Annotated in this window: 49 protein-coding genes and 6 pseudogenes; 23 read left to right on the plus strand and 32 right to left on the minus strand. The window is 42.9% G+C overall.

The genetic code is table 11. The features are described 5' to 3' along the window. The 3 genes and pseudogenes from HC246_RS24975 to HC246_RS24985 form a co-directional block, all read left to right on the plus strand. A pseudogene (locus HC246_RS24975) lies at nt 1-746 on the plus strand (tetratricopeptide repeat protein); the annotation flags it as partial. Between the two features lie 18 nt (nt 747-764). Then, on the plus strand, nt 765-2,261 hold the full coding sequence (locus HC246_RS24980) for an ATP-binding protein (protein ID WP_169366134.1): 1,497 nt from the start codon (nt 765-767) through the stop codon (nt 2,259-2,261). 78 nt (nt 2,262-2,339) lie between these two features. Continuing rightward, on the plus strand, nt 2,340-3,479 hold the full coding sequence (locus HC246_RS24985; protein WP_169366135.1) for a MurR/RpiR family transcriptional regulator: 1,140 nt from the start codon (nt 2,340-2,342) through the stop codon (nt 3,477-3,479). 98 nt (nt 3,480-3,577) lie between these two features. Here the strand turns inward: HC246_RS24985 and HC246_RS24990 are convergent, their stop codons facing one another. From HC246_RS24990 to HC246_RS25005, 4 genes are read right to left on the minus strand one after another with little or no spacing between them, the layout of a single operon-like run. Continuing rightward, nucleotides 3,578-4,264: a DUF6753 family protein gene (locus HC246_RS24990; RefSeq protein ID WP_169366136.1), complete on the minus strand. Its 687-nt coding sequence runs from the start codon at nt 4,262-4,264 to the stop codon at nt 3,578-3,580. A gap of 1 nt (nt 4,265) precedes the next feature. Further along, nucleotides 4,266-4,985 carry a P-loop NTPase family protein gene (locus HC246_RS24995; RefSeq protein ID WP_169366137.1) on the minus strand — a complete coding sequence of 240 codons (720 nt, stop codon included), beginning with the start codon at nt 4,983-4,985 and terminating at the stop codon, nt 4,266-4,268. Nucleotides 4,986-4,999: 14 nt separating this feature from the next. Then, a complete protein-coding gene (locus HC246_RS25000; RefSeq protein ID WP_169366138.1) occupies nt 5,000-5,227 on the minus strand; it encodes a hypothetical protein in 228 nt (75 codons plus the stop codon). A gap of 26 nt (nt 5,228-5,253) precedes the next feature. Further along, nucleotides 5,254-5,595, minus strand: a complete 342-nt coding sequence (locus HC246_RS25005) for a hypothetical protein (protein WP_094536122.1) — start codon at nt 5,593-5,595, stop codon at nt 5,254-5,256. A 793-nt stretch (nt 5,596-6,388) separates the two neighbouring features. Here HC246_RS25005 and HC246_RS25010 point away from each other — a divergent pair. The 4 genes from HC246_RS25010 to HC246_RS25025 all read left to right on the plus strand — a co-directional run bounded on the left by HC246_RS25010 (nt 6,389) and on the right by HC246_RS25025 (nt 10,037). Further along, nucleotides 6,389-6,778 (plus strand): plasmid mobilization protein, encoded by a 390-nt coding sequence (locus HC246_RS25010; protein WP_169366139.1) that lies wholly within the window; start codon nt 6,389-6,391, stop codon nt 6,776-6,778. A gap of 9 nt (nt 6,779-6,787) precedes the next feature. Beyond that, entirely contained in the window at nt 6,788-8,305 is a 1,518-nt protein-coding gene (locus tag HC246_RS25015; RefSeq protein WP_169366140.1) for a relaxase/mobilization nuclease domain-containing protein, read from the plus strand. An 87-nt stretch (nt 8,306-8,392) separates the two neighbouring features. Further along, nucleotides 8,393-9,019: a flavin reductase family protein gene (locus HC246_RS25020; protein ID WP_169366141.1), complete on the plus strand. Its 627-nt coding sequence runs from the start codon at nt 8,393-8,395 to the stop codon at nt 9,017-9,019. A 31-nt stretch (nt 9,020-9,050) separates the two neighbouring features. Beyond that, on the plus strand, nt 9,051-10,037 hold the full coding sequence (locus tag HC246_RS25025) for an aldo/keto reductase (protein ID WP_169366142.1): 987 nt from the start codon (nt 9,051-9,053) through the stop codon (nt 10,035-10,037). 22 nt (nt 10,038-10,059) lie between these two features. Here HC246_RS25025 and HC246_RS25030 read toward each other — a convergent pair. Beyond that, nucleotides 10,060-10,248 (minus strand): annotated as a pseudogene (locus HC246_RS25030) (YrrC family ATP-dependent DNA helicase); the annotation flags it as partial. Between the two features lie 130 nt (nt 10,249-10,378). Between HC246_RS25030 and HC246_RS25035 the strand changes: the two are divergent. Next, entirely contained in the window at nt 10,379-10,582 is a 204-nt protein-coding gene (locus HC246_RS25035) for a hypothetical protein (protein ID WP_169366143.1), read from the plus strand. Nucleotides 10,583-10,665: 83 nt separating this feature from the next. Here HC246_RS25035 and HC246_RS25040 read toward each other — a convergent pair whose 3' ends face one another. Then, nucleotides 10,666-12,834, minus strand: a complete 2,169-nt coding sequence (locus HC246_RS25040; protein ID WP_169366144.1) for an AAA family ATPase — start codon at nt 12,832-12,834, stop codon at nt 10,666-10,668. A 173-nt stretch (nt 12,835-13,007) separates the two neighbouring features. Then, a pseudogene (locus tag HC246_RS27100) lies at nt 13,008-13,127 on the minus strand (helix-turn-helix domain-containing protein); the annotation flags it as partial. Here HC246_RS27100 and HC246_RS25045 point away from each other — a divergent pair. The 3 genes from HC246_RS25045 to HC246_RS25055 are packed head-to-tail and all read left to right on the plus strand — an operon-like array spanning nt 13,091 to nt 14,222. Next, nucleotides 13,091-13,498 carry a hypothetical protein gene (locus HC246_RS25045; protein ID WP_169366145.1) on the plus strand — a complete coding sequence of 136 codons (408 nt, stop codon included), beginning with the start codon at nt 13,091-13,093 and terminating at the stop codon, nt 13,496-13,498. The pseudogene HC246_RS27100 and the gene HC246_RS25045 sit on opposite strands and share 37 nt — an antisense overlap. Continuing rightward, entirely contained in the window at nt 13,485-13,844 is a 360-nt protein-coding gene (locus HC246_RS25050) for a type II toxin-antitoxin system PemK/MazF family toxin (protein ID WP_169366146.1), read from the plus strand. Before HC246_RS25045 ends, HC246_RS25050 begins: the two co-directional genes overlap by 14 nt. Before the next feature lie 30 nt (nt 13,845-13,874). After that, nucleotides 13,875-14,222 carry a XisI protein gene (locus tag HC246_RS25055; RefSeq protein ID WP_169366147.1) on the plus strand — a complete coding sequence of 116 codons (348 nt, stop codon included), beginning with the start codon at nt 13,875-13,877 and terminating at the stop codon, nt 14,220-14,222. Between the two features lie 42 nt (nt 14,223-14,264). Here HC246_RS25055 and mfd read toward each other — a convergent pair whose 3' ends face one another. Both mfd and HC246_RS25065 read right to left on the minus strand, forming a co-directional pair. Then, nucleotides 14,265-17,603, minus strand: a complete 3,339-nt coding sequence (gene mfd, locus HC246_RS25060) for a transcription-repair coupling factor (protein WP_169366148.1) — start codon at nt 17,601-17,603, stop codon at nt 14,265-14,267. A gap of 8 nt (nt 17,604-17,611) precedes the next feature. After that, complete coding sequence (locus tag HC246_RS25065) at nt 17,612-17,854, minus strand: DUF4926 domain-containing protein (RefSeq protein ID WP_169366149.1); 243 nt, start codon at nt 17,852-17,854, stop codon at nt 17,612-17,614. 145 nt (nt 17,855-17,999) lie between these two features. Here HC246_RS25065 and HC246_RS25070 point away from each other — a divergent pair, with 145 nt between their 5' ends. Continuing rightward, on the plus strand, nt 18,000-18,377 hold the full coding sequence (locus HC246_RS25070; RefSeq protein ID WP_169366150.1) for a hypothetical protein: 378 nt from the start codon (nt 18,000-18,002) through the stop codon (nt 18,375-18,377). 18 nt (nt 18,378-18,395) lie between these two features. Here HC246_RS25070 and HC246_RS25075 read toward each other — a convergent pair whose 3' ends face one another. The 5 genes from HC246_RS25075 to topA all read right to left on the minus strand — a co-directional run bounded on the left by HC246_RS25075 (nt 18,396) and on the right by topA (nt 22,991). Continuing rightward, complete coding sequence (locus HC246_RS25075; protein ID WP_169366151.1) at nt 18,396-19,583, minus strand: DUF3293 domain-containing protein; 1,188 nt, start codon at nt 19,581-19,583, stop codon at nt 18,396-18,398. Between the two features lie 18 nt (nt 19,584-19,601). Then, the gene (locus HC246_RS25080) at nt 19,602-19,904 is read right to left on the minus strand and encodes a hypothetical protein (protein WP_169366152.1); all 303 of its coding nucleotides are present in this window, start codon (nt 19,902-19,904) and stop codon (nt 19,602-19,604) included. Nucleotides 19,905-20,077: 173 nt separating this feature from the next. Continuing rightward, complete coding sequence (locus HC246_RS25085) at nt 20,078-20,401, minus strand: type II toxin-antitoxin system RelE/ParE family toxin (protein WP_169366153.1); 324 nt, start codon at nt 20,399-20,401, stop codon at nt 20,078-20,080. Beyond that, nucleotides 20,401-20,652, minus strand: coding sequence for a type II toxin-antitoxin system ParD family antitoxin (locus HC246_RS25090; RefSeq protein ID WP_169366155.1), 252 nt, complete (start codon nt 20,650-20,652; stop codon nt 20,401-20,403). The genes HC246_RS25085 and HC246_RS25090 overlap by 1 nt, the downstream gene beginning before the upstream one ends. A gap of 71 nt (nt 20,653-20,723) precedes the next feature. Further along, nucleotides 20,724-22,991, minus strand: a complete 2,268-nt coding sequence (gene topA / locus HC246_RS25095; protein WP_169366156.1) for a type I DNA topoisomerase — start codon at nt 22,989-22,991, stop codon at nt 20,724-20,726. A 93-nt stretch (nt 22,992-23,084) separates the two neighbouring features. Between topA and HC246_RS25100 the strand changes: the two genes are divergently transcribed. Further along, nucleotides 23,085-24,098, plus strand: coding sequence for a PDDEXK nuclease domain-containing protein (locus HC246_RS25100; RefSeq protein WP_169366157.1), 1,014 nt, complete (start codon nt 23,085-23,087; stop codon nt 24,096-24,098). Between the two features lie 55 nt (nt 24,099-24,153). On the opposite strand, the gene HC246_RS25105 is transcribed toward HC246_RS25100, so the two are convergent. The 10 genes and pseudogenes from HC246_RS25105 to HC246_RS26645 all read right to left on the minus strand — a co-directional run bounded on the left by HC246_RS25105 (nt 24,154) and on the right by HC246_RS26645 (nt 35,834). Then, nucleotides 24,154-24,855 (minus strand): hypothetical protein, encoded by a 702-nt coding sequence (locus HC246_RS25105; protein WP_169366158.1) that lies wholly within the window; start codon nt 24,853-24,855, stop codon nt 24,154-24,156. A 9-nt stretch (nt 24,856-24,864) separates the two neighbouring features. After that, nucleotides 24,865-26,124 (minus strand): hypothetical protein, encoded by a 1,260-nt coding sequence (locus tag HC246_RS25110; protein WP_169366159.1) that lies wholly within the window; start codon nt 26,122-26,124, stop codon nt 24,865-24,867. Between the two features lie 9 nt (nt 26,125-26,133). Beyond that, nucleotides 26,134-28,047, minus strand: coding sequence for a type IV secretory system conjugative DNA transfer family protein (locus tag HC246_RS25115; RefSeq protein WP_169366160.1), 1,914 nt, complete (start codon nt 28,045-28,047; stop codon nt 26,134-26,136). Nucleotides 28,048-28,049: 2 nt separating this feature from the next. Then, the gene (locus HC246_RS25120) at nt 28,050-29,315 is read right to left on the minus strand and encodes a hypothetical protein (protein ID WP_169366161.1); all 1,266 of its coding nucleotides are present in this window, start codon (nt 29,313-29,315) and stop codon (nt 28,050-28,052) included. A 1-nt stretch (nt 29,316) separates the two neighbouring features. After that, nucleotides 29,317-29,892, minus strand: a complete 576-nt coding sequence (locus tag HC246_RS25125; protein ID WP_169366162.1) for a hypothetical protein — start codon at nt 29,890-29,892, stop codon at nt 29,317-29,319. A gap of 32 nt (nt 29,893-29,924) precedes the next feature. Beyond that, nucleotides 29,925-31,475 carry a TrbI/VirB10 family protein gene (locus tag HC246_RS26795; RefSeq protein ID WP_169366163.1) on the minus strand — a complete coding sequence of 517 codons (1,551 nt, stop codon included), beginning with the start codon at nt 31,473-31,475 and terminating at the stop codon, nt 29,925-29,927. 34 nt (nt 31,476-31,509) lie between these two features. Further along, on the minus strand, nt 31,510-31,710 hold the full coding sequence (locus tag HC246_RS25135; RefSeq protein ID WP_169366164.1) for a hypothetical protein: 201 nt from the start codon (nt 31,708-31,710) through the stop codon (nt 31,510-31,512). A gap of 107 nt (nt 31,711-31,817) precedes the next feature. Further along, the gene (locus HC246_RS25140; RefSeq protein WP_169366001.1) at nt 31,818-34,790 is read right to left on the minus strand and encodes a Tn3 family transposase; all 2,973 of its coding nucleotides are present in this window, start codon (nt 34,788-34,790) and stop codon (nt 31,818-31,820) included. Between the two features lie 132 nt (nt 34,791-34,922). Then, nucleotides 34,923-35,312, minus strand: a pseudogene (locus tag HC246_RS26640) (tyrosine-type recombinase/integrase); the annotation flags it as partial. Between the two features lie 15 nt (nt 35,313-35,327). Beyond that, nucleotides 35,328-35,834 (minus strand): tyrosine-type recombinase/integrase, encoded by a 507-nt coding sequence (locus HC246_RS26645; protein ID WP_263972571.1) that lies wholly within the window; start codon nt 35,832-35,834, stop codon nt 35,328-35,330. A gap of 82 nt (nt 35,835-35,916) precedes the next feature. Here HC246_RS26645 and HC246_RS25150 point away from each other — a divergent pair, with 82 nt between their 5' ends. Together HC246_RS25150 and HC246_RS25155 are read left to right on the plus strand one after the other, a co-directional pair. Next, entirely contained in the window at nt 35,917-36,387 is a 471-nt protein-coding gene (locus HC246_RS25150) for a helix-turn-helix domain-containing protein (RefSeq protein ID WP_169366000.1), read from the plus strand. 607 nt (nt 36,388-36,994) lie between these two features. Beyond that, on the plus strand, nt 36,995-37,471 hold the full coding sequence (locus HC246_RS25155; protein WP_263972584.1) for a M67 family metallopeptidase: 477 nt from the start codon (nt 36,995-36,997) through the stop codon (nt 37,469-37,471). A gap of 5 nt (nt 37,472-37,476) precedes the next feature. On the opposite strand, the gene HC246_RS25160 is transcribed toward HC246_RS25155, so the two are convergent. From HC246_RS25160 to HC246_RS25175, 4 genes are all read right to left on the minus strand, one after another. After that, complete coding sequence (locus tag HC246_RS25160; protein WP_169366166.1) at nt 37,477-38,274, minus strand: cyclase family protein; 798 nt, start codon at nt 38,272-38,274, stop codon at nt 37,477-37,479. 234 nt (nt 38,275-38,508) lie between these two features. Continuing rightward, nucleotides 38,509-39,567, minus strand: coding sequence for a class I SAM-dependent methyltransferase (locus HC246_RS25165; RefSeq protein WP_225903117.1), 1,059 nt, complete (start codon nt 39,565-39,567; stop codon nt 38,509-38,511). 30 nt (nt 39,568-39,597) lie between these two features. After that, on the minus strand, nt 39,598-40,488 hold the full coding sequence (locus tag HC246_RS25170) for an Rpn family recombination-promoting nuclease/putative transposase (protein WP_169366167.1): 891 nt from the start codon (nt 40,486-40,488) through the stop codon (nt 39,598-39,600). Nucleotides 40,489-40,578: 90 nt separating this feature from the next. Further along, complete coding sequence (locus HC246_RS25175; RefSeq protein ID WP_169366168.1) at nt 40,579-41,187, minus strand: hypothetical protein; 609 nt, start codon at nt 41,185-41,187, stop codon at nt 40,579-40,581. A 56-nt stretch (nt 41,188-41,243) separates the two neighbouring features. Here HC246_RS25175 and HC246_RS25180 point away from each other — a divergent pair. Together HC246_RS25180 and HC246_RS26165 are read left to right on the plus strand one after the other, a co-directional pair. Beyond that, nucleotides 41,244-41,351, plus strand: a pseudogene (locus HC246_RS25180) (IS1/IS1595 family N-terminal zinc-binding domain-containing protein); the annotation flags it as partial. 111 nt (nt 41,352-41,462) lie between these two features. Beyond that, nucleotides 41,463-42,644 (plus strand): transposase, encoded by a 1,182-nt coding sequence (locus HC246_RS26165; protein ID WP_169361634.1) that lies wholly within the window; start codon nt 41,463-41,465, stop codon nt 42,642-42,644. A 7-nt stretch (nt 42,645-42,651) separates the two neighbouring features. Here HC246_RS26165 and HC246_RS25190 read toward each other — a convergent pair whose 3' ends face one another. The 4 genes and pseudogenes from HC246_RS25190 to HC246_RS25205 all read right to left on the minus strand — a co-directional run bounded on the left by HC246_RS25190 (nt 42,652) and on the right by HC246_RS25205 (nt 45,663). Further along, nucleotides 42,652-42,891 carry a hypothetical protein gene (locus HC246_RS25190; protein WP_169366169.1) on the minus strand — a complete coding sequence of 80 codons (240 nt, stop codon included), beginning with the start codon at nt 42,889-42,891 and terminating at the stop codon, nt 42,652-42,654. 54 nt (nt 42,892-42,945) lie between these two features. After that, nucleotides 42,946-43,674: pseudogene (locus tag HC246_RS25195) on the minus strand (IS1 family transposase). A 164-nt stretch (nt 43,675-43,838) separates the two neighbouring features. Continuing rightward, nucleotides 43,839-44,828: a formylglycine-generating enzyme family protein gene (locus tag HC246_RS25200; RefSeq protein ID WP_169366170.1), complete on the minus strand. Its 990-nt coding sequence runs from the start codon at nt 44,826-44,828 to the stop codon at nt 43,839-43,841. An 85-nt stretch (nt 44,829-44,913) separates the two neighbouring features. Beyond that, on the minus strand, nt 44,914-45,663 hold the full coding sequence (locus tag HC246_RS25205; protein WP_169366171.1) for an SDR family NAD(P)-dependent oxidoreductase: 750 nt from the start codon (nt 45,661-45,663) through the stop codon (nt 44,914-44,916). A gap of 280 nt (nt 45,664-45,943) precedes the next feature. Between HC246_RS25205 and HC246_RS25210 the strand changes: the two genes are divergently transcribed. From HC246_RS25210 to HC246_RS25235, 6 genes are all read left to right on the plus strand, one after another. Next, nucleotides 45,944-46,243, plus strand: coding sequence for a 4Fe-4S binding protein (locus tag HC246_RS25210; RefSeq protein ID WP_169366172.1), 300 nt, complete (start codon nt 45,944-45,946; stop codon nt 46,241-46,243). A gap of 42 nt (nt 46,244-46,285) precedes the next feature. Further along, nucleotides 46,286-47,338: an ABC transporter substrate-binding protein gene (locus HC246_RS25215; RefSeq protein WP_169366173.1), complete on the plus strand. Its 1,053-nt coding sequence runs from the start codon at nt 46,286-46,288 to the stop codon at nt 47,336-47,338. Nucleotides 47,339-47,523: 185 nt separating this feature from the next. Beyond that, nucleotides 47,524-49,143 (plus strand): FAD-dependent oxidoreductase, encoded by a 1,620-nt coding sequence (locus HC246_RS25220; protein ID WP_169366174.1) that lies wholly within the window; start codon nt 47,524-47,526, stop codon nt 49,141-49,143. Between the two features lie 165 nt (nt 49,144-49,308). Further along, a complete protein-coding gene (locus HC246_RS25225; RefSeq protein ID WP_211167958.1) occupies nt 49,309-49,587 on the plus strand; it encodes a PH domain-containing protein in 279 nt (92 codons plus the stop codon). 20 nt (nt 49,588-49,607) lie between these two features. After that, nucleotides 49,608-50,750 (plus strand): transposase, encoded by a 1,143-nt coding sequence (locus HC246_RS25230; RefSeq protein WP_225903043.1) that lies wholly within the window; start codon nt 49,608-49,610, stop codon nt 50,748-50,750. A gap of 11 nt (nt 50,751-50,761) precedes the next feature. Next, nucleotides 50,762-51,200 (plus strand): aryl-sulfate sulfotransferase (locus tag HC246_RS25235; RefSeq protein WP_225903118.1); only part of this gene is annotated, 439 nt, incomplete at its 3' end.

The following is a 51,200-nucleotide window of genomic DNA, read 5'->3' on the forward strand; positions in this document are numbered from 1 at the left end:
AAATTAACGAATTTAAAGATGCAAAAATTATGCTTCTGATCGACGAATTCTCATATATTTATGGAGAGATTAAAAGAAATCAGATTCCAGATACTTTTATGAAATCTTGGAAGGCATTGCTAGAAAAGCGATATTTTGGTGCTATTTTAGTTGGACAAGATGTTATGCCTCAATTTATTGAAAGTTTTCCTAATGAGTTTCAAGTGGCAGAAAGCCAGCGAGTATCTTATTTGTCAACTGATGATGCTCGTAAGTTGATTATTGACCCTATTCGTATTCTAGAAACAGGCGAAAGTCGATACAAAGGAGAAGCTGTTATTAGATTAATTGAATTAACGGCAGGTAGCCCTTACTACATCCAAATTTTTTGCAATAGACTAGTTGAGTATATGAATCGCAAGAAAGCCATATATGTTACTGATGCTGATATTGAGCGAGTTAAAGAGGATCTAATTAGTGGAAATAATTCTCTTGGAGACGCTGTATTTGACAACCTAACTAGTGCTGGTGATACAAGTAGTGATAGTATACCAAAAAAAGATGCAGAGGCTGTTCTTCGTGGTGTAGCTCATGGCTCTCGTAGACAACAATTCTGTGATCGCTCTGCTATAGTTGCAAGCACTTCAGTGCCCATTGATCAGGTCTTAGAAGATCTTGTTAAAAGGGAAGTACTTGAGAAAAGTCAATCATCCCTATTTCGTATTCGAGTGAGCCTTTTTAAGGAGTGGTTACTAGCACATCAGTAAAAGAATAATAACAATAGAATGACTACCTATCCTTTTTACAATCCATTTGCTGACAACGGTAAAATTATTTATGGAGAGCAATTTGTCGGTCGTCAAAATATATTAAGAACTATTCAGCAAATTGTTATTGATTCTCCTAGACCTGGTAATTTAGCAATTGTAGGCGCTCCTAGAATTGGAAAATCTAGTCTTGCTTATCATGCGCTGATTTATCCACAACAGTTATTAATCGAAAAACGTATTTTATCGTTTAGAATTAACTTGCCTGATGTCAACAATCATGAGCAATTGTTTCGTGAATTCATCAAATCATCTCTAGAAACTATAGAAGATACTGATTTATCTAATAATGCAATACTTTTGCAAGGGTTGAGAATTTTGGAAACAGAATTCCATTGGTTAGATCTGCAAAATGAGGTGCGAAAGTTCTTTAAAAAAATTAAGCGTGTTGGTTGGCGTGTTGTTATAGTGATTGATGAGTTTGATGAGGCTCGTCATATTTTCTCTGATGGAGTAGGATTTCAGGCATTGAGAGAGCTAGCATATCAACCAGAATGGAGTGTAAGCCTAGTTACTTTGTCAAGAAGATCATTAACAGAAATCTGCAATCACTGTAGAGTAGATATATCAAACCTTCCTGGTATTTTTAAAGATGAATATCTTCAATGCTTTGATCAAGAGGAATTAGTACATCTACTACAAAAATTTAATTTGATAAATCTTGAAGTTAGTCCTGAACTTTTTGAATTTATATGGATTAATACAGGTGGACATCCATATTTAGCCTCGGCTCTGGCTTTTGAACTTTCTAAATCTTGGTTAGACAACAAAGCTTTAGATTTAGATAAGGCACTTCAAATATCAGTCTCTGAGTTTTTAAAATATTATGATGACTTAGTTAACATTCTCAAGGAAGATGGCTCTCTCGATAAGTTACTTGAGATTATATTTGGTCCTGTCATTACAGCGACAAAAGTTGACGCTGAGAGACTAGTTAAGTATGGTCTTATTCAAACTTCTATTGATGGCTATTATACTGGATTCTCTTCTCATTTTACAGATTATCTGCGATTAGTTGAGAGGTCAGTTGAACTATGGGTTCTTTGGAGAGAAACTGAAAAATACTTGCGCTTAGTAATTACTGAGGTAATGGAAAATGAGTATCAAACAAACGATTGGGTGTCAAAATTGGAGATTAGTCGTCCGAAATTAAAGACAATGTTAGAACAATGTTATCAGGCTCAGGAGAAGGAAAGGAAAAGTTTTGGTGGGCGTGCTTCAGGAAATATTTTAGATTTTACTTATCCAATGAATCTGTATGACATTATTGCAGCACACTGGAATCAATTTGAACCAATTTTAAAGCAAAACAAAAATTACTGGTCTTTATGTTTTCAACTTCTTGCCAAAGTTAGGAATCCTATGGCTCATATTCGTGATCAAGTTATAGAAACACACGAAAGACAGAAAGCTGAAGGTTATTGCAGAGAACTACTTCACCTACTAAAGCGTTAGAGATAAATATTTTAGTGATTTGGTTTGTACTTATCACTATATATAATCAAGTTAAATATTGACAATGAGAATTATATTATGAGCAAACAGAACCTAGAGAATAATCATAGTCCAAAGATTCTGCCACAAGTGGCTGAATATATCCGACTGTATACCGAAGCGAACTATCCGATTCGAGATATTGCCAAACAATGCAAAACATCAGTCTCCACCGTATACAACGCAATGGTCGCCGCAGGATTTACAGAATTTAGATCGAAACACTCACGCGCCAGCCATACGAGAATGTCGATGGAGCAGCAGGCGATCGCCTTATACCAATCAGGACTAACGAGGTCAGCGATCGTCCAAAAATTAAATGTCGCCGCCAGAACCCTCAACAAAATCCTTGAAAAGCATAATATTCCCATTCGTCGGGGCATCGATCCCGTTACCTCAGCCAATCGCGCCGCCCAATACAACAAAGCCTACAACGATTACAACTTAACCCTGCGAGAAACCGCCGAGCTATTTGGTATCTCGCATCCGATCGTATTGCAGGAACTAAAGCGCAACGGCTACCCGATCCGACAAAGCGTAGACTCCAAAAACCGTTTGAAATTAAGACTAAAACATAAATTAGGCGGTATCGCAGGATTAGCCGTACCAAAACTGACCCCAAGGCAAAGAGAGCGCCGCCAGATTTTGCTACGAATCAGACAAAGGCAAGAAGATAAACTAAAGCAAAAACGATTGGAAGGCTATACCCGCGCCCAAGAATATTGGCAACTAGTCTGCGAGGGAGGACTAGACTTTGACCAAGTAGGCGCGATGTTTGGAGTCACAGGCAAAACCGTCGAACGGATCATTAAGCGCAATGGTATTGACATCAAAGAACTATCACGGAAAGAAAAAGCCGAAGCATTCAAGGAAGACGCTGTAATCGCCAAGCAATATTGGGATCTTTACAACCAGCCCATGAGCCTAGAAAATGTGGGCAAATTATTTGGCTTAAGCGATTCCACGATTAGGCTAGTGCTGCTCAAGCATGGCTACGAAATTCGTAAACGCGGACGATTATTCAACACTGCGCCCACCATAAGGAAACCCAAAAACCCTAAAAAGTCCAAGGTGGTAGTAGTATCAGAAGAAAGTGTCGTTGCAACTTCAAACGCTTTAGACTTTTTAGCACCGAATACACCGAATTTGCCTAATACAAAAGTCAAAAAATCTACTTAAACGATGACTTAAAAAGTAAATATTACGAAATTTTGAACATTTTTGGGCAGTAAAAGTTAGCTATTGTGTTTTTTAAGTCATGTATTGCCGCACCCGAATTAACGGCGATCCTCATAGACTCTCTGGGTTTCAGGCAATACCCATAGGGCGCATAAACCTTTAGTCACATACTTGCCATTGAGAATAATTAAAGCTTCCTTGAGGTTTTGCTGATCCCGAAGGCAGGTTTTCAAAATATCCTGATTCCAGTCCACGAGATTCCTAGCTAGTTTGCCGTTGTCACTTGCCACCCACTCCAAATCCCTAGCGGATTGGGCATTTAGACTGGGTGTAGGTAAAAACAGTTTCGCGATCGCCAAGCCCGAAACCAGACCCGCCGCTAAGCCAATCATCAACATCCCTGCACAGAAACCAATGAAAGGTAAGCTAATCGCCCGCCAATATCCTTGGGATTCCTGATGCTGTTTGTTTTTGATGATATTCGCGATCGCCTGACTAATCGCCACCTCTTGCTCCTTAACCGCAGTCTCGCGCAAAGTTGCCAGAAAGTCGCGGAACTTTTGGATACCAACATCGAAGCCTTTAGCTAAGGCACTTTGGAGTAGATTTGGCGCAGTGGCAACCGTTGCCGCAACTTGGGCATTAGACAAGAAAATCGCAATGTAAGGATCGTTCTGGGGAATGCCAGACTTAGCCACAATCTCGTAGATTTTGGCTTTGACCACGGGATCATAGTCATGGATGGCAATATCCAGATAGGTTTTGTGCAAGGGATCGCTATTCATACTAGGCTTTCAATCCCTGTGGTTGTTTGGTTTTGGCGAGAAGCCCAGTGGACTCAAAAGCTTTGTATGCTTCACGTAAATATGTTTTGATTTGATTTCTGCCAATGAGTCCAAATTCAGAGTAATTTGAAGCATCCTCGAAAGTAAGATGCTTAGCATTAATTTCGATTCGCCTACCATCACTCAACTTGGGAAAGTCAATCACAGCAACGTTGTATTCAGCGATCGCTTTCTGGATCTCTTCGTGAGCTTTGAAGTAATCCCATTCATCGCAGCGCCCCCAATTTTTGATAAACACATGGGTGATATAGCCTTGATAATGTTCTAGCGACTCAGTGAATAGCTTAATTGAGTCACTTTCACCGTCACTGACAAACCACTTGATAAATGTCACGTCATGTTCCTTACCCAAATCTAGTAATCCTTTGGTGTCAATCCATTTCGCCACTGCTCGGTGAGCCTGAGCGGGTAAATTGACGACAACCGTTTTCTTGAGTGCATATTCAAAAATGGCATCAGCGACATCAGCCATTTTTTCATTTTCTGAGAAAACAGCAGTTTTAGATTCTTTGTATATATCGAGGACAGTTGGGTTACTGCGATCTGTTTCAATACTGGTGAAAGAAATTTTGTTATCGGTCAGGTATTGCAACATGGTGCGTGCGACCCAGCTTTTGCCTACACCACCTTTTTCCCCATCGATCAGGTTGATATTTGCCATAATGTTGTCTCCTATTATCTATTGAAGTACTTCAATATTTTTTGTTGTGCCAAATCATCATCGTAGTCATCATCGTCCACGGGGAGAGACTTTGGGACAATGCTTTGTGGTTTGATGGTTGCCTTACTGCTGTTTGGCTTTACTACTGAGATTGGTTCGGAGCGATCGCTATTTTCTAAATCAGCAAGCTTTGTTAATGTAGGCGGCGTATTTGGATTGGCAATACGATCCGACACGCTCATAGCCGTTTGTGGACTTACATTAGACATTAACGATTGAGTCTGGTGTAATGCTCGAACTGATTTTGCGGCGGCGCGTTTTTCTCTAGATTCAGCTTTTTTTTTTCTTCAGAGATTTTCTTGAGATACTGTCTGAGAGTCGGATTAGAAATAGTGAAATGCAGTTCATCTTTCAGCTTTTCACAGACGGCATCATAGGAATATCCCGAAGCAACTAAAGCTCTAATCCCTACTTCAAGGGTACGGATAATGTCTATCTTCTTCCTTAGTTTATTGCACTTTTGTGTGGAGTTAGCCCACTGATCGGATAAGGCTACCAACTTATCAGCGTCTAGCTCCACAAGTGTGGAATCTGAAATATTTTCAGTCATTGTTGTAACTATATTTTTCTTTCATGGTTGTTTTAAATTTAGCTAGCGCATTTCTCAGATATGGCGATCGCTCAGCAAGTTTACTAACATACTGATTTTATAAATACCTAAATCTATTAGCGCCTTTATCATAGCTATAAACAGAGAATAGTGGGTATTTTTTTGTTTTTATTTTTTTAGTTGCGAATATTAAAAGACTTTTTAAAGATACTTAATTTAAGAGTCGATAACGTAGAAGTGATGAAAAATTAATTTTTAGTATAGAGTTTTCTTGCTTTTAGTAAGAGTTTTTTTATGCTGCGATAATATATTTTTACTATTAATTTCCAAAGAAAATAACTACTGACTCCATATTTTTTGTTCGGAGTAGATATTTTTTTTCGACAGGCTCATATAATTTTTTCGACAATTTCTCACGGATCGACAACATTGAGCGAACGATTTTGCGTCGTTTGCGGTATATGTGTCGATTGCGGCAAGCTATGTTGCTTGTCGGACAAGAAATCGCACTAACGTTTGATTTTTGTTCGACAGCAACATTAACGCTTGCCAAAGGGGAATTCCCCCTTTGGATTCCCCCTTTAACAAAAAACAAAACTGTCAATTAAAAAAACTGAACCGTAACTAATTGTATGCAAATTATTTTTTGCAGATCTAAAACATTTTAAAATTCAAGTCTGCGTGAAAAAATGTAGACTATATTTGTGGCAGGCGAGTATATCTCGTCGAGTTTCTTGTTTTTGAATATTTGTTCAACAACATTTGTACAAAATAAACTTTAGGAATAGCAGTAATGACTTTATCCGTTAGATTTACGGTACGCATGACTGAAGATGAAAAAGCTTTATTGGAGGAAAAAGCAAGCAAACTGAATGTTAATTCAAGCGAATTTGTCCGATGTGCAACTTTTAACTACGATCCACCATCACCACAAATCCAAGTGGCTAGCGTTGACTGGAAGATATACCACCTGTTAGGGCAGGTTAAATTTGAGTTGAATAAAATTGGTACCAACGTTAACCAGTTAGCGCATGATGCCAATTTAAGCGTAATAATGGGGAGTCCCATGCAGTCACAACTTGAAGAACTAAATGAGTTCTCTGGCTGTCTCAATCAACTTATCGGCTTAATGTCCGAGATGAGATCTCAGATTACGGATAGTACAGGCGTAAAACCTAAGTAGGAAACAAGGATGATTGGTAAAATTATTAAGGGAAGTGGCTTTCAAGGTTGTCTGTGTTATGTGATGGGGAAAACTGGCGCAGCGGTGATCGATACGAATATGGATGGAAATAATCCATATAGTCTAGCGACTGAGTTTTCTCTATCATGGCAACTGCGCCCTAAACTAGGGCATACAGTTTGCCACATAATCCTCAGTCTCAGTCCTGATGAGCATCTTAATGATGTTTCTTGGCAGAAGGCGATCGCGCAATATCTTAAAGAAATGGGATTCACTAACAATCAGTACATAGCTGTAAAGCATACTGACCAAGAAAATCACGAACATATTCATTTAGTAACCAGTCGAGTGAAGATGGATGGTTCCGTTGTCTCAGATAGCTGGGACTGGATTCGTAGCCAAGATGTAATCCGAAAATTGGAAAAAGACTTTGAATTAGAGTCAGTACCTTCAAGTTGGGAAAGCGATCGCCAAGAGCAAACTAAAAACCAGATTGAAAATGAGAAACAAACGGGCAAGTCTACAGTCAAGAGGCAACTTGCAGACAGGATTGACCTAGCCATAACGAACACCACAGCACTGCCAGATTTTATTGAGCAGTTAAATCGTGAAGGGATTGAAGTCAAGGTTGACCGAGATCGCAAGGGAAAACCTAAAGGTATTGCTTATAAATTCGATGGTGTGAGCATGGCTGGCTCAAGCGTAGGCAAGGCTTATTCATTGCCGCGTATTTTAAAACGGCTGGATAATGTTTCTGAGCGGGGAATCCAACTTAGTACTTCTGACTTTGTATCTCATATATCGCTGGTAATCAGGGAGCAAGTAAAAGCAGGAATGACCATGCCCCAGTTTGTTGAGCAGCTTCGACAATCAGGAGTGGATGCTCATGTCAAATACACCCGCAATAAGAAGGTTAAGGGTATTTCCTATAGTTTTGGAGATAACAGCATTCAAGGTAATGAATTGGGAAAAGAGTTTAGCTGGGGCGGACTCCAGAAGCATTTACAGGTAAGTTACGATCCAGTGCGGGATATGCCAATTATTCTGGAGATGCAGGGAGCTAATTCTAAGGCGACAAGTCAAGAATCTCTTCCTCAAGTATCCGAAGGACTACCAGATAGTTTATTTGCCGAGCTTGCGCTGGAACTAGAAAGACTGCGATCTCTACGATTACCCAACCCAATTCAGCCCGAGAATGTGATTGAGAATAAGCTCTCAATCACCCCAGAACATGAAGGCATGGATAAAGCTCATCTGGTCGCCGCGCTCTGCCATCAACTTCTTAATGAACTAGGGGCTGATAATTTTGGAGAAACGGGCAAGAATTCTTACAGTATCCAACGAAGTGGAGATGCTCTGACAGTTGAGAGTTTACGAGGCGATCGCCAGATCATCTTGCAGGTCAAGGGACAGGAAATTGAATTTGCCAATTTAAGCGAATTTGATATCCAACAATTTGAGCAGGCTTGGCAGTATCGATCTCAAGCACAGCAACAAAGTATTGACTCACAAGCCAAAATTGGATGAGCTACCATGAGACAGTTTTGCGTCTTGCTAAAGCACGGTACAAAATAGAGATCGCCCATTCCCACGTCTGATGATCAAAAATTCACTATGCATATAGATCCCAGCACAACATCCTCCCAAGACAACTACAAACTATTAACAAATCTGGTAGTCCCCCGCCCGATCGCATGGGTAACCACCCAAAATAGCGAAGGAGTGATCAACCTTGCCCCCTTCAGTTTCTTTAACGCGATCGGTAGCAATCCCCTATACCTCGTCATCAGCATAGGCAACAAAGACGATGGCAGCCCAAAAGATACCGCCGCCAATATTATCGCTAATCGAGAATTTGTCGTTAATCTCGTAACAGAAGATTTATTAAGCGCGATGAACATCTCCGCCGCCAACTTCCCAGCCGAAGAGAGCGAACTCACCGCCGTTGGACTCCATGAAGCCGAATCGAAACGAGTCAAAGTTCCCCGCATCGCTGAAGCGAAAGCAAGTTTAGAATGTGTACTGCATAGCCAACAGCCATTAGGAGCCTACAATCTAATCATCGGTGAAGTCGTGATGTTTCATGTGGATGACAGCATCATTGGCGATCGCTACCATATAGATGGATTTACGCCCATCGGTAGAATGGGTTCACCTGCCTACTATTGTCGGACAACTGATAAATTCGACCTCCCACGCATTTCCTACGAGCAATGGCAACAAGAGAATCAAATCGGTTAACGTAGAGCATTAGCAAACAAGAAACCAACCAATGAAAACCAGAAAACTAGGCAATCAAGGACTAGAAGTATCCGAACTGGGACTCGGCTGTATGGGAATGTCTGAGTTTTATGGCAGTGGGGATGAACAAGAAGCGATCGCCACAATTCACCATGCTCTTGACCTCGGTGTGAACTTTCTCGATGCCGCCGATATGTACGGTCCCTTCACCAACGAAAAGCTAGTCGGTCGAGCCATCAAGGATCGCCGAGATCGCGTCATTCTCGCCACTAAATTCGGTAATGTCCGTAGTGCTGAAGGAGGATGGCTCGGTATTAACGGGAAACCAGAATATGTGAGACAGTCTTGTGATGCGTCACTACAGCGCTTAGGAGTAGATGTCATCGACCTCTACTATCAACACCGTGTTGACATAACCGTACCCATTGAAGAAACCGTTGGCGCAATGGCAGAACTAGTCCAACAAGGGAAAGTCCGATATCTAGGGCTATCCGAAGCCGCCCCCGCTACAATCCGCCGCGCTCAAGCAATCCATTCTATTTCTGCTCTACAAACAGAATATTCCCTATGGAGTCGAGATCCTGAAGATGAGATCCTACCAACATTGCGAGAATTAGGAATTGGCTTTGTACCCTATAGTCCCTTAGGTAGAGGATTCCTCACAGGAGCGATCGCTAGTCCTGATGATTTTGCTCCCGATGACTTTCGGCGGAGATCGCCACGCTTTCAAGGCGAGAACTTTGCCAAGAATCTCGAATTAGTAGAACAGGTAAAAGCGATCGCTAATGAAAAAGGAATCACCGCAGGACAGTTAGCCCTAGCATGGCTCTTGGCTCAAGGCGATGATATTGTGCCAATCCCTGGAACCAAACGCCGTAAATATCTCGAAGAAAATATCGGTGCGGCTACAGTGACTTTGACTGCTGAAGATATCCATCGCATTAATGCCGTAGCACCTCAAGGTATTGCCGCAGGCGATCGCTATCCTGTCCAAAGTATGAGTGCGCTCAATCGTTAAGTCTACTTGCTTGAAACATAGACGGGACAGATCGCCATGTGCCTTCTAGGGCTAAAGTCTGTCCTGCTTGAATATTGGCAAAGTTACCGACTACGGTGATTAGGTCTTGAGCCTTGGGTACTTTTAGCCGCGCTACGGTATAGCCTGTCTCTTCGGAGTGAAAGGTGAGGCGTTCGATGATGCCTTGGAGGTAGTCGGTGTTGTCAGGCATGAACCAAAAGGATGGATAAATGTAGCGATCGCTTTACCATTATTAGCTAAAATGTTGTAATGCTACAATTGATTGGCGATCGCTCAAATTAACCAGCGCAAACGATTATGTTATAGACAATCCAAAGGTAGTGAAGCAAGACAAACGACTCTCTATCTATCCATTAGATTCTGATGTGATTGAGAAAAGTGTCAACCTCACTTCTATCAATGAGATGCATGATCGCCAGATTGTATCAACGGCTTTGGTGGTAGAGGAGCAAGGAAATCAGGTAGCTCTTTTAAGTTGTGATCTCAGTATTTGTGCTGCGAATTTAGTTAGGATTGTTTGGTAGTTTGGCTAGGGCGATCGCTGTCTCGCCCACAATACAAGTACATTCAATAGTTAAGGCTAATTTCTCGAAAATTAAGATAAGTGCTACAAATTGTTCAGCTTTTCCAGTATCTCCTCTTTTTCTTTTTTTAGGTTTTTATTAGTAATATCAATTGCTGGTTGAAAAATATTCATATCCATTTCAAAATGATTGAACTCATTGAGTAGTGTTTTTCTGGAAAGAAAGAATACACGATTTTCTGTGTCAGACAGATTATTTGAACCTCTTGGAAATGAGGCAGTAATAATATTAGTCAACATATTGTGCCTATTAGTATTTATTGAGAACTTATCGACAAGTTTCTTTTCTACTGAAAGTCTTAAAAATAAATATGTTAAGGTATGCATTAATGTTTTGTTTAGCAAAGGAAATCTATCAACTTTTAAGATTGTTTCAACACCATCTACGTCATAGGAAATAACATCCATTGCTGAAATACTATAATCGTTTTCAATCACATCTGTTTCAAACAGATCATTATATATACTTGCAATGTTAACAATGTTATTGTTGTATCCGTGCATAAGTTTGGTCAGTTCATTTTTTAGTGTAGTATTTCCAATTATTTGACAGTAACCACGCATGAAGGGGACAATTGCAATTAGAAATGCACGTTCATTGATAATATATTGTTTAATATCACCTCTTAATAAGTTGATAAACTCATGTAAATATAATATAATTTTTTGCTCGTGTTGATTAATAAAAATGAAACCATTTTCTTCACCATTTGTATTGTTTAAAAAGTATAAATTAAAACAATTTTTTCGTTGATGTTCTAAGAGCTTTATTAAATCAGTATTATGTGTCAAGATTATAGTCTTCTTAGAATCAAGAATTTGCAGAATAGAATATGCAATTTTATTTTTATATATTGAATCAAAGCTAGAAATTGGATCATCAAGAATGATAAAGTCTTCGGAAACTTTTTTGGCTTTCAATAACTCAAATGCAAGAGAAAGAAAGTTTTGTTCTCCATTACTTAACATTAAAGATTTGCGTTCCTCATTTAGAAATTCTCTACCTCCAAAAAGTAATTTCAAATTTTCATTTTCATCCCTTTCTAACGAGATTCTTTTATCGAGACAATCATTCAGAAACTTCTCAATAAAGATAATGTCTTCATCTGCAAATCTTGGTCTTTCTTGTACAAGATTGTTGTATTCATCAAAAATGGCATTGAGATTGCTTTCTCTTACTTTATTAACAAATAAGTTGGTGATTAATATTCCATATGCTTTCTTGTAGTTATTAATTTCTTCATATACCTCTCTTAATCTTTCGACTGCACAGTTTTTTAACGCTTCTTTTAAACATGAATTAATTCCAAATAAATCATCATTATCATTATTTTTTTGAATGATTTTTTCGATGATTTTTTTTGCGTGTTCAGTTAAATTTTCAATAAAATGCCTCTTTTGTGCAGCCTTTTTCTCAATAAGCGTTAGTGTTTCAATTTGTGTTTCGCAAACGATACATTCATTTGAGTGTTGGTACTTTTTGAGAATGTGAATTGCATCGTCACTTTCTTCTATTTTTTCAATATTTTCTTCTGTTGTAAATAAAGACAAATCAACTTCTGAACAAAAATTTTTAATGATTGATTCATTATTTTTACTATAGTCACTGATAAACAATGCTAGTTTTTCTTCCCTAATTGGTGGGATTTCAATTTCTTCAAGACTATTAATATAATTTAGGAAATCATCTCGACCAATAGTTTTACCTTTTGATTTTGAATTAGCAATATCTGAAATATATCCCTTTAGTCTATCGTCCGTTACTAGCTCCTCAAAATTATGACTCTTAGTCTTAATTTGATATTTGTCTTTTAATTCTTTTACTAATAAGTCGAAAAGATGCTTAAATCCTTCTTCAAGTTGCCTTTTAAGTTCGTATTCTCTTTTTATGTTGTCACCAAGAATAAAATCTTCCGTACTTCCCTGAATTATGTTGCGACCATTTTGGTCATTTATAACATGAAATACCTTTGTCTCTCTCTCAGTGTGTGTTGTGCTGTTAATTTCAATAGTGTACTCGGCTTGTTTATCCTGATTCAATACAAGTGCTAGACTGGTTTTTCCTGTACCGTTGGGACCATATACAACAACAAATTTCTTTGAATCAAATGATATTTCATTATTTGCTGATAAATTTCCGAAATCATCAGTAAATATATTCTCTCTAATAATTTTTTTGATGTTTATTTTCATTTAAAATTCTTTATATTTGGTGATATATGGGTATTAGGTGATTCAATGTTTCAGTTTATACACTTTGTAATTTAATCACAAATATGTCAATCAGGAAGCCTTCTCTAAATACTAAGCCTATTTCCCGTAATTACTAGAGATCATCCTTATTTTCCTGAAAACTAAAACAACGACTACCCTAAACTCGTCTCAAGCTCGATCGCTGAAAACTTAATCTCAACCTTCTGATTGAGAGCGCCAGCAATTTTCTGTAACATTGACAGCGAATGCCCATCATAATCAGCATCCTCAAGCAAGAGCGATCGCCGATTGCTTAGGTTTGATGAGAGGCGATCGCACTGTAGATTCAGCGATCGGCAGTATAAAATATAACTACGATAAGAGGATAATCATCATGATGATCGCAATACCAAACGCACTAACAGATAACCGTATCCGCTACGTCACCAACATCGAAGGCAAAACAATCGATGTAATTGTCCCCGTTGAACTTTGGCAACAAATCATTAATTCCATCAACATTGATAGCAACCTATCTCAACAACAAGAAGATAATCTCGAATCCTTCTCTTTACAAAATTTAGAACAATGCTATGGAGAAGACGAACCTGAGTACTCATTGGATTTAATCAAAGAACACAACAGCAATTATGCAAGAAAGTAAAATTATTCTTACCCCTATTCCACAATCCAATGGAGCCATCAAAAATCGTCCTGCACTAGTTCTCAGGAAAATGCCAAAATATCAAGATCTTTTAGTTTGTGGAGTAAGTACCCAACTAAAGCAATATATCCCTAATTTTGACGAAATCATTTCTCCTAATGATGCTGACTTTGAATTAAGCGGCTTAACTAGTCCTTCGGTCATCCGATTAAGCTTTCTAACCGTCATCCCTAATAAAAATGTAATTGGAGCGATCGGCAATATTTCCATAGAGAGATATCAACGCCTTATCGCAAACCTAGCTAACTATTTGACTCAAAATGAACACAACTTTAAGCAACTGTAACGCCCTTATCAAAGAAGGTTAGATAATTCAATGGCAACCACAGATAAAACCCTAGATTCATGGCGCAAAACCCTAGAAACTCTGCTCCAATATTATGCCGATCTTCCCTATCGCTATGGAGACGTGAATGCTTACGTTGTCGTTAGCCGCGATCGCAACCACTTCATGCTGATGCGCGAAGGATGGGAAAACAGTAGACGAGTACATGGATGCGTTGTTCATGGTGAAATTCGTAACGACAAAATCTGGATTCACTATGATGGTATCGAAGATGGCATTACTGAAGAACTGGTTGCCGCAGGAGTTCCCAAGGATCATATTGTCCTAGCTTTTCATCCGCCTCAAGTAAGAGCGCATACTGGATATGCTTTGGCGTAAGCTCTGAGATGATCACATCGTAAAACAGCGATCGCCTAAAGCTCAATTCAAAAAACAGCCCAACCACTCAATCAAGAAATGCACCTGCTTATCCCCAGGGAGGAGAGCCAGACTCGTGATCTTAATTCTGCCCTTCTCGAAAGAGAAACGATAATAGAACTCAATCGGGATCTTCGCATGAAGCAACTCCCAAAGCGAATCCGTCAGCTTCGATTCTAGAAACAGATCGCGCCCATCCTCCGACGCATAAATGCGAAACACCCCAACCTTACGCGCCACCAACTTCAGTTCCATCACCCTGAGTAACACCTGAGTTTCTTCAGGCAAAGCCCCATACAGACCCTCCCAAACCGCAGCCAACTTGAGAATCTCCTCCTTCGACTTCACCTTCGCCAAAGTCAAATAAGCATTAATCTTCGTCTCATTGTCCTCTATGTAAGTGTCAGGAATAAAAGCAACCAAACGAGGCAACTGAAGCTCAGTATCCGCAACTTCAGGCAAAATCTTCCCCCGTAACTCATTAATATATTCCTGAAGCAAATCCATATATAGCGCAAAGCCAATCACATCCGCCTGACCCGACTGCTCCTCACCCAACAAATCCCCCAACCCACGAATCTCCATATCGCGCATCGCCAGTTGATAGCCCGAACCAAGCTGACTAAATTCCTGAATCGCATCCAATCTCCTCTTCGCTGAATCTGTCAACTCAAGATTAGGCGGATACAGCAAATAGGCCTGAGCCTGAATTCCCGCCCGACCAACGCGACCGCGTAATTGATAAAGTTGCGCCAAACCCAACTTATGAGCATCCTCAATCACAATCGTATTCACACGCGGAATATCCAAACCCGACTCAATAATCGTCGTACAGAGGAGAATATCCGCCTCATTGTTATTAAAAGCAACCATCGCCGACTCTAACTCCGACTCCTGCATCTGCCCATGCGCGATCGCTAATCTCACATTCGGTAACATTGTTTGCAAAGAAACAGCGATCGCCTCAATCCCCTCAATACGTGGCACAACATAAAACACCTGACCACCACGGTCTAATTCATGACGAATTGCTGTTTTCACCAGTGACGCATCATAAGCAGACAAATGGGTTTGAATCGATCGCCTTGAGGGAGGAGGAGTCGCAATCACACTCATTTCCCGTACCCCAGAAAGCGCTGCATAGAGAGTACGCGGAATCGGCGTAGCACTCAGAGTCAATAAATCCACATCTCCCTTCATCGCCTTGATTTTCTCCTTCTGCAAAGTCCCAAAGCGTTGCTCCTCATCAATTACCAGCAAACCCAGATCGTGAAACTCAACATCCTTAGACAAAAGCTGATGCGTACCGACAATGACTTGCACCTTGCTATCGGCAACCTGTTGCAACACCTGCTTGCGCTCCTTCGCAGGGCGAAACCGATTCACGATCTCCACAGTGAAAGGATAAGCCGCAAACCGAGTTTGGAGCGTATGGAAATGCTGCTGTGCCAGAATCGTCGTCGGAGCTAACAGAGCCACTTGTTTACCCGCACAAACCGCCTTAAAAATTGCTCTTACCGCCACCTCTGTTTTACCGAAGCCGACATCACCACAAACCAGCCGATCCATTGGGCGATCGCTTTCCATGTCTTGCTTCACATCTTGAACAGCCTTGACCTGATCTGGTGTCAGTTGATAGGGAAAAGAATCCTCCATTTCCTGTTGCCAATCGGTATCAGGTGGAAAAGCATAGCCGACTAAATTGGCGCGGCGGACATAGAGTTGCAGTAAATCCCTTGCTAACTTGTAAATCTCCTTTTGACATTTGCTCAGGGCGTTATCCCAGCCCTTTGTGTTGGCGATGCTATTTAACTTAGGAGGCTTGTTAGAAGCACTACGATAGCGGGAGAGGATCTTCTCATTTTCTGGCGCGATCGCCACCGCAGTTTTACCATCAGCAAACTCAACGATGTAATGCGGTTGCTTTTCTCCCTTCACTTCAATGGTTTCAAAGCGCGTAAACTTGCCAATCCCATACTTACGATGCACGACATAATCACCAACATTTAGCTCGTCAGGATTAACTGACTTAGCCGTATTCAATCGTGAAGGATGCACAAAGGTTGGTGATGCTAGTAATTGCTGTCCGAATAATTCGCGATCTGTCAAGAGGGCAAGCTTACAACTAGGCAAAACAAAGCCTTGCATCTCCATCAGTCCCGAATATTTTAAAATCACTGGTTTACCAGCTTTCTGAATTCGTGCAATTGACTGTAAATCATCAGGATCACTGACAAAGTTAGCAATACAGTCATACTCTTTGAGCAAGGTTGCCACACGCAAAGGTTGCGCCGAAATCAGGGTGACTTGATATTCTGAGTTGAGATATTCGCGAATCAGGGCTGCAATCTGGTCAAACTGATGGGGAACTATGGGAATAGAGGCACTGGCAAAATCAAAAATATTGGCTCTGGGTTTAAGCGATCGCTCGCTAAGTTGAAGCATCTGAAACTTCTTCGCCTCAGTCATGCACTTAGTAAAGTCCCAATGCAGTTTCGGTGTATCGGCTTGCGATTGATTTTGATAAAGTTCTTCCGCAGCTTCGTACCAGCGATCGCCATAGCTCTGACATTGTTCGGGTTCATCAATAGCGACAATAAAATCCTTGGGTAAGTAATCCAGTAATGTGGCTTTATGAGTATAAACAAACTCATACAAATCGACAGGGGCGATCGCTATGCTGGATAGGTCAGTGAAGCTTTTAGGATTAGTTGGGTCAAACTCTCTGATTTTCTCGACAGTGCCGCGATTGCAGCTTAGGCGCACTGGTAGATTTCGATTAACTGGAAATACTTCAAAACTAAATCCTTTGTGGCTCCATTGTTTTGATTCCTTTACTTCTTTGACTTCTTCATATCCTAATCTTGCCAGAGCCTCGGCAAGTAATTTAACTGATTGCGAATCACCGATATTGAGATAGAGGCTATGTTTTTGGAAAACTTGAGTGGATGGTAGATGGGGTTGTAGAGCGTTAATGGTGGTAGCGATCGCTAAGTTATGCTGTGGTTTGGCAAGCAGCTCTGCTAATATCTCAATCCTTGTCCAAGCGGTTTCTAAATCGATTTGAGCGGATTCGTAGGGAAATGTATCAAGGGGTTGATATAGATAGACGCGCCATGACATGGACTGGAGTTGTAAAGCCCATCGGGTTGCTTCTTCGACTGTGGCAGTGACGATGAGTAATGGTTTGGTTTGTTGTTGGCATAGGTGGGTGCTAATCAGTCCTTTGCCTAAGCGGGATAGTCCTGACAGGGATATGCTTTTGGCTGTTTTGAGTTTCTCGCCTATTTTTGTGGCGATCGGCGATCGGGCTATGTTCTCTAGGACTGATGTGAAGGTCATGGGTATAGTCATGAATAGACTAATTCAGGTTCATTGATAAGGCGTAATAGCTTGACAGGTTCGATTGTTTCCATAGCGAAGGTATTGCCTTTTTTATCGGTAAAGTCGATTAGGAATGCTTGGTTATCAAAGGACATTAAAACTGTTCCCATTTGTCCTCGTCGCAGTAGGATTTGCTGATGAGTAACTTTATGCGTAGCAATCGCTTCTTCTGTTAAAGCAACAAGGTCATATTCTTGGATGTCGTTCATAGTTGTTTTTCTAAATCAATAGGCTAATTTCATTGGCTATGGTTTAAGGGTTGCGGGTCATGCTTATTGTAGCAAGGTTGTTATAGGCGATCGCCTGAAAGTATTAGAATAATTGAGACAATCTGCAATAACAGCAATTACTACAATGACTAAATATAGCCAATTTCCTAGTGATGAAGAGTTAGAAACGCTCTTGGAAGAAGAACCTGTGTACAGTGTTTATTGGGATACTGAATCGCTTGGGGCTGGTGCTGATCTTGAGCAGGTGTATCGTTGGGGCGATAAATATATTGTTTGTCTCAGCAGTGACGAAAATACAACGGTATATTCATCACTGTTAGAGGCTATCGAAAGTAATGATCTCTTCAATATCGGCGATGAAACCAAAGAGATCGATAGCTCAGAGTTGTCTTCAGAAGAAATTGCTAGACATCTACGCGCAGTTGAAAACAATCACTGTAAAGTTCTTATTAATGGTGAACATTGGCAATGTTATGAGACAGGCGAATTTGACAAGATTTAACACAAATTTTACACATGACTAGCTATCGTATCGACAGCGCTCATCTTCTCTTTGACATTCTCCATCAACTGAAATGACTCTAATTTGGTCTTGAGTAAGCTCAAAAATTGCCCTTTGTTCAAACTTTTGGGCTAATTCGCAGGCATCTTTTGTGCTTATACCTTCAATAGCAAAACTAGCCTCAGACCATTTCCCATTAGGAGACTCACCGAATACTTCTTCAAATTTTAATTTGCGAGATTCCAAAATAGCATGAAGACCTCGGTGTCTTTGTTCATTCTCATCAGTTGACAATACTTCTTCTAAAGGGTTAGCTACTGATATCACATAAATCGGAAAATTCATTGGCAAATTAGGCATGGCATTATTTCCAGCCCAAATTTCCCTGATATTTATCAACTTCCCAATCTCTTTAATATCTATTCGCTTGACGACATGAGTCTTAACAAATTTCTCCCATACATTTTTTCTCTCCTTGATTAGAGATCCGACATCTCTTAAGAGAGATTCAAGTTTATTGATACAGTCAATAGCTTCTGATATGTCATTGTACTCATCTACAATACTACGACCATGAGCCAGAGCATTACGCAAGTCTATAAGATATTTTGTCGATTTTCTGAAATATTTGTCACCCAATGGAAGGTTAAGAGCAGTTTTCAAATCTTTGGTTTTGTTAATCTCATTAATTGTTCTAGGAAAAGTGTCTCCATATTCTGGAGCAGCATCAGGAATTTGAGTGTCAGTGTATGAACCCAAAAGTCTTCTGAGACCAGACTCCAACATTAAAAGATTAGACAACAAGTAAAAAGATACTGTAGGCTTACCCAAATCTGCCAGAGTAACAATTCCCTTTAATTCACTATCAATCCCGACAAAGAACCATTTCTTTTTTACTAGTTCTGTTAGTGCATCTTTAATCGACACATCAGGATGAACCATCTTAAAGTTTATTGGTTTCATACGATTTGCGATAATTTCTCCATCGGCAAGATCTGTGAGATCTTTTCCCCTATCAATAAAGAAAGATTTCTCCCCGTCTTTTTCCACAGGAACAATATCAAAGTTATGCGCTTCCATCCAAGCAAGTACTTCTACAGCGAGATCTTGTGAATCTCTACACTTCAATTCATCACCCATAGTTGCAAAATGCTCAACATGAAGCGCATCTGCTAATTTTTCCAAGTCTTTAAAGTATCTGAACATATTAGTAATCTCCAATAATTAATGAATATTATTTTCGTGAAGTAAATCTTCTAGATCTTGCTGCATTAGTTGTGCAAGACGCTTGCTTGGCGTTTTCTCTATTTCCATTACGAGTTGTACTGCCTGTTCATGCCATTCTTCCTCTAGATTGGGACAAGAAAATTCATCACGAGGTTTATCCATCCTCGCCATAGCCGATATAAAGCCTGATTTTGCTGGCAAGTTACGCTCAACTAGGCATTCAGCACCGCAGATATTGCATTCTAATGATTTATAAGCGTTTGGCTCAGTAATAAAAAAGCCATATCCTTTAGTTTTCATATATCCCCCTTGATTGAGACTTGGAGTTTAGTCATAACAATATACCCATACCTCATCAAAATCGTCTTGTATAGTAAGGAATGTTTTTACATTTGATGAGCATACACAAAACAAACTATGTGGCGATCGCTGTTTGACTGATTTTTTTGAGAGGCGATCGCTTAAATCCCCAGTTATAAATCTTCTTCTGCTAAAACCTGTAAAACATCCCTTGCAGCATGAATAATCCTAACAATCTCAATACAATCATTCCGATCTAAATAGAAGATGAGATGCTTATTAAAACCCTTCACTGACCACTTTCGCAAACCAACCAGACGCGGATTTTTGACCTCGTAAATACTTCCAATGCTAGGCAACTGCGCCAACTGTGAAAAAGTCTGTCTTGCAGCATCGAAAAAATTTAAGGCAGCATCAAAATTATCCTCAGCAATATAAGCAAACTGCTCATCAAGGTCAACACTAGCCCTCGGTCTAATTAAAATCCTTCTAGTCATTACTTTTTGCGAAGTCTCTCTAGAAGTTGAATCCGTTTTTGTTGCCACCAATCATCATTTATCTCGATCGCTTCACCACTATCCAAACCCTCTAACAGCAGAGTTTCCAAACGCGCTTGAGCAACCCTCTCCGCCTCTTGATGCAGCAACTGCCGAATATATTCACTCGTAGTACTGTAGCCACCTTTAGAAACCTGCTCATCTATAAAAACTTTCATAGAATCAGGAACAGAGATATTTACTGTAGTCATAGCTAGTAGTTATGTATATTTCTGACTATTCAATTATGGCAAATATTGCCAATTTTTGTCAAACACTATAATCAAGGCAACTTTTTCGGACTAGGTTTAGCCACTTTACTCGATCGCTTCGGCTTTCCCTGAGCAGCTTTCTTCTCCTTACCCTTTGAAGCTTTACCCAAATTCGGCTTAGCCGCCTCATCCAGATCACCAAACTTCTTCGACCACCACCTCTCCTGAGAAGACCAGAAAAAGACCACATCCGCATGATCCTTGCGTTGCCGCGCCTGAACATCCGCACACTTCAACATTACCTTATCCACACCATCCTTAGTATAGGGAAACTTAGCCAAAGGCTTACCACAAACAGGACAAGCAAAACTAGTCGCCTCCGCCGTTACTGCATTCTCACCCTTCGGTTGAGGAATCTCCCACTGATTACAGCGATCGCTCCAAAACATCACCAGATTCTCACAGCCATGCTCACACTTGAGAAAATGCCCACCACTCACCTTCTTAGAAGGAATCTTACTGAGCGGATGACTACAATCAGGACAAGCCACATCTGAAAGCTCATTTTTACGATTACTTGGCTGTAAATCCGCACCGAGATTCGTATAAGCTCGCGCCAACATCGGCTGAAAATAGGACTGATGCCAACCAATCAAATAGCTTTGCCACTCCAACTTACCCACCGAGATTTCATCCAAAGTCGTCTCCATGCCTGCGGTAAAATCGGCTCTGAGCAGATCAGGGAAAGTTTTATGCAACACATCATCCGTAGACATTCCCAAAGCCGTAGGTTCGAGAACCTTCCCTTTGAGTAACACATAGGTTCTATCCTTAAGCGTCTTGACGATCGCCGCAAACGTACTCGGTCTACCCACACCCTGACGTTCTAGCACTTGTACTAGCTTCGCCTCGCTATACCTAGCAGGAGGTTGAGTTTGCTTCTGCGTAAACCCCGCATTTGCCAAAGCCAAGGTCTGACCGCTCGTTAACGCAGGAATATGTTTATCTTTACTCAAATCATTCCAATAGCGCGTATAACCTGCAAAGGTGAGAATACTGCCCCTAGTTTGCCAGAGCGTCGAACCTGCCTGAATAATCACCCGACTTTTTTGAATCAAAGCATTCGCACATTGAGAAGCAACGGCTCTGCGCCAGATTAACTCATAGAGTTGATGCTGTGTCGCACTGAGATGGTCTCTCACCGTTTTTGGAGTAATACTCAAATAGGTAGGACGAATCGCTTCATGGGCGGATTGAGCATTAGCTTGTTCACGATAACGAGTAGTTTTTTTAGGCACATTATCAGGATCGTGTTTCGACAGCCATTCCTTCACCTCAGCACAAAACTCAGGCGCAAGACTGGTGCTATCAGTGCGGTGATAGGTAATCAAACCCTTACGACCTTGAGGCAAATCGACACCCTCAAACAACTCTTGAGCCACCTTCATTGTCTCTTCAGGTGATAGCCCTAATCTCACGGAAGCTGCTTGCTGGAGCGAACTGGTAATGAAAGGCGGCAACGGTGATTTCTGAGCAGTGACACCCGTAGCCTCGCGAACGACATGGGGATGATTACGCGCAACTTGAATAATTCTGGCTGCTTCCGCTTCCGACAATACCCGTTTTGATTCAACCGTAGATTCCGTATTCACTTCCGCCGCATCATCGGTAACATCCTGATCGTCAAGCACAGGCTCTATCTCACTACTACCCGCATAGAAAGCCGTGAAGCCTTCAGCATATTCCGTCCATACAGACCAGTAAGTAATCGGCACAAAGGCACTAATCTCCCGTTCACGCTGACAGACAATGTGCAAAGCCACCGACTGCACCCGACCAGCCGAGCTACCGCCACTTGTCCGCCGTACTAAAGGCGAAACCTTAAACCCAATCAACCGATCCAAACATTGTCTAGCGCGTTGCGCCGAAATCAAGTTCAAATCTAACTGATGAGCATTGGCGATCGCTGCTTTAACCGCCGTAGGTGTAATCTGGTTATAGACAGCACGTTTGGGATTACGAAGATGCAATTGCTGTTGTAAATGCCATGCAATCCCCTCACCCTCGCGATCGCCATCAGTGGCAAGCACCACTTCTGAAGCATTCTTCACAGCAGCGCGAAGTTTAGTGACTACCTGTTGACCTTTGCCTTCAGTCAGTTGATAGCGACATTCAATTTTGTTGGTATCTTTGTGCATGGTAAAACCCAAGCTATCTTCACCATCTTTGGCAAGTTCTGTAAAGTGTCCAAAGGAAGCTTCCACTTGCCATTCATCGCCAAGGATGGCTTGAATGGTTTTGCACTTGGATGGAGATTCAACGAGTAATAGCTTTTTCATATTTTTATACCTGTGTAAACTTTATCTTGAATCTGGCTTAACTTTCATTTCTAGGATTGGGGTATACTGTCATCCCAGACTAAAAGCTAATTTATGAGTGATCTAATCGATTCTTATCAGCAATTAATCGATCGCATTGGTGAATGCTTGGTACAGGGGCAGCAACGAGCCTTTGAGCAGGTTAATACGCTTTTGGTAGAAACTTATTGGCAAATTGGGCAGTACATTGTGGAGTTTGAGCAGAAGGGGAATGAGAGGGCAGAATATGGTTCAAGGTTGTTAACTCAATTATCACGGGATTTGAAAACAGCTTATGGCAAAGGGTTTAGTCGCCGTAATGTCTTGGATATGCGCCGCTTTTATGTTAGTTATCCAAAATGGCAGATGGTGTCTGCCAAATTAGGTTGGTCGCATTACACGGAGCTTTTGGCGATTTCGGATGATTTAGCGAGATCGTTTTACGAGCAGCAATGCATACGCGATCGCTGGAGCGTGAGGGAACTAAAACGTCAGAAGGATTCGGCTTTGTTTGAACGAGTTGCCATGAGTAAGGATCGAGCAGAGATTTTGGCTTTGGCTCAGAAAGGACAGAAAATCGAATCAGCGCGGGATGTGGTGAAAGATCCCTATGTGTTTGAGTTTTTAGATTTGCCAGATCGCAATTACCTTGAGAGTGAATTAGAAAATCGGTTGATTGTGCAGTTAGAGAAGTTTTTACTAGAACTGGGGAAGGGATTTGCATTTATTGGGCAACAGTACCGAATTACGTTAAATAATACGCATTTTTATGTGGATTTAGTCTTCTATCACCGTATTTTGAAATGTTTTGTCTTAATTGACTTAAAAACAAGGGCAGTGCGGCATGAAGATATAGGACAGATGAATATGTATCTAAACTATTTTCGTGCCGAAGAGAATATGGAAGACGATAATGAGCCGATTGGAATTGTGTTGGCGCGAGATAAGGATGAGATTTTAGTGGAGTATGCCACAGGAGGAATTTCCAATCAGCTTTTTGTATCGAGATATCAGCTTTATCTGCCTGATGTCGAGGCTTTAAAGCAGGAGTTGAGGAGGCTTTTGGATGAGAGCGATCGCTCTAATTAACTTGTGTTGTACATGATACAAGCCTCAGTGTGTAATTGGAATTTGGTAAACATTGTTATTTCTGATTTTCAAGAGGCTTAGTTTGCTGTGCATTCAACATGGCGATAGCCCTACTGATATTGACTGCATCTCGATCGGTAACATTAGATTCAATGATTTTCCCCTGCGACTCCACTAGAATCGGATTAACAGGACGATCTTTTGCCTTTAAAGTCATCGTATCCGAGGCTTTTTCGAGACTGAACTTGTAATTCCCCTTGCCATCAGGACGCTCAAAGATAAGATTATTGCCATCTTCTTTACCCTGAACTTGCAGCAGTTCTCGACAATCACGCGCCAGCTTGAGGTCACGTTCATCATTAGCCGCCTTGTCAGTGGAAGTCTGCGAAGGTTCTTGCTCATTACCATCGCGTTTATTTTCGGTTTTGTCTTTACCCAGTTTAGCCAAACCATCAAACATCGACAGAGCGATCGCTTGAATCTGTGCTGCATAATTAATCTGATTCTGCTCTTGAATAGCAACACTCACCAGTTGAGATTCATTACTATCGGAATCGGGATTACTGCTTGGTGCGTAAGCCAGATCCCATTCTTCATCGAATACATCGTCTTTATTTTCCATCGTAAAATCTGTCAAATTAATTGGATAATTCTCTCGTTCAGCGATCGCTAAAATGTTGACCATGTGAATATCAACAAGCTGGTTAAAAGCCGTCACAAACTGGGCGACATCAACATCAGGATTAGCGGTAATCATCGTGTTTTCCTAGCGTTCTAGCTGGGGTTTAATAGGCTCTATTTTCAAGCGAGGCAATTTATCGGCAACTGAGGCAGGTTGACCCATGCGTTGAAAAATCTGCTTAAAACTAGCCAAATCCTCTGGAGTCATTGACTGAGCAGTGATTTGTCCTTTGTCAGTCCTCAGAATGTTTTCCCCCCTATCGTTGGCGATCGCGATATCGCCGTCTTCATTCCTTTGCAAGGTATAGTTCTCACCTTTAAAAGTCTCTCTTCCTGTCTGACTGAGAAAATTATCGACAACGACAACCCCTCTAGAGCCAGCAGGAGCCAGATCTCCCATCTTAGCAATCGCATCGGGATAACCTTGCTTTTGGGTTAGGTCAGCCAGATCGATATTGGTGGTCTGCACAGCAGTCTGTGTAAAGTCGATTTGCTGGTCGAGCGTGGTGTAGTCTGCACTAAACACAGCACGATTGTTGGCTAACTCAAACTTCGCGATTTCACTACCACCTTGCTCAGAGATCGCATAGACATTATCTTGAGACTGAATCCTATAGGCTTCAGCTTCATATTTGCCATCAACACCCAACTTAGTAACTAGAGCCACCGAGACAGCCGCCATCACCTGTTGCCGAAAATCATCAAACAATAAAGGATTAGAACGTCCCAACTCATCGAGATCGCTTATACCATCACCATCCGTATCACGACTTCGAGGGTTTAACCCCATGCGGATTTCATCCACATCCTTAATGCCATCACCATCGGTATCGCGACTGAGCGCGGCTGATTGCTCTTGTTTAGTAGTAATCTCGCGTGACTCAACATCGATGTAGTTTTTCTTAGCCAAGACTGGCATTGGCGGCTGTGATGATTGTGGAAGTGGATGGCGATCGCTACCAGATAAAGGCGATGGTTTAATTGGCGAGTTAGGCAACATCGCAAAATCAGGTTCATCTTTATCGCGCGGATTGGCGATGACAATACTGTTATCTGTCGCAGTAGCCGCAGTATTGGAAAGATCGGGTGCAGCCTGATATCTGCGCCACCAATCATCCATGATGTCCTGATCCCATTCCTTAGCAACCTTGTCCCACGCCGCATCACTAAAGCCAGATGGTTGCGCCTCAGCTTCTTGTTTACCTGCATCGCCTTTTTGCTGTTCATCCTCTTTCTTGGCTAGTAAAAGTTTTAGTAATTCGGCTAAAGCCTCAATCGTAGTTTGAGCGATCGCTAGTTGTTGGGAATTTGCTTGTGATGCTTCTGATGATTGAATAAAGACCATAGTGTACTCCTATAAACCTTCAGCCCAAGCAGGAACAGTGGACTTAGGTGTTGCAGGAGTATCCTTCGCAGGTAAAGGAAAGTTATCTAGAAAGTAATCCTTACGAGCCAAGATCGCCGCGTCGGTAATGGGGATTTGATGCCCTTCCTGTTCTAGTTCGACTTTTAGAGCCTCCCATCTAGATTTACTGTTTTCCGCCCGATCCGCATCAACTTTAGGGATTTTGATATTGCAGCGACGGGGGACATTCGCTTCTTTCTTGGAGCTATAGCCAGGGGAAATGAGAATACAGTTACCTTGCGGTAATTTGAGAAAATCCTCTGGTGCAAATAGTTTGCGAGTTCTTTCCTGATCCGATGTACTGGTGCTAGTCTTACCGCCGCCCGAACTCCGCGATTTTGACTTGTATTTGAGATGTTCATCACCGAGATAGTCCGAGAAAATCTTCGCGGATTCAGGTTCGAGGGGATTGAAAATTGCTTTAGTGGCACAACCACCGAAAATTGCCCTAGACACCTCTTTGCCATAGGTTTCTTCTAACTGGACGAGGTTTTGGAAACCCAACATACAGGAAAGTCCATCTTCACGGTGAACGTTCAGCCATTGGACAAGGCTCGGTAAATAAAGGGTCGGCAACTCATCGATCGCCACAAGGAGAGGATCTTCGCGTTTGCTGGTGACATTGCGGGTGACGATCATATGCAGGACAGTCGCTAAGAGCGGGGCAACCACATCTTGCTTTTCCCGTTTCATGCCAATTACCAGCAGATGTTTACCTTTCAAGTTCATCGGAATTGTGGTCTTGCCACAAAACACGCTGAGAATATCAGGAGACATGAAACGACTGAAGAGAATACTCGCCGTCGAGATTACGGAAGCAACCGTTTTTTCAGAGTCAGCCATCGAAATCAACTGTCCAAAACTGGTTTCTACCCAAGTCGGTAGATTTGCATTTTGGACTCTGGCGGGAAGATTATTCGCGCCCAATGCTTTGGCACAGAAAATAATATCGGGATAAGGCGTTGTCTTGGCTAGTAACAGCACTGCTTGGATCAGTTGGTCGCCGCTATTGGTAAAGAAAGGATCTTCATTACCTTTGCCACCTGATTTAAAGTTGCGATTCAAGACGATCGCCACCTGTCTTGCCATATCCACATCCGTCGCATCGCGAATAAAGTCAAGGGGATTACAGATCCCACTCTCTGGAAAGCTAGGGGCAAAGATACTAACTTTGTATCCCGCATCCGCCGCGATTCCTGCAATCCGTGAGGACTGTTCAGCATATTTGTAGTCGTAGAGAATAATCGGAAATCCTTGATCGATCGCACTCCGAATTGCAGGATCGATCACCCCATAGGTTTTACCCGAACCAGTGCCACCCAGCACGGCAATGCCGCGATTAGCATCGGGTAACCAAATTGTCCGATCTGTTTTTGATACCTGAATGACTTTAGGCTTTTCGCCCTCAATTGGTTTTTCATGATTCGGTGTCGCCACGCCTGGGCTGGAGATTAGTTGATCGGGGAAGACTAATTTGGGCTTAACCACAAACAAAGTCAGCTTATTGCGTTCGCGACGGTTAATTTGCTCCTTAGCTTTTTTTCGCGCCGCCGCGATCTCCGTCCCACCAACCCAATGGGCATGAGCCAATTTGTTTTTGCTATTACCGCCTGTCCGCCCCAGTAAAACCATGCCGACAATACAAGCCGCAATAATTCCACCCGTGGGCGTAAATAGCTGACTGGTAATGAAAGCAATTTCGGGCGGTAATCCTGTGGAGTTAGACTTTTTCTGTTCGACGGGAGCAGCACTATCAACGGTTGATGATTGAGCAGAAACAGATGGACTTACACAGGTTGCCAAGACGGCTATCGCCAATAACAACAGATGCTTTTGCCAATTTAATAATTTCAAAATATGCATGACTATTTGTTTTTGTTTTTAGTAGTCGAGAGCGACAGGTTGGCGGTGGCGTTACTAGGAACGACGTAAGGAATCGTATTCTTTTCGCGCAGGACTAGAAATGGCAAGGGCGGCGTAATGTAGGGAGTACAACCTAAGTCCACAAACCAGCCGCGTTGACACCAACGAAACCGTAATCCAAGCGTGACCGTGCCTGAAGCTTCATCCAAAGACTCAATCGTTACCCGAAATGCATCACCAAACGGATGATTGCCAGCCGGTCCACGATTGCCAAACAGACCACCTAAAAATCCATAACCATCAGGAACCTTTTGCGCTGCTGTCATCCATTGTTTGCCCGTATAGTAACCACCTAAAAAGTCGGTCACTTCTATATGCGGACATTCTGCATAGGAATCATCACAGGCTACCGCTTGAAATCCCGATGCAGTCATGCCACCACTGATTGGATTGACTCGATTTTTCTCTTTAGTGCCAAGGGCAATATCGACAATGCCAAAATGGACATTGGGTAACAACGTCGGTGCATTGGGAAATTGCGAAAGGCTGAGTTTACCCAAACCCGCCGCATTCAAATTGGATAGGAGAACACTTGATGCGCCCTCAATATTTGCTAGGGGCAATTGGGCAAAGCCTGGAATTGCATCAAGGCTGTAGGTATTAAGCTGAGAACCAAGACTGCTCAAGGAGCTATTGCCAAATTCGGGAAAAGCATTGACTAACTGCCCGACCGTAAGTTCACTGCCCAGACTTGCAAGGTTGGCAACTCCAGTCTGTTGTAGAGCCAGATCGAGAATTGGTTTGACTTGGCTTAGAGGTTGGTTACTAAGATCAGGCAGCGATCTCAACAAACTACTAATCGTCAGTTGTGAAGCGAGATCGCCGAGTTGTCCGAGACTGACATTACCGATCGCCACACCCGATTTATCAGCGATCGCCTGTAAACTCATCTGCTCTAAACCCATCGACTGAAACGAACCCACAGTCAGATATCGATCTGGACTGACCAGACTCCCAACTGTGAGATTATTCAGAGCCGATGGCGAAAGTATCTGTGATAGTTGTTGACGTAGCTGAGGGGTGACTGGAACCTGCGGCAAGTTTTCCAAACTAATTCTCGTGAAATCGGGAATCTGCGGAGATTGTACATTTCCAGTATTTTGAGCGACCTTGGACAAAGATTGCGCGTAAGCGATATGGGGATTGAGAATAGCGATCGCCACAAGGGGAATCGCTAAAGCTGTCAGTGGCAAGATATGTCGAAACATATTAAAAATCCAGAGAGGTTTTACTAGATCGATTTAGAAGTAAAGGTTTAAGCGGTGTAAGGCGAGGAATTTGGGCATCAGGCACAACTTCTAAAATGCTGTAGGCGGGTGTCGGTTCGTTCAGCACTAATTGAAATTGGTATAGATTTCTTCCCCCACCTGCGCCTGTGGTAATCACGGTTAGGGATGTGAGATTTCCCCTTGCGGAATTTGGTAAGTTCATTTCCAAATCAATCGGTTGGGCAAGTTGCCGCAGATTAATTACGGTTGCACCACAATTGCTATCCTTTGCACCGTCTCTACAGAGAGGACTGTCATAGTCCATGACCACTTTAGAAGGATTGCCCAGCCAGACTTTTTTGATAATCTCGCCCGTTTTGATGAAGCTGATATTCAAAGACTGCATCGGCGATAGGCTGACCGCTGAGGTTATGCCACTCACACCCATCGCTTGACTGACCCCGACCTGACGCTTAGCAGGAAATATGGGATTAGCCTGAGCGATCGCGGGCAAGGACAGGACTAGCAAAGCGATTAATCCTGAGATGGAATATTTTTGACATGGTAAAAAGCTCATAACCATAGAACTCAACAACTGATAGAAGTTAATTAGAAAGTCACAGACTGATTCACAAATACCTGTAGTTCTTTACCTGCGGGGATAAAGAAGACATTAGGACGGGTTTTGATTTCTTCGAGCGCCTGTTGACTGCGACGATTCAAAGTTTCCGAGAGAATGCCAAAGCCACCACTGAGCGCCGCCCCAAGGTAGTTCGGTGGTGGTGCAGTATTAACCGTAGAACTCCCCCCAAGCGTAGATATGCTGCTGGTACTAGTCGGACTATTGGTGAGTTTGCCGACTTCAGCAAGTGCCGAGGTCAGAAAAGTGCCTACGTCCATACCACTAATTTCCGAACCGCGATCGAAGTATTTGTCCGCAATCAACGGCGCACCATCCGCACCACGAATCGTAATCGCATTGGCGGGAGGCGTAAGCTCTCGACCATTGATCACAATTCCAACCACATCTAGTTCTGATAATCCTGATTTAGAATCCAAGGGACGCGCCACCACAATTAGAGAAGCATTTGCAGGAATGGCAACTTTTCCATCCGCCGTTGAAATTGCTTCTTGGAGCGTGACAATAAATTTCGGAATCAGACCAGGTGCAGAGCCAATCACACGACTACCATCGGTGGAGAACACCAACGCTGTTTTCAATGATGCTCTTGCGGTAGTCCCCACTAGCAAAGTGTTGGCATTGGTAGCCTGAAGTGATTTTTCGGATTGGGCGAGATAACTGGTTAAGGAATCGGAGCGCGGTTTCTCAATCACAAGGCTTTGGGTGCTGACATTACTAGCGATCGCAGGATTGGGCGCGATCGCTTTCGGCATTTCACTGGGAGCCGCCAGATTTCCGTAGCTACCAATGCTTGCCAATCTCTGCCATTCTTCGGCGGGATTTTTGACTTCCGCAGGTGGACTCGCTGCAAAAATACGCGAAGGCATCACCATCGGTTCGACTGGCGACATGATTTGTCGTACAGGATAGATGGGCGCACTTGCCAATGGCGGCGCTGATAGGTTGCTCATTACAGGCGACTCAAGAGCGCGATCGCTAGATTTCGCAGCATTCGGGTCTAGTTTGTCCTTATCTTTACCATCGAGTTTAGAATCTGACTTCGGTAAAACCGATGGACGTAATGTTTTCGATTTACCTGCGGAAAGCTGACTGCCCAAAGCCAAATCGGTCTTGAACTTAGCGATTTCTGCATCTTTGGGATCGAGGGTAGAGGCGACAACAGCATTCGCATCTTTGCCACCAGATTTAGCATCTAAGGGCTTGGCATTGGATGACATGACGCTATTCATGAATAGTCCGACTAGTAAAAAGCCAAATAAGCCCGCGCCGCCGACTAAAGCAATTTTGGAAAAAGGACTACTAATCAATCCCCGTATAGTGCGATGCTCCTCTGGATCGAGATCGTCATCTTCATCAATATCGTTGGTTTCACCGCCCGCATATGGCAGTACATCAGGCTGAAAACCCGTTAAATAGGCAAAGTCAATTTCATCAGCTTTTACATTAACTTTTTCAGTAGCTTTTACATCAACTAGTGGCTGTTCGGCAATTTCCGTAATCATGGCAACTCCTGTCACATATTTAATCCAATATCGAGAAAATGAGAGAGCCTTATTTCAGATCGGTTCTGGCAAGGTCGCGCATGGCATAGATTTCTAAGCCAGAGGCTCTAACTTTGAAAATGGCTTGCTCTAATGGCGAAGCATCAGCTTTGAGATTCGGGACATCGATCGCCTGAATGAAGATTTCTTTGTTAAAGGGAACTGATTCACCAACTTGATTACTGGGACTAAAAGTAACCAGATTTGCCACGAGGTTTACTTTCCATTTCCCCTTTTCAATCTCTTCAGGGGCAGTAATGGGATGTAATCAGGATACGTGTAAAACAGTGCCACGAAACGCTGAAACATTTACTGAGATTACTCTTGAACGATCTCAATTGGCAAGCTAACTGCCAGATCCAACGGTTCGGGAATAGTCGTCAGATCGACAACATAGTCGCCATACCGCTTTAAATGTCTAGTCAGATAAGGACTCAAAGTAGAGAGTAACTCGCGGTCAATCTTATGACCATCCTCAACCAAACTGCGTACCGCAGCAGAAATATCCACAGTATTCTGAAAAATCACCGCGCTGGCAACTAAGTCGAGATACTTGAGCCGCTTCTCTTGCTCTTCAGGATCGTGGTCTGTAAGTACCCCCTGCTTACCAAAAAATAACCAGTCCAGAAAATTGTGATAGCCTTCAACAATATTGGTGCAAGCTGTAATCTCCTGACGTAAAGCGCGGTCGGAAATATATTGCAGCAAAAACAACGTTCTAACAACCTGTCCCAAGGCTTGAAAAGTTTGGTACAGGCGATTCTTGCGACTATTACTCCCTAATCTTCGCAAGATCGTTGAAGGCATCAACTTACCCGCCTGAATAGACAAAGTTACACGAATTAAATCCTGCCAATGAGTTTGAATCAACTTCCAATCCACCACATCCGTAAATAACGGATCGATGTATTTATACACAGCCTCTGGACTCGGACGAAAGAACGTATAATCCTGCCAGTTCCGAATCCGAGGCATCAGCTTGATTCCCAATAGATAGGACAAAGCAAAGACAGGCAATGATTGACCTTGAGTATCCGCATGTAAGGTATCTGGTTGAATATCCGAACTGTTCTTCAGTAACCCATCCAAGATATACACTGCCTCCCATACTCCACAGGTAATAAAGTGGGTGAACAGCGCAATGTAAGTATCTGAGACATGATGGTAAGCAATCCCACCATAACCGCCATAGCGGATATGGTACTCTGACATCAAACTGTTTTCATGAATCTGAAACTTGCTTCCATCAGCGGCTGCGCGTTTCCCCGTTCCCCAACACTTGGGCAATGGGAGTAAATTGTAAGCATTAATCAGCTCCCGGATTGCTGCTTCGATTTGGCTGGTTTGAATATGTAGCCGATTGATGCGCGACAACATCTGTCCATTGATCAGTCCGCGTGTATGACGTGCTGTTTGATAGGGACCAAGGTTACACCCATAACCAAACACAGCCAGAATATACCGCTCAGTGGGTTGGTCTATTTTAGCCTCAGAGCCTGAAGCTAATCCAAAATGCCGCGTCCAGTTGAGCCAATATTCCACATTGCACAGGATGTCCAATACGCTCCGCTCTGGCAAACGTTCCCAAATCTTAGCTTCGAGTTCATCGGCACCAGACGGTTTCACTTCTGCTACCAAACGTTTGAGGACGGGTGCTCCAACTTCGTTAATGGTAATTTGACTACCATCTTGACAGATCTGGTCAACTGTCTGTGCCACCTCTGTTAATTGCTGTTTTAAAGCAGCCACAAAGGACTCAGCGGTTACTGGTAAACCGCTTTGTATTCCATAACTTGCCAAGTCGTGTTCACATTCTTCCCATGAAAGTAACTGTTCGCGAAAGTCGGCGTATTGCTCGGAACCAGCGACAGAGATATCTCCTGTTTTCAACTCAGCCGCTAAATAGGTGAAGATGCATACTTCGAGATGAACTCTCGACAGTACTTGCTCTTCCCCACGCTGTTCCACCACCAATCGTCGCCACCGCTCGCTAATGAAACTCAAATCGAGATCGTCGCTGGGTAAATATTTACTGCGCCGCTGTTCGTGCTTCAACACAAACGCCAAAGCTACAGGTAACGATTGATCTTGAGAGGTCGATTGAAGTTCCAAAGATCTGACCAATTCAAATAGCAACGGACGATAACGACCGAAGAAATGCCGAATTAATGGTAAATAATTATCGCTGTTGTAAGTCGTAATTGCCTGACAGCGTTCGAGTAGCTCGGCGGAACCACCATGAGACTGTAGTAGGGCTTGCACTTGATTTCCGAAAGTTTGTTCGTCAGGATGATCGACAGATACCTCTAAAATCTCTGCTAACACCCCTAGCATCACTTCAGTTTGCTTGAGATGTTGTTCTCTGAGTTCCACCAATCGTTGGCGGGCAAGGTAGTGAATTTTCCGCATCCGCTTGAGAAACAGATCGACCAAATAATCTCTGGTTTTAACTTGCGCCCGATAGAGCAAACACACCAGTAAAGCGTTTCGTTTATTAGTTTTGATATCTCGAAAATCCGAAATGTCCAGCGCTTTAGCTTGAGCAGCAAAAGATTGAATCTTACTCTTAGCAATCCCCGCTAACAACCGTTGGGCATTGCCAAAAGACATCAGCTTGTCAAATTTAGATTGCAACTGAATGATGTGGGAAAGTCTAACACTCTTGGGCGGAGATTTGAGTAAATTGAGCGTGACCTGACCTTCGACGGGTTGAGATAAGAGTAGCTCGTCTAAAAAGGTCTGCTCCGCAGGAGTTAACTTTGATGCCACCTGTTGAAATAATCTGTGATTGGTAATCGAACGTACATTGCCAGCTAGGCGATCTAAGGTACTAAACGCTGGTAACTCATAACTTTCTTTGACCAATTCCTCAATCGCCACATTAATTAAATCGGCGTTACGATCCATAGTTGTCGCCGCCGTTGCGATAGCAATAGCGATATGTTGACGTGCGCCAGCATCAAAGATTTTAACTTTTAGAAAAGTCCGAATCGCTCTTTCATAGCGACGTAGTGACCGCAGGGGGGCAATGGCATCAACTGAACTGTTTAAATTCAATAGCTTCCGTAAATGCTCAATGAGTGCGGTTGGAATTGATGCCGCATCTGGAAAGTACCCTAGACGCTGAAAAGCTTTCAGAGATATCAACAAGCGAAATCGACCTTCTTTACTGGCAGTTTGGACACGAGCAAAAGCTAGCTCGGATTCAGTTGGGGTATAGAGTTCGGCTAATTCTTTGAGATTCGGGAGAGATTTAAAACGAGGATAGGCGGTGCGTTCGATTGCGGTCATTAAATTAGGCGATTACCGCCGATTTTCGGTCACACCAACGGTAATTAGCGTTAGGCTCATTTTCCTAGTTGAGAGTATTAATTATACTCCTAGCTCAAACCACTTATGGATTGATAAGGTGCTTGATAATTCTCAGAACGCTCGAAATTCATCATCCAATTTTAGTAACTTATTTAAAGCTGTTTGAGCAGCAAGTTCGGCCCGCTCGGAAGTAACTTTTTGATATCGCAAAGTGGTCTGAATATTTTGGTGTCCCATCAATGCTCTTAGTTCTTCAATCCCGATTAATCCGACTCTTTCTGTCGCAAAAGTATGCCGCAGATCGTGAAGGCGAATACCTGCTATTAAGGGGAAAGGATCTGTCAAGTCTCGCCATCGCTGATGAATATTTGGATAACTCAATCGCACCACTTTCTTACTGAGTCGGTGTTGAGCTGTCCACAGATCTGGATGCCCTTGGTGTCGGTAGTATTTGAGGTATTTCTCTAGCAATAGTGCTGCATCCTCACTGTAGAAGCACCAGCGGGTCTTATTGCCTTACCCAACGACCTGAAACCTCTGCCCTTGCAGATCTAGATCTTCTAGATTTAAAGCTAAGAGTTCGGCAATTCTTGCTCCACTGCGGTGTAAAAGTCGAACTACAGCATTCAGGCGACAATCGGGTGTAATCGCCTCATACATTTGCTGGAGTTGGGGGGTACTCAGATAGCGGATGACGCAATCTGAGGCATGTTCGCCTTTACTAAAATCTGGCTTACGCCGTCGTAAATGAGCTATTGGATTGACTCTGATATATCCTTGTTCGACAGCAAAGTTTAGGAGGGCTTGAACGATGGATTGATGTCGGTGGTGAGTTGTATAGGCTAGATGGTTCAAGCCGTTGAGATACTCTTCTATTACTGCACGACCCAGAATCTCAATTGGATATCGTCCATACTTTTGTAGTAGCGGAATCAGTGTCAGTTCGTAAGACTTTTGGGTGGCGATACTCAGTCCAGGACGCTCTAAAAATTGAGTAGTAACTGTTGCTAAAGTCAGCGACATATACTACCTCCATCAGTCTAAACTTAAGGATAAGATTATTTTAAAAGTATATTTCTTTATTGATACTTTAATCTAGACTTATATGCAGCTTCTTGATTCTTTACTTGCGCCTAAAGCTGATGAATCACTCGGTCAATATCTTCGACGGCTCAGACTACACAGAGGTTTGAGTCAAGCCGATGTGGTCGAGCTTGCAGGTATTCATTTGCAAAGCTTGGGTAAAATCGAACGAGGGAGAACGCTTAAACTCAATCACAAAACTTGTAGTGGGTTGGCTTATGCTCTTAATGTTCCGAAAGAGTATCTCGAATCGGTTGGCAGAGGTGTTGCCGTGGATGTCCCATCTGCGCTCAAGTTTTGTCCGAGTTGCTGGACTGTAGGAACGGCTCCTGAGTCGATGTGGTTGGATTTAAGAGCGAAGTGTTGTTTTCTCTGCGGGATGGAGTTACGTCATCGCTGTGTGGGCTGTCAGGAGCCGATTACTTCCCTGAAGCATCGTTTCTGCCCTTTTTGTGGGACATCTTATCAATCTTCTTCATCTTTAAAAGTTTAATAGCTGAAAGCATATCACAGTCAGGGTTTCAGGGCTTCGTGGCACTGTTTTACACGTATCCTGACTATACCCCAAGGTTTGCTGGGGAGGTTACTCCTAGATGTTCGCCGCCATATAGTTTTGAAACGGTCAGTTCTCCGAGGATATTGTGGAATTTTAATGGGCTGCTAGTCATGGGCTTTTTCTCAATTTAAAAAGCACCTCATTCCATAAATGAGGCGCTGTGCAACTTTTGTGGGGTGAAATACTCCCTAGATCTGCCGCTAGGCTACTTAAAGAAACGAGATATTAAGCCTAGATAAAGTTTTGACAACAAACTTATCTATGGCTGCAAATCTAAGCGATATTAGTTACAGATTTGGATACCTTACCGGGTAAATAGAAAAACCAACAAATCCCCATCACTTTTTGAAGCGACGTTACCGCAATAGCGATCGCTTTTTTATTGGCTAAAGTTTATCTGGCGATCGATTCACTAAGGCTAAAATTTTGAAGTAGCATCAAAGGTAATGTTATGGCTTCATGGTTATCTATGGTTGAACCTATTACGATAACTGATATTTTCTAAAGTATGGCTATTTATCTATCCCCTGAGCATCGAATCTCTATGCAAAGCCACGCCGAAGCAGCTTATCCAGAGGAATGTTGCGGTTTGCTTTTGGGTCTAATCCAATACTCAGATCCTCCTATCAAGATTGTTAGTGAAGTTCAGGCGATGCGTAATATCTGGAACAAAGAATCGGCTCTTAATTTTCAATTGCCTTCGGGTTCTGATCCTAGTTCCCAAGAAGGGCATGGTGTTAGTAAGATTGACCGCTACAGCATCGATCCTCAAGAAATGCTCGGCGTTCAACAAAAGGCACGGGAATGCAGTTTGGAGATTATTGGCATTTATCACTCCCATCCAGATGCTAGGGCAGTTCCTTCTGCCTTCGATGAGGCGATCGCTTGGCCACTATACTCCTATGCGATCGTTTCTGTTTTTCAAGGGAAAACAGACGATCTGCAAAGCTGGATGCTTGATGACAAGGGGAACTTCCAAAGTGAGCCGATTCATCTCTTGGCAACTAAGCAGATCCTTTAAAAATGTTATCCTGCTGGCACTAACCCAACAACTCTTGACCATGCGCCGCTGCCGCCCTTTACTTTGATCGGAAAGCACAGGATAGTACTACCAACTGGTGGAAGCTGGCTCAAGTTGGTTAATTTCTCGATTTGACAGTATTTTCGCTTTATCCCTGCAAAATGAGCCGACCATAAACGTTTTGGGTCTTGAAAAGTTGCCCACTCATTGCCAATCATTGGGTAGGGACGATCCAAACTCCATGCATCAGTGCCAATCACTCGTACTCCAAGGTCTACAAGATAAAGAACCGCTTCCTCTCCTAATCCACACCCGTAACCAAAAAATTCTTCTGTACCCCATACTGCATCCGCTCCTGTACAAAAAAGCACTATCTCGCCAGGGGTAATGGTGTGGCTTAATTTCTCTAAGCGCTTCTCTATGTCTTCGGGTTCGATCAAATAGCCTGTGGGTAGATCCGATACGTCTAAAACGATAGCTTGCCCAGCGAACCAATCCAGTGGAATTTCATCAATTGTCCAAGCAGTCTGTCCCTCCGAGGTTGGAGCGTAATGCCACGGTGCGTCTAAGTGAGTACTGGCATGAGTTGAGGCTTCAACAATTTCACCCGCAAAGCCAAGTCCATTAGGAAGAGCGGTTGATGGTATGCCAAACATAAATTCCCACATCTCGGCACAGTCTTGATGCGAGATGCGTTGTATACGGGGAGGAGTGGGTTCGCTTACTGTTGGTTCAAGTGGACGACTGAGGTCGATTAGTTGAACGTGCTGCCCCAGAAGTGCGACAGTCTTTTGATTAATCAAGGTGCGCTTCTCCTGCACAAGTAATACTTACTTCACTTTTTATCGTCTCACAGATAACTCTCAAATAGGGGGAAGAGTCATACAATTGTGAGAAATCATCTTTAACAGATGTTCTGATTCCGCAATTTCGATGTGCAAGTAGTCATGGATTTGTTCTCAATTAAAAAACGAGTCAATCCTCTTAAGAATTGACTCGCTCGGTAGTTTTGGTGTGGTTACTCTCTAGCTCGGTCGCTAGGCTGCCTCTACAAACCATTGGTTAATCATGATTGGCTCCTGATTGACTGTGTGGTTGCCTGATGGAACTGTCTTTACCCAATCAGGATATTTGTAATTTGTTCGATTCATTGCCATCTGTTCAGTTTCTGTGAGTTTACGGAAAATAAGAATATCGGCAACTACTTCTGTGTTGGCAAATCTCTTAAAGGCGATATCTGGCAATCTAATGGCGGTCACTAGCTCTAACTTACTCGCTAGATATCTCCGAAAGCTAGTATTAGCTGCATCAAGAGTGAAACAACTGGTAATTAGAGCTATCAATCCATTTTCTCGCACGAGGTCAGCACATTTGGCTAAAAAATAGTTGTGAATACTGAGGTTCAAGTGGGCATAGCGTGGATCGTAGAGTTTGTAATTGCCAAAGGGAATGTTGCCGATCGCTAGGTCAAAACTGTTATCACTTAGGCTCACTGTCTCAAATCCCTGAGCGTAAATCAGGGCTTCTGGGTATAGCAATCTCGCGATTTGGGCAAAGATTGGGTCTAGTTCTATGCCTACCCATTGAGATCGCTCTCTCATCAGTGCGGGCTGGCATCCCATAAACGATAGGGTGTTGCACGCTGGTTCGACGATCGCTCCACCTGTGAAGCCGATATCACTGAGAATATCCCACATGGCGCGGATTACTTCAAAGCTCGTTTGGTAGGCGGTTGCCGTTGCGGATTTGGCGGCTTGGATTTCGGCTTTGGTCAATAGTTGGCTCAGTTTTTCATGGCATCGATGCTGCCATGTGTTGCCTTGATGATTGGCTTTCACCCAGATATCGGTGAGGGTTCCCCATCCCGATGCTTTGGCGAGTTCTACCTGTTGTTGCTGTGTTGCTGTTGATATTGATTTGCTTAGGGCGATCGCAGCGACGGTTGCTTCTGCTTTTACTCGCAATGGGCTATCAAAATGCTGCTCGATTTCTGGCGTGATCTCAAATATGGGTTGGTACATGATTGGCTTTTTCCCTAGTTTTTGTTCTTGCGAACAAGCGCTAGCCATAAAAAAGGACACGACTTTAGCTGTCATGTCCTTTTTTAGATATTGGTTCAAAATCCTTTAGTTGCCTTTGCCTTTGGTTTTTAACCAGTTGTTTAGGTCGGCGATCGTCTCTAGGTCAAATAATGCTTCAGCTAAATTTTCTAACTGCTTTGCCGATAGTTTATTCACCTTGCCCCTCAAACTTGGGGTGATCTGTCCAAACTTGCGACCAAGCATCCGCAGCAACATCGTGGATTGCCCTTTTACTAGTCCGCGTTGCTCGCCTAGCTTTAAGCCACGTTGCTCACCACGCTGTTCGCCTTCTTCTCTTGCCTCTTGATATACTCGCGTTTGCTTTAAATCGCTGTATGTAAACATTGCTTCAATCTCCTGCCGACTGAGTTTTGGGAATTTATATACCAACACTGTCTCTATTAATTCTAGTACCTGCTCTTGGATTTCGGTATTGTTTTCTTGCTCAATCTTTTCACCTAGTTGTCTTGCCTTAGTTATAGCTTGACTTTCATTAGACAAGATGAGCTGAATAATACCGATCGCAAAGGAGTCTGTCTCTCGCTCTAGCAGGTCTTCTAGGTAGACTCGCCGTATCCTCTGGCAGTCGAACATTTCCTGTACATGGCTTCTTGGCTCTGGTTCATAACTGCGCCTCGCAAAGATGGCGATCGCTTGCCATTCTTGTGCGGGACGGTATTGGTTTAGGTACAGATATATCTCGGATAGGTATTCCCAGTAAAAGTCTTCCTTTTGCTGAAACTGGACTTCAAGTAAATATATCGGTTTGTCTTTGGCTTTTGGGCTAAATATGCCATCAAACCGAAAGGCTTTTTCTTTCACTTCTACTGAGCTAAATTCATAGCCTTCTGCTTCAGCAATCGGGCGTTCGATTAGCTCAAACAGTAGGGTGTGAAAGGTGTTGAATAATTGAAAGAAGAGCGTATCAGTTTTCATATCCACTTAGTTTATCAAAGTTTGGGATTGGGAAATTCTTTTTTTCTAGAAGATAGATAATCAAGGAGATAAAGCTGCTTTATCTCCTTTCTAAGCAGCGACTAGTTCGCAAACTATGGTCTTTTGATGTGTTTTCAGCGAAGCTGTGTATTCGCCCACCAATACTTTGGCGGAGTCTTTGGCTACGAGTCCTAACAGGTATGGCTTTTTCCTGCTTTTACGGATGACTTCTATCTGATATCTGCCATCCTCTTGGCGTTGTGATACAACAATGGGAATACAGGCATGTTCTCCATTTCCTGTCCATTTGGTTGAGGCAAGTTCTCCATACTGAGCGCCTACTACTTGCAAGCGCATCAGTTGATTGTCATGGAGGCGAGCGCAGATCTCTGGCAGGAACATATTGAAGACTACACTTGCAGTTCCATGATCGCCGTTGTGACTGGCTTGCCACATCGCAGCGGCACAGGTTTGGGCGGTTTTCTCGCTTTTGTTGCGTAGTTTCTCGCCTAGTCCTTTTGCCCATTGCACGGCGGCTCTGAGGATTTTCTTGCGAGATTCCCGATCGCTTGATAGTTTCATCGCTTCCCTGATCTTGCTGGTATATTCATCGCGTCGGGTGATCGCTCTTTTGTAAAGCGTTTCGTTCGGTTTGATGAATAGTTCGCGGAATTCGAGTAGGGTGAGCTGGCGTTGCATAAATGAGGGATGAATGAGTAAATATTAAAGATAACGAGTTTAAGCAATGAAAAACAATGAAATGTCCAAAGTGTGGTTCAACACATATTCGTAAAAATGGGAAACGAGGAGACAAACAAAATCATATTTGCGCTGATTGCGGTCGTCAGTTCATTGATCATTACCTGATTGACTGACAAAAGTGGTAAGAGAAGTTGCGAGAAAGTATACAGAGATTGAATTTGAGTAAAAAAGAGGCGTATGCTGTTTTTTGAAGAAAAAGGAGCATAGGACAAATGACCCAAAACGCCTCACGTATCTATAATGAACTAATAAAATTCGGGAGTCAATACAGCCAGTGGTCAGATGTGCGCCATTTGGGAGTAATGGCGTGGATGATGGTGGGAATGATCGCCACAGGGAGTGTGAATTTAACGAAGTGGTTAAGCCATATCAACACAAAAGCATTGATCGCCCAAAGCACGCAAAGACAACTATCAAGATGGCTGAACAATCCGCGCATAAATCCAGCTAAGCTATACAGTCCAGTAATCAAAGAGTTAATCGCTAAATGGAAAGAGCCAGAAATATATCTGAGTTTTGATACCAGTCAACTGTGGGAAGAATACAGCATGATCCGATTGTGTGTAGTTCATCAGGGAAGAGCTTTACCGTTATGTTGGCGTGTAATCAAACATCGCAGTAGTAGTGTGGAGATGAGTAGCTATCAAGACATGCTCAAACGCGCATCGAAACTGTTGCCCGTGAATGTCAAAGTAGTTTTATTAGCAGACCGAGCATTTGCTAATCCAGAACTGGTGCGCTATGTGTGGGAATTAAAATGGCAATGTCGGATTCGGATCAAGGGTAATTTCTGGATATATGCCCCCAAGCATGGCTGGCAAACAGTCAAACAATTACATCTTCGTCTTGGTGAAGCTAAGTTGATCCACAATGTTAAAGTTCACAAAACTGAGTCCAAGCGTCTTACCGATGTGCATATTGCGGCGGCTTGGGAATCTGGGAGCCGAGAGTATTGGTATATTCTCAGTACTGAACCTACCACACTCCAAACTTTTTGGGAGTATGGTCTGAGATTCGATATTGAGGAGAATTTCTTGGATGATAAATCTAATGGCTTTGATTTAGAATCTTCGCGTTTACGTTCGGCTCCTGCCATTTCTCGCCTTTGTTTTGTGATAGCACTGACCACCTTGTTTTTAACGGCTCAAGGACTGGCGGTTGCTGATTCTGGCTATCGTCGTTTGGTTGATCCTCATTGGTTTCGTGGGCTTAGTTATCTCAAGATTGGCTGGAACTGGATTCACACCGCTATCACTAAAAACTGGGCTTTCTTGCCTTTCTACTCTTTTACTTCTTATCTTGACTCTCACCCTGCTATTGCTTCTCGTCGAAAACATCTTCAGAAATTATTCCGCATTGAGTTCTATGCTTCTACTCTCGACTATGCTTCATAGACTTTTGTCAGTCAATCAGGCCTTGAGGACGCATTCTAATCGAACAAAAATCGCTTTTGGGTGTAATACCAATTTTTCCTATATCAACTTTTTCTATAATCTTTACTGTATTGTCTAAAAAGGCTTCGAGATGAAAACCTTCATCAGGATGCCAAGTCATAACTCCTCGTCCTTGATAGAGACTACCTTCATAATGAAAGTAAAGTAACTCCAATATAAATTTAGTCTCTTGAAAGTAATTGTCCATTGGTAGATAAGCTATAAAAAACTATTAATCGGTAAGCTCTTATTTTTGGTAGTGTTAAAGAGGTAAGGATGAGTTGTAATGGTGAGCAAAGAAGAAAATAGCACCGATATGATTTTCTAATTTTTTAGAAAACGAAAGTGTCTTTCTTACTAGTCGTCCAACTCTCTGCCTCAAAGTGCAGTTAAGTCTCTCAATATAGGAGTATGACCAGTTTCTTTGCCAACAGGACGATGACGCTGAGCAGGGAATACAAGAGCATAAGCAGTCCAGAAATCAGTATAAGCTATTGAACATTGGCGATAAACGGCAGGTAAAGAAGCCCATAAACACCTAGCACTATTTTCATCTCGACTGCCTACATAAATTCCAATAATTTCTCTAGTCAATTGATCTATGGCAATCCAAACCCATTGTTTATTGCCCTTGTTACCAACAAACGACAGTTCGACAAGCTCACTGACCACCACATTTCATCACATTGAATGGTCAACTTGCCTTTTTTTTGACACTAACATCTAAATTTCGTGCTACTCCACGAAATTTACCATTTACATAGCTTTGTAACCATTGGAGTGAAACACCTGTAATCCTTACTATTGCTCTTAGTGATACTCGTTCTAGCATGAGCTTTTCAATCAATGCTTTTGTTTCATCGGAGATTGGCTTATTCTTGGGTTCTAAACTAAATTGACGATCACAATCACGACATTTATGATTTTGCTTACCATGTCGAGTTAAGCCATTAAGCACGATATTCTCACTTTCACATCTAGGGCATCTCATTTCTACTTCTCATTTCCTTACTTTTTTCTTTCCCTTTTAGTCTATCCTTACCTCTTGATCACTACCTTATTTTGTAGTGCAAATCTAACATATAAATTTGACAACCCTCATAAATCTCATTTGTGATCGCTTTTATCTACAAGGCTCCTTTAGCGATCGCAAAATTATTCAGTAGCAATAACTAAGCGAAACCCAATATGAGTAGTTCCCGTATCGGGAGACTCGGACTCCCGCGCCGTAGGACGATAACGACTACAGTAATTGGGAGCGCAGAGATAGGAGCCACCCTTGATCACATGTAACACTGACTCATCGGGCTTTTTTTGGTCAAAACTTTTATGGCGATCGCTAGCGATCGGATTATGCTGATGCGCCATGCGATCGTGTCCAAACTCAAAGAAATCAGAAGTCCATTCCCAAACATTACCTGTCATATCATAGAGACCATAAGCATTAGGAGGGAACGAACCAACAGGCGCTAAACCCTTATATCCATCAGCTTTAGTATTAAAAAATGGAAAAATCCCCTGCCAAGTATTCGCTTTCTTCTCTGAGTACTGATCGCCCCAAGTATAGGTCGTACCATCTAATCCCCCTCGTGCTGCATATTCCCATTGCGCTTCTGTAGGAATAGACTTGCCAATCCACTTCGCATAGGCTTCTGCATCTTTATAAGCAGTATGCACAACAGGATAATTATCTTTCCCCTTAATAGAACTATCTTTTCCAAAAGGATGCTGCCAATTTGCACCCACTGTCCAACTCCACCAACTCAGAAATGGTACTTGCTGAGCATCTTCCTTAGGTGGTTGAAAGACTAAAGAACCTGCTAAGCGTTGCTCATCAGGTAGATCGGGAAATTCTTCTTTTGACAAAGGAATCTCTGCAATAGTCTTGTAACCAGTGGCCTTCACAAATTTAGCAAATTCAGCATTGGTGATTTCATGCTGATCCATACAAAAACTGCTCACGCTGACATTATCGGCAGCTTTCTCTTCAGGAAAGCGATCGCTATCCGACCCCATCCGAAAAGTGCCACCATGAATAAACACCATCCCATCAGGACAAGAGTTAGCAGCAAAAACTGGCGGCGCGATCGCGAGAAGGCAGACAAGTAAAAAGTAAAAAGTAAAAAGTAAAAACCTATTTTGCACTATCAATCATCCAAAACCCAATCACCAATTACCCAAAAGCCAAAAGCCAAAAGCTAATCGCTAACAGCTAAAAGCTATTACCCAATTACCAATACTGCGTTGTCGGACGAATCAAAATCTCATTTATATCAACTCGTTCGGGTTGACTGACGGCATAGGCGATCGCATTGGCAACATCTTCCGCTTCTAGAGGCGTAATTGATTTGCGAAGGGCTTGACTCTTTTCGTAGGCAACGGGATCGGAGATATGCTGATCGATTTCTGTATTCACCATTCCAGGTTCTACAACCGTAACGCGGATGTTTTGTGGTGTCACTTCCAATCGCAATGATTCAGAAAAGGCATTCACACCCCATTTCGTTAAGTTATAAAGCCCAATACCTGCGCGGACAGTGCGACCAGCCACTGAGGAGACATTCACAATATGTCCCGACTTTTGTTCTAAAAGTATTGGTAAGACAGCATGAGTGGCATATAAGACCCCAAATATATTCACATTGATCATTTTGCGCCAATCATCGGTATTCGCATTGGCGATTTGTCCAGCGATCGCAATTCCTGCATTGTTCACCAAAATATCAATACGTCCAAAAGTTTCTTTGGTCTTTGCAATTAAGTTTTGAACTTGCGCTTCATCAGTAACATCGGTAATTACTTGGAGAACTTTGCCGCCCGATGCTTCAATCTTTTGAGCAACTTCATTTAATTTATCTGCGCGTCTAGCAGCGATCGCTACATAAGCACCTTCCTCTGCTAAGGTGATCGCAGTAGCAGCACCGATACCTGTGGAAGCACCTGTAATAATTGCGACTTTGCCTGCTAATTTTTGGGTCATGGGAAATCCTTGCTTATAATTTACGGTATCTACATATTAATACCGTAGTATTTTGGATTTAGTATGTCACTAGGGTGACAAAGAGCAATCAACAAACAATCAAAAAAACATAAAAGTTTAGACAGCAGAATATTTAGTTAAACTAATAATTAGGTTTCCAGAAAAATGTAGTCTGGATGACATTGGTTTTGAATAGGTCTATGGCAGACTGATAGCAATAATCTACGGTAAATCAATCGGGAAACGAGAGTATTGTCGATAGTAAGGAGTTAACAAAACTGTGATTGAGCTTGTCAGTGCTACCCGTTGCATCCAATGTAATATCTGCGTCTCTGTATGTCCTACGAATGTTTTTGAGCGTGTTGTCGATGCTCCTCCTGCGATTGCGCGACAAAGTAATTGCCAAACCTGCTTTATGTGTGAGTTGTATTGTCCTGTCGATGCTCTGTATGTAGACTCGAACGCCAATGAGCATGTAGTCGTGGATGAAAAGACTCTGATTGCATCGGGAGTTCTCGGCAGCTATCGCAGGAGTGTTGGCTGGAGCAAAGAGAAGGTTCCCGCTTTAGCTACATCGTGAATTTAGTAGAACCTTTGATCAAAAATTTGAGAGGTGTGGGTAATGCAACCCAAATCTGGACATAGAATTTTACTTAAATGGACAAAATCAGCGATCGCGGCAATCGCTATTCTTTCTTTGACCCTAGCTACAAGTGGCTGTAGCACAGGCACGGTGCAAGCAACTAAAGATGCCGATGCACCCAAGGTCGCCGCCGCTAAGCAAACACCTACGGAATCCGTGGTACTTCGAGTTGGTTTTATTAGCTCTGAAAGCAAGATTCCCATTGGACCTGAAGGTTGGGCTTTAGAAAAAAATTGGTTAGTTCCTGAACTCAAGGAATTTGGAATTACCGAAGTAAAATTTGTACCCTTTGTCGGAGGTCCCCCTCTAAATGAAGCGATCGCAGGTAATCGTCTTGATTTAGGAATGTATGGTGATACTCCTGCATTAGCTGGGCGATCGGCTGGTTTAAAGACAGTAATTATCAATCAAAATCGTGTTGGGAATGATGCCTATTTAATCACCAAGAGAAATGGTGCGAAAACCGTAGAAGAGTTAAAGGGCGAGAAGGTTGGCGTTACCAAAGGAACCTATTTACATCATTATTTATTGGGTCGCTTAGAGAAAGCGGGTATTGCTAAGGATGTCAAGCTTGTACAGGTTTCTACTACGGATTCTAAAGCAGCTTTGGAACGTGGTGACATTGCCGCTTATCCCTTTTCGATCGCGATCGGCTTAGAGTTAATCGCTCAGGGCTACCCTGCGATCGATCAAGCCAAAAATCATAGGGAACTAGTTGGCTCAGGTGTCACGGTGGTAACTGAGGATTTCTTAAAAAAGAATCCTCGGTTTGCCGAGAAGTGGGAAAAGATTCGTCTCAAAGCCCTAGAGGATATCAAAGCAAATCCTGATGCTTTCTATAAGTTTGCATCTAGGGCAAGTGGATATTCTGAGGAAATTTCTAAACAGGCTTATCCCATTGATCTATTTACCAAAGAAGCGTTTCCTGCGGAAGGTTTGCAACTACTCAATTCCACTAAGCAGTTTCTCGCCGATCAGAAGTTGTTAAAAACCAACTTTGAGATTAAAGAATGGCAGTCGCCTAGTTCTTAAATCGCGACTTACGTCGAGGAAAGTCTGCCCTCATCCCCCAGCCCCTTCTCCCAAAACGGGAGAAGGGGAGGAAGATAAATTTATAAGATTTTCTTATTCCCCTCTCCCTTAATGGGAGAGGGGCTAGGGGTGAGGGTCTTCTCTATCTAACTCGTTTTCCAAGTTATTTATTAAGGAAAAACATTATGTCTAGCCAAACCAAAACTCTTTCTGAAATCAATTTAGAAGCAGATGTATTAGTCATCGGTGGTGGACCCGCAGGTACTTGGTCAGCATGGAGTGCTGCTCAAAGTGGCTCAAAGGTGATTCTCGTAGATAAGGGCTATTGTGGAACCAGTGGTGCAGCAGCAGCAGCAGGCAATGGCGTATGGTACATTCCCCCCGATCCTGAACAGCGCGAACAAGCAATGGCAAGTCGGGAAGCGATGGGTGGTTTCCTAGCCGATCGCAATTGGATGCAGCGTGTACTCGATCGCACCTATGACAATGTCAATACCTTGGCTGACTGGGGCTATCCTTTTCAACCTGATGTCAATGGTCAGCCAATTAAGCGATCGCTGCAAGGTCCCGAATACCTGCGCCTGATGCGGAAAAAGATTCGCAAAGCAGGGGTGGAAATTCTGGATAACAGTCCTGCTTTGGAATTGTTGGTTGATAACGAAGGTGCAGTTGCTGGCGCAAGAGGAGTTAATCGTCAAACTGGTGAAAGCTGGACTGTGAAATCATCGGCGGTAATCATTGCCACAGGTGGCTGTGCTTTCTTGAGTAAATCCCTCGGTTGCAATGTGCTGACTGGTGACGGCTACTTGATGGCAGCCGAAGCAGGAGCCGATTTTTCAGGGATGGAATTTTCCAATGCCTATGCGATCGCCCCTAGAGATTCCTCAGTTACCAAAACGCGCTTCTATTCATGGGCTTCCTTTACCTACGAAGATGGCACGATCATTGAAGGTGCAGGATCGGCGAAGGGTCGCTCTGTCATTGCCAAGACTCTAATCGATCAGCCTGTCTATGCCCGTCTCGATAACGAAGTTACCGACGAGATCAGAGATTGGATGCGAGCTTCTCAACCCAATTTCTTTATCTATTTCGATCGTGCTGGCATCGATCCCTTTACCGATCGCTTCCCCATCACCCTACGTCTAGAAGGCACGGTACGTGGTACGGGTGGTATTCGCATCGCTGATTACTCCTGTGCCACCTCCGTAGCAGGACTCTATGCCGCAGGTGATGCCGCGACCCGCGAATTAATTTGCGGTGGTTTCACTGGTGGTGGTAGTCATAATGCCGCTTGGGCAACCTCTTCAGGCTATTGGGCTGGACAGTCGGCAGCAGAATATGCAGTGCGTTTAGGTGCAAAAGTTAGCGATCGCCAAGTTCGTGCGGTCGGTGATGCAGGGCTACAACAGGATGGACGCAAAGCCTTTAATCCTGAAGAAGCGATCGCCGTCACCCAAGGCGAAGTCTTCCCCTACGATCGCAACTGGTTCCGTTCAGAAACCACTCTCAAAGCTTCTCTCCAAAATCTCGACCATCTATGGAATGAGATCCGCAACAGTGGCGCACAGCAAAAAGAGCAAGTTGTCCGCGCCCGTGAAGCAGCTTCAATGGTGGCGACAGCAAGATGGATGTATAACAGTGGTCTTGCCCGTACCGAAACTCGCGGTATGCACCGTCGCACTGATTTCAACAAGCAAGATACCACCCAGCATTATCGCTTGCTTAGCGGTGGACTTGATCAAGTTTGGGTTAAGCCTGATCCTCAGTCGGTAAAGGTTGAGAAGAAGGAATTGGTGACGGTTTAGCCCTCACCCTCTATCCTGACTATCCTGTAAATTTCCTAAGTTGCTATAGATCCCCCCAGCCCCCCTTAAAAAGGGGGGAGAATTTTCTCTTCTTCCCCCTTTTTAAGGGGGATTGAGGGGGATCTACACCTTGAAACGTAGACAGAGAGAATAAAAGAGAAAGCAATGACGATCGCACTCGAAAAGCCTAATCAACAGAGCGAAATTAATCAACCCGTTGATCAAAACACCGTTCGCCGTCGGGGTATAGGACTTCGCGCTTACAATCCTGCTAAGGCTTTCAATGGCTATACCCTATTCACTCCCCTAACAGGGCAAGGCGAAATCTATCTAATTGATATCGAAGGTAATCTTGTCCATGAATGGAAATTACCCTATCTGAGATCTTGCACCAATCTAAAAAAAGGTTGCAAAAAAAGTAGAGATGTGAAAAAAAGGGCGTAGTAGAAAATTCAATAACGATTATGGAAAGCATCGTTAAGTACGCCCAAGGGCTAGTGTATAGCCTAATTTGTCTGATGCCAAGTGTGTATCAAAAAGCAAGTCTGAATGCAATATTGGGACTATTCCTCGAAGCACAAGGGCATCCATATCCAGAACATACACAGATAAAATCAGCCAGTTCGTTAAGTCGATTTCTCAATCACTATAACTGGTCAACGAAAGGGTTGATTCGAGAAACAAGGCAGGCAGTTTTGGGACAAATCGCCAAGTATCGTCCATCGAAACAAGTGCCATTAAAGATACTGATAGACTTGACCACCCTAGAAAAAAGCGGCAAGTTTTTACATTTGAGTAATCCCCCTAAAGACGAACCTGACCCATGGGTGAGAATACTCAACGGCAAGCGAGGACTACATTTGGTTGTACTGTATCTGGTCTATGGAGAGTGGCGCGTACCGTGGAGTTTTAGAGTATGGCGAGGTAAAGGATACCCCAGTCCCTCTGACTTAGCCTGTAAATTATTGGGGACAGTCCCGAAGCAACTAACCCAAAACAGAACTGTGATTGTCCTTGCTGATACTGAGTTTAGTACCATCAAGTTTTTCAACTCTGTCCGAGTCAAGTCTTGGCGCATTGTTGTCGGTGTACGCAACAATCGTAAACTTCAAGATGGACGTACTGTCAAACAACTTTATCGCCATGGCAAACGTGGACAACAAGAGATGCTCGAAGGGCTAACTACGCCTTTGAGCATCTCTTGGTTCTGGCTCAAAAGAGCCGATAATAAACGTGAGTTACGCTTTGTTGTCTCTTCTCATCCTTATTCTGGTGCTTATCTGGTTATATTGGGGCGTAAGCGTTGGGCAATTGAGGGTTTCTTCAAAACCATCAAACATCGTTTTGGTTTGCATTGTTTTGGACAATCGACAAAACTTGGTGTTTACCGTTGGCTTATCCTCTCTCTCCTTGCTTATCTTTTGGCTCATTGGATTGATCAATGGTCGAGTCCTCCTATCTTGGATTGGAAAGCTACATCTGATTTAACTCTTTCAGTTTTATTCCCTTCTGTCCTTTGGTTGAAGCTTCTCCGATACATCCGAATTAATGCCGATATTGCTGCTCGTCATGGCTTTGAAATTGTTCTTAAACCTATTCCCATTTAGAATATTCAGGAATGGTGCAAGATCTGAGCTATGCTCCTGGACTCTATGCCTATTTTTTACCGAATGGGAATCTATTCTATAACGGCAAAACCGTAGAAAATCCACCAAGGTTTCCTGCATGGCAAAACTTTAAGGGTGGTGTAGTTGCTGAGGTTGAGCCTTCAGGGAAGATTGTTTGGGAATATCAACATCCCGATCATCACCATGACGGGCGGCGCTTGAAAAATGGCAACACGATCATTTTAGCGATCGAGAAGGTTCCCGCAGAGCTAGTTCTCAAAATCCAAGGCGGAGTTCCCAATAGTGAAGTCAATGCCACAGACATCTATGCTGACGTACTTTATGAAGTCACTCCCACAGGTGAGATTATCTGGACATGGCACGCCCATGAACATCTCGATCCTGAAACAGACATCATCACAAAACAGGACTTGCGCCATGAATGGAGTC

The organism is Pseudanabaena yagii GIHE-NHR1 (assembly GCF_012863495.1).
Taxonomy (GTDB): Bacteria; Cyanobacteriota; Cyanobacteriia; order Pseudanabaenales; family Pseudanabaenaceae; genus Pseudanabaena; species Pseudanabaena yagii.

Coding starts and splice junctions, on each gene's coding strand:
- HC246_RS25105 (WP_169366158.1), bottom strand. CDS start 24,855: ATGATTACCGCTAATCCTGATGTTGATGTCGCCCAGTTTGTGACGGCT.
- HC246_RS25040 (WP_169366144.1), bottom strand. CDS start 12,834: ATGAAAATAAACATCAAAAAAATTATTAGAGAGAATATATTTACTGAT.
- HC246_RS26165 (WP_169361634.1), top strand. CDS start 41,463: ATGACCCAAAACGCCTCACGTATCTATAATGAACTAATAAAATTCGGG.
- HC246_RS25075 (WP_169366151.1), bottom strand. CDS start 19,583: ATGTTCAGATACTTTAAAGACTTGGAAAAATTAGCAGATGCGCTTCAT.
- HC246_RS25025 (WP_169366142.1), top strand. CDS start 9,051: ATGAAAACCAGAAAACTAGGCAATCAAGGACTAGAAGTATCCGAACTG.
- HC246_RS25110 (WP_169366159.1), bottom strand. CDS start 26,124: ATGGTCTTTATTCAATCATCAGAAGCATCACAAGCAAATTCCCAACAA.
- HC246_RS25205 (WP_169366171.1), bottom strand. CDS start 45,663: ATGACCCAAAAATTAGCAGGCAAAGTCGCAATTATTACAGGTGCTTCC.
- HC246_RS25155 (WP_263972584.1), top strand. CDS start 36,995: ATGCAAAGCCACGCCGAAGCAGCTTATCCAGAGGAATGTTGCGGTTTG.
- HC246_RS25215 (WP_169366173.1), top strand. CDS start 46,286: ATGCAACCCAAATCTGGACATAGAATTTTACTTAAATGGACAAAATCA.
- HC246_RS26645 (WP_263972571.1), bottom strand. CDS start 35,834: ATGTCGCTGACTTTAGCAACAGTTACTACTCAATTTTTAGAGCGTCCT.
- topA (WP_169366156.1), bottom strand. CDS start 22,991: ATGAAAAAGCTATTACTCGTTGAATCTCCATCCAAGTGCAAAACCATT.
- HC246_RS25085 (WP_169366153.1), bottom strand. CDS start 20,401: ATGACTAGAAGGATTTTAATTAGACCGAGGGCTAGTGTTGACCTTGAT.
- HC246_RS25005 (WP_094536122.1), bottom strand. CDS start 5,595: ATGACTGAAAATATTTCAGATTCCACACTTGTGGAGCTAGACGCTGAT.
- HC246_RS25055 (WP_169366147.1), top strand. CDS start 13,875: ATGGCAACCACAGATAAAACCCTAGATTCATGGCGCAAAACCCTAGAA.
- HC246_RS25070 (WP_169366150.1), top strand. CDS start 18,000: ATGACTAAATATAGCCAATTTCCTAGTGATGAAGAGTTAGAAACGCTC.
- HC246_RS24985 (WP_169366135.1), top strand. CDS start 2,340: ATGAGCAAACAGAACCTAGAGAATAATCATAGTCCAAAGATTCTGCCA.
- HC246_RS25100 (WP_169366157.1), top strand. CDS start 23,085: ATGAGTGATCTAATCGATTCTTATCAGCAATTAATCGATCGCATTGGT.
- HC246_RS25080 (WP_169366152.1), bottom strand. CDS start 19,904: ATGAAAACTAAAGGATATGGCTTTTTTATTACTGAGCCAAACGCTTAT.
- HC246_RS25115 (WP_169366160.1), bottom strand. CDS start 28,047: ATGCATATTTTGAAATTATTAAATTGGCAAAAGCATCTGTTGTTATTG.
- HC246_RS25220 (WP_169366174.1), top strand. CDS start 47,524: ATGTCTAGCCAAACCAAAACTCTTTCTGAAATCAATTTAGAAGCAGAT.
- mfd (WP_169366148.1), bottom strand. CDS start 17,603: ATGACCTTCACATCAGTCCTAGAGAACATAGCCCGATCGCCGATCGCC.
- HC246_RS25175 (WP_169366168.1), bottom strand. CDS start 41,187: ATGCAACGCCAGCTCACCCTACTCGAATTCCGCGAACTATTCATCAAA.
- HC246_RS25230 (WP_225903043.1), top strand. CDS start 49,608: ATGGAAAGCATCGTTAAGTACGCCCAAGGGCTAGTGTATAGCCTAATT.
- HC246_RS25225 (WP_211167958.1), top strand. CDS start 49,309: ATGACGATCGCACTCGAAAAGCCTAATCAACAGAGCGAAATTAATCAA.
- HC246_RS25165 (WP_225903117.1), bottom strand. CDS start 39,567: ATGACAGCTAAAGTCGTGTCCTTTTTTATGGCTAGCGCTTGTTCGCAA.
- HC246_RS25090 (WP_169366155.1), bottom strand. CDS start 20,652: ATGACTACAGTAAATATCTCTGTTCCTGATTCTATGAAAGTTTTTATA.
- HC246_RS25150 (WP_169366000.1), top strand. CDS start 35,917: ATGCAGCTTCTTGATTCTTTACTTGCGCCTAAAGCTGATGAATCACTC.
- HC246_RS25000 (WP_169366138.1), bottom strand. CDS start 5,227: ATGAGCGTGTCGGATCGTATTGCCAATCCAAATACGCCGCCTACATTA.
- HC246_RS24995 (WP_169366137.1), bottom strand. CDS start 4,985: ATGGCAAATATCAACCTGATCGATGGGGAAAAAGGTGGTGTAGGCAAA.
- HC246_RS25190 (WP_169366169.1), bottom strand. CDS start 42,891: ATGGACAATTACTTTCAAGAGACTAAATTTATATTGGAGTTACTTTAC.
- HC246_RS25010 (WP_169366139.1), top strand. CDS start 6,389: ATGACTTTATCCGTTAGATTTACGGTACGCATGACTGAAGATGAAAAA.
- HC246_RS25050 (WP_169366146.1), top strand. CDS start 13,485: ATGCAAGAAAGTAAAATTATTCTTACCCCTATTCCACAATCCAATGGA.
- HC246_RS25065 (WP_169366149.1), bottom strand. CDS start 17,854: ATGAACGACATCCAAGAATATGACCTTGTTGCTTTAACAGAAGAAGCG.
- HC246_RS25140 (WP_169366001.1), bottom strand. CDS start 34,790: ATGACCGCAATCGAACGCACCGCCTATCCTCGTTTTAAATCTCTCCCG.
- HC246_RS25170 (WP_169366167.1), bottom strand. CDS start 40,488: ATGAAAACTGATACGCTCTTCTTTCAATTATTCAACACCTTTCACACC.
- HC246_RS25015 (WP_169366140.1), top strand. CDS start 6,788: ATGATTGGTAAAATTATTAAGGGAAGTGGCTTTCAAGGTTGTCTGTGT.
- HC246_RS25120 (WP_169366161.1), bottom strand. CDS start 29,315: ATGTTTCGACATATCTTGCCACTGACAGCTTTAGCGATTCCCCTTGTG.
- HC246_RS24980 (WP_169366134.1), top strand. CDS start 765: ATGACTACCTATCCTTTTTACAATCCATTTGCTGACAACGGTAAAATT.
- HC246_RS25020 (WP_169366141.1), top strand. CDS start 8,393: ATGCATATAGATCCCAGCACAACATCCTCCCAAGACAACTACAAACTA.
- HC246_RS24990 (WP_169366136.1), bottom strand. CDS start 4,264: ATGAATAGCGATCCCTTGCACAAAACCTATCTGGATATTGCCATCCAT.
- HC246_RS25125 (WP_169366162.1), bottom strand. CDS start 29,892: ATGAGCTTTTTACCATGTCAAAAATATTCCATCTCAGGATTAATCGCT.